Annotated in this window: 58 protein-coding genes and 1 pseudogene (1 of these 59 only partly in view); 29 read left to right on the plus strand and 30 right to left on the minus strand. The window is 38.6% G+C overall.

The features are described from left to right. Positions 1–115: 115 nt before the first annotated feature. From AAA970_RS24955 to AAA970_RS24985, 7 genes are all read left to right on the plus strand, one after another. On the plus strand, positions 116–1324 hold the full coding sequence (locus AAA970_RS24955) for a hypothetical protein (protein ID WP_338239630.1): 1209 nt from the start codon (positions 116–118) through the stop codon (positions 1322–1324). 1060 nt (positions 1325–2384) lie between these two features. Further along, positions 2385–2951: a Crp/Fnr family transcriptional regulator gene (locus tag AAA970_RS24960; protein WP_338239631.1), complete on the plus strand. Its 567-nt coding sequence runs from the start codon at positions 2385–2387 to the stop codon at positions 2949–2951. Positions 2952–3283: 332 nt separating this feature from the next. Continuing rightward, entirely contained in the window at positions 3284–3568 is a 285-nt protein-coding gene (locus tag AAA970_RS24965) for a putative quinol monooxygenase (protein WP_338239632.1), read from the plus strand. Positions 3569–3655: 87 nt separating this feature from the next. Continuing rightward, a complete protein-coding gene (locus AAA970_RS24970) occupies positions 3656–4399 on the plus strand; it encodes a type 1 glutamine amidotransferase domain-containing protein (protein ID WP_338239634.1) in 744 nt (247 codons plus the stop codon). A 621-nt stretch (positions 4400–5020) separates the two neighbouring features. Next, entirely contained in the window at positions 5021–6427 is a 1407-nt protein-coding gene (locus tag AAA970_RS24975) for a hypothetical protein (RefSeq protein WP_338239635.1), read from the plus strand. Then, positions 6424–7479, plus strand: a complete 1056-nt coding sequence (locus AAA970_RS24980; protein ID WP_338239637.1) for a malectin domain-containing carbohydrate-binding protein — start codon at positions 6424–6426, stop codon at positions 7477–7479. Before AAA970_RS24975 ends, AAA970_RS24980 begins: the two co-directional genes overlap by 4 nt. Positions 7480–8171: 692 nt before the next feature. Next, positions 8172–9140 carry an IS30 family transposase gene (locus tag AAA970_RS24985; protein ID WP_338236266.1) on the plus strand — a complete coding sequence of 323 codons (969 nt, stop codon included), beginning with the start codon at positions 8172–8174 and terminating at the stop codon, positions 9138–9140. A gap of 9 nt (positions 9141–9149) precedes the next feature. Here AAA970_RS24985 and AAA970_RS24990 read toward each other — a convergent pair whose 3' ends face one another. The 8 genes from AAA970_RS24990 to AAA970_RS25025 form a co-directional block, all read right to left on the minus strand. Continuing rightward, the gene (locus AAA970_RS24990; protein ID WP_338239638.1) at positions 9150–9869 is read right to left on the minus strand and encodes a transposase; all 720 of its coding nucleotides are present in this window, start codon (positions 9867–9869) and stop codon (positions 9150–9152) included. Between the two features lie 333 nt (positions 9870–10202). Beyond that, a complete protein-coding gene (locus tag AAA970_RS24995) occupies positions 10203–11405 on the minus strand; it encodes an ATP-binding protein (protein ID WP_338239640.1) in 1203 nt (400 codons plus the stop codon). 531 nt (positions 11406–11936) lie between these two features. Continuing rightward, positions 11937–12269: a hypothetical protein gene (locus tag AAA970_RS25000; RefSeq protein ID WP_338239642.1), complete on the minus strand. Its 333-nt coding sequence runs from the start codon at positions 12267–12269 to the stop codon at positions 11937–11939. Between the two features lie 11 nt (positions 12270–12280). Beyond that, on the minus strand, positions 12281–12754 hold the full coding sequence (locus AAA970_RS25005; protein WP_338239644.1) for a hypothetical protein: 474 nt from the start codon (positions 12752–12754) through the stop codon (positions 12281–12283). A 568-nt stretch (positions 12755–13322) separates the two neighbouring features. After that, entirely contained in the window at positions 13323–13721 is a 399-nt protein-coding gene (locus tag AAA970_RS25010) for an NUDIX hydrolase (protein WP_338239645.1), read from the minus strand. Next, positions 13721–14083 (minus strand): hypothetical protein, encoded by a 363-nt coding sequence (locus AAA970_RS25015; protein WP_338239646.1) that lies wholly within the window; start codon positions 14081–14083, stop codon positions 13721–13723. Before AAA970_RS25015 ends, AAA970_RS25010 begins: the two co-directional genes overlap by 1 nt. Before the next feature lie 146 nt (positions 14084–14229). Beyond that, positions 14230–15180, minus strand: a complete 951-nt coding sequence (locus tag AAA970_RS25020; RefSeq protein ID WP_338239647.1) for a S8 family peptidase — start codon at positions 15178–15180, stop codon at positions 14230–14232. A 620-nt stretch (positions 15181–15800) separates the two neighbouring features. Then, on the minus strand, positions 15801–18464 hold the full coding sequence (locus tag AAA970_RS25025; protein ID WP_338239648.1) for a malectin domain-containing carbohydrate-binding protein: 2664 nt from the start codon (positions 18462–18464) through the stop codon (positions 15801–15803). Between the two features lie 430 nt (positions 18465–18894). Here AAA970_RS25025 and AAA970_RS25030 point away from each other — a divergent pair, with 430 nt between their 5' ends. From AAA970_RS25030 to AAA970_RS25040, 3 genes are all read left to right on the plus strand, one after another. Then, entirely contained in the window at positions 18895–19182 is a 288-nt protein-coding gene (locus AAA970_RS25030) for a hypothetical protein (RefSeq protein WP_338239650.1), read from the plus strand. 9 nt (positions 19183–19191) lie between these two features. Beyond that, on the plus strand, positions 19192–19614 hold the full coding sequence (locus tag AAA970_RS25035; RefSeq protein ID WP_338239652.1) for a response regulator transcription factor: 423 nt from the start codon (positions 19192–19194) through the stop codon (positions 19612–19614). A gap of 273 nt (positions 19615–19887) precedes the next feature. Further along, a complete protein-coding gene (locus AAA970_RS25040) occupies positions 19888–22386 on the plus strand; it encodes a malectin domain-containing carbohydrate-binding protein (protein ID WP_338239653.1) in 2499 nt (832 codons plus the stop codon). 314 nt (positions 22387–22700) lie between these two features. Here the strand turns inward: AAA970_RS25040 and AAA970_RS25045 are convergent, their stop codons facing one another. After that, positions 22701–23906: a malectin domain-containing carbohydrate-binding protein gene (locus AAA970_RS25045; RefSeq protein WP_338239654.1), complete on the minus strand. Its 1206-nt coding sequence runs from the start codon at positions 23904–23906 to the stop codon at positions 22701–22703. Then, the gene (locus tag AAA970_RS25050; protein WP_338239837.1) at positions 23857–24369 is read right to left on the minus strand and encodes a malectin domain-containing carbohydrate-binding protein; all 513 of its coding nucleotides are present in this window, start codon (positions 24367–24369) and stop codon (positions 23857–23859) included. The genes AAA970_RS25045 and AAA970_RS25050 overlap by 50 nt, the downstream gene beginning before the upstream one ends. Positions 24370–25107: 738 nt before the next feature. On the opposite strand from AAA970_RS25050, the gene AAA970_RS25055 reads away from it, so the two are divergent. Together AAA970_RS25055 and AAA970_RS25060 are read left to right on the plus strand one after the other, a co-directional pair. Beyond that, entirely contained in the window at positions 25108–26646 is a 1539-nt protein-coding gene (locus AAA970_RS25055) for an ATP-binding protein (RefSeq protein ID WP_338239655.1), read from the plus strand. Between the two features lie 264 nt (positions 26647–26910). Next, positions 26911–27456 carry a hypothetical protein gene (locus AAA970_RS25060; protein ID WP_338239656.1) on the plus strand — a complete coding sequence of 182 codons (546 nt, stop codon included), beginning with the start codon at positions 26911–26913 and terminating at the stop codon, positions 27454–27456. A 257-nt stretch (positions 27457–27713) separates the two neighbouring features. Here AAA970_RS25060 and AAA970_RS25065 read toward each other — a convergent pair whose 3' ends face one another. Continuing rightward, entirely contained in the window at positions 27714–29015 is a 1302-nt protein-coding gene (locus AAA970_RS25065) for a hypothetical protein (protein WP_338239657.1), read from the minus strand. 535 nt (positions 29016–29550) lie between these two features. Then, a complete protein-coding gene (locus AAA970_RS25070; RefSeq protein ID WP_338239658.1) occupies positions 29551–29796 on the minus strand; it encodes a hypothetical protein in 246 nt (81 codons plus the stop codon). Positions 29797–29992: 196 nt separating this feature from the next. Between AAA970_RS25070 and AAA970_RS25075 the strand changes: the two genes are divergently transcribed. Continuing rightward, positions 29993–31477 (plus strand): ISNCY family transposase, encoded by a 1485-nt coding sequence (locus tag AAA970_RS25075; RefSeq protein WP_338239660.1) that lies wholly within the window; start codon positions 29993–29995, stop codon positions 31475–31477. A 166-nt stretch (positions 31478–31643) separates the two neighbouring features. On the opposite strand, the gene AAA970_RS25080 is transcribed toward AAA970_RS25075, so the two are convergent. The 18 genes and pseudogenes from AAA970_RS25080 to AAA970_RS25160 all read right to left on the minus strand — a co-directional run bounded on the left by AAA970_RS25080 (position 31644) and on the right by AAA970_RS25160 (position 44731). Further along, entirely contained in the window at positions 31644–31925 is a 282-nt protein-coding gene (locus tag AAA970_RS25080) for a hypothetical protein (RefSeq protein WP_338239662.1), read from the minus strand. Positions 31926–32126: 201 nt separating this feature from the next. Beyond that, the gene (locus tag AAA970_RS25085) at positions 32127–32444 is read right to left on the minus strand and encodes a hypothetical protein (protein WP_338239663.1); all 318 of its coding nucleotides are present in this window, start codon (positions 32442–32444) and stop codon (positions 32127–32129) included. 82 nt (positions 32445–32526) lie between these two features. Continuing rightward, positions 32527–32820 carry a hypothetical protein gene (locus AAA970_RS25090; protein WP_338239664.1) on the minus strand — a complete coding sequence of 98 codons (294 nt, stop codon included), beginning with the start codon at positions 32818–32820 and terminating at the stop codon, positions 32527–32529. A gap of 891 nt (positions 32821–33711) precedes the next feature. Beyond that, entirely contained in the window at positions 33712–34116 is a 405-nt protein-coding gene (locus tag AAA970_RS25095; RefSeq protein WP_338239666.1) for a hypothetical protein, read from the minus strand. 62 nt (positions 34117–34178) lie between these two features. After that, positions 34179–34448: a hypothetical protein gene (locus tag AAA970_RS25100; protein ID WP_338239667.1), complete on the minus strand. Its 270-nt coding sequence runs from the start codon at positions 34446–34448 to the stop codon at positions 34179–34181. After that, positions 34445–35089, minus strand: a complete 645-nt coding sequence (locus AAA970_RS25105) for a hypothetical protein (protein ID WP_338239668.1) — start codon at positions 35087–35089, stop codon at positions 34445–34447. Before AAA970_RS25105 ends, AAA970_RS25100 begins: the two co-directional genes overlap by 4 nt. 26 nt (positions 35090–35115) lie before the next feature. Then, positions 35116–35967 carry a hypothetical protein gene (locus tag AAA970_RS25110; protein ID WP_338239669.1) on the minus strand — a complete coding sequence of 284 codons (852 nt, stop codon included), beginning with the start codon at positions 35965–35967 and terminating at the stop codon, positions 35116–35118. A gap of 54 nt (positions 35968–36021) precedes the next feature. Continuing rightward, positions 36022–36261, minus strand: a complete 240-nt coding sequence (locus tag AAA970_RS25115) for a DNA cytosine methyltransferase (protein ID WP_338239671.1) — start codon at positions 36259–36261, stop codon at positions 36022–36024. Between the two features lie 37 nt (positions 36262–36298). Further along, on the minus strand, positions 36299–37432 hold the full coding sequence (locus tag AAA970_RS25120; protein WP_338239672.1) for a DNA cytosine methyltransferase: 1134 nt from the start codon (positions 37430–37432) through the stop codon (positions 36299–36301). A 2-nt stretch (positions 37433–37434) separates the two neighbouring features. Continuing rightward, complete coding sequence (locus AAA970_RS25125) at positions 37435–37695, minus strand: hypothetical protein (protein ID WP_338239673.1); 261 nt, start codon at positions 37693–37695, stop codon at positions 37435–37437. Positions 37696–37787: 92 nt separating this feature from the next. Beyond that, complete coding sequence (locus tag AAA970_RS25130; protein ID WP_338239674.1) at positions 37788–38051, minus strand: hypothetical protein; 264 nt, start codon at positions 38049–38051, stop codon at positions 37788–37790. A 77-nt stretch (positions 38052–38128) separates the two neighbouring features. Continuing rightward, positions 38129–38992, minus strand: coding sequence for an ArdC family protein (locus tag AAA970_RS25135; protein ID WP_338239675.1), 864 nt, complete (start codon positions 38990–38992; stop codon positions 38129–38131). A 383-nt stretch (positions 38993–39375) separates the two neighbouring features. After that, entirely contained in the window at positions 39376–41121 is a 1746-nt protein-coding gene (locus AAA970_RS25140) for a pentapeptide repeat-containing protein (protein WP_338239676.1), read from the minus strand. 148 nt (positions 41122–41269) lie between these two features. Continuing rightward, entirely contained in the window at positions 41270–41785 is a 516-nt protein-coding gene (locus AAA970_RS25145; protein WP_338239677.1) for a hypothetical protein, read from the minus strand. Between the two features lie 432 nt (positions 41786–42217). After that, positions 42218–42775: pseudogene (locus AAA970_RS27870) on the minus strand (hypothetical protein); the annotation flags it as partial. A gap of 95 nt (positions 42776–42870) precedes the next feature. Beyond that, positions 42871–43089, minus strand: coding sequence for a helix-turn-helix transcriptional regulator (locus AAA970_RS25150; RefSeq protein ID WP_338239678.1), 219 nt, complete (start codon positions 43087–43089; stop codon positions 42871–42873). A gap of 45 nt (positions 43090–43134) precedes the next feature. Further along, positions 43135–44046, minus strand: coding sequence for a ParB/RepB/Spo0J family partition protein (locus AAA970_RS25155; protein ID WP_338239679.1), 912 nt, complete (start codon positions 44044–44046; stop codon positions 43135–43137). Continuing rightward, positions 44039–44731 (minus strand): ParA family protein, encoded by a 693-nt coding sequence (locus AAA970_RS25160; RefSeq protein WP_338239680.1) that lies wholly within the window; start codon positions 44729–44731, stop codon positions 44039–44041. The genes AAA970_RS25155 and AAA970_RS25160 overlap by 8 nt, the downstream gene beginning before the upstream one ends. A gap of 304 nt (positions 44732–45035) precedes the next feature. On the opposite strand from AAA970_RS25160, the gene AAA970_RS25165 reads away from it, so the two are divergent. The 16 genes from AAA970_RS25165 to AAA970_RS25240 all read left to right on the plus strand — a co-directional run. Next, entirely contained in the window at positions 45036–45368 is a 333-nt protein-coding gene (locus AAA970_RS25165; RefSeq protein ID WP_338239682.1) for a hypothetical protein, read from the plus strand. Positions 45369–45453: 85 nt separating this feature from the next. Further along, entirely contained in the window at positions 45454–45810 is a 357-nt protein-coding gene (locus AAA970_RS25170; RefSeq protein ID WP_420916753.1) for a DUF4134 domain-containing protein, read from the plus strand. 4 nt (positions 45811–45814) lie between these two features. After that, on the plus strand, positions 45815–46129 hold the full coding sequence (locus tag AAA970_RS25175) for a DUF4133 domain-containing protein (RefSeq protein WP_338239683.1): 315 nt from the start codon (positions 45815–45817) through the stop codon (positions 46127–46129). Continuing rightward, positions 46104–48539, plus strand: coding sequence for a TraG family conjugative transposon ATPase (locus tag AAA970_RS25180; RefSeq protein ID WP_338239684.1), 2436 nt, complete (start codon positions 46104–46106; stop codon positions 48537–48539). The genes AAA970_RS25175 and AAA970_RS25180 overlap by 26 nt, the downstream gene beginning before the upstream one ends. A 4-nt stretch (positions 48540–48543) precedes the next feature. Then, positions 48544–49569: a TraJ family protein gene (locus tag AAA970_RS25185; RefSeq protein ID WP_338239685.1), complete on the plus strand. Its 1026-nt coding sequence runs from the start codon at positions 48544–48546 to the stop codon at positions 49567–49569. Next, positions 49569–50183, plus strand: a complete 615-nt coding sequence (gene traK, locus AAA970_RS25190; RefSeq protein WP_338239686.1) for a conjugative transposon protein TraK — start codon at positions 49569–49571, stop codon at positions 50181–50183. Before AAA970_RS25185 ends, traK begins: the two co-directional genes overlap by 1 nt. After that, the gene (locus AAA970_RS25195) at positions 50161–50517 is read left to right on the plus strand and encodes a hypothetical protein (RefSeq protein ID WP_338239687.1); all 357 of its coding nucleotides are present in this window, start codon (positions 50161–50163) and stop codon (positions 50515–50517) included. Before traK ends, AAA970_RS25195 begins: the two co-directional genes overlap by 23 nt. Then, positions 50504–51703: a conjugative transposon protein TraM gene (gene traM, locus AAA970_RS25200; protein ID WP_338239688.1), complete on the plus strand. Its 1200-nt coding sequence runs from the start codon at positions 50504–50506 to the stop codon at positions 51701–51703. Before AAA970_RS25195 ends, traM begins: the two co-directional genes overlap by 14 nt. Before the next feature lies 1 nt (position 51704). Then, the gene (gene traN / locus AAA970_RS25205) at positions 51705–52529 is read left to right on the plus strand and encodes a conjugative transposon protein TraN (RefSeq protein ID WP_338239689.1); all 825 of its coding nucleotides are present in this window, start codon (positions 51705–51707) and stop codon (positions 52527–52529) included. Further along, entirely contained in the window at positions 52526–53047 is a 522-nt protein-coding gene (locus AAA970_RS25210) for a hypothetical protein (RefSeq protein WP_338239691.1), read from the plus strand. Before traN ends, AAA970_RS25210 begins: the two co-directional genes overlap by 4 nt. Before the next feature lie 19 nt (positions 53048–53066). Then, entirely contained in the window at positions 53067–55028 is a 1962-nt protein-coding gene (locus AAA970_RS25215; protein ID WP_338239692.1) for a type IV secretory system conjugative DNA transfer family protein, read from the plus strand. After that, a complete protein-coding gene (locus AAA970_RS25220) occupies positions 55025–55678 on the plus strand; it encodes a hypothetical protein (protein ID WP_338239693.1) in 654 nt (217 codons plus the stop codon). The genes AAA970_RS25215 and AAA970_RS25220 overlap by 4 nt, the downstream gene beginning before the upstream one ends. Continuing rightward, positions 55675–56331 (plus strand): hypothetical protein, encoded by a 657-nt coding sequence (locus AAA970_RS25225; protein ID WP_338239694.1) that lies wholly within the window; start codon positions 55675–55677, stop codon positions 56329–56331. Before AAA970_RS25220 ends, AAA970_RS25225 begins: the two co-directional genes overlap by 4 nt. Positions 56332–56336: 5 nt before the next feature. Further along, positions 56337–56972: a hypothetical protein gene (locus AAA970_RS25230; protein ID WP_338239695.1), complete on the plus strand. Its 636-nt coding sequence runs from the start codon at positions 56337–56339 to the stop codon at positions 56970–56972. A 4-nt stretch (positions 56973–56976) separates the two neighbouring features. Continuing rightward, a complete protein-coding gene (locus tag AAA970_RS25235; protein WP_338239696.1) occupies positions 56977–57636 on the plus strand; it encodes a hypothetical protein in 660 nt (219 codons plus the stop codon). Between the two features lie 11 nt (positions 57637–57647). Next, positions 57648–57671: the 5' portion of a hypothetical protein gene (locus tag AAA970_RS25240; RefSeq protein ID WP_338239697.1), read on the plus strand. It continues 678 nt past the right edge of the window; only the first 24 of its 702 coding nucleotides appear in the window; it begins with the start codon at positions 57648–57650; the stop codon falls past the right edge of the window.

Here is a 57671-nt window from a genome sequence, read left to right on the forward strand (position 1 = left end):
ATTATCCGGCTTAAGCAGGGATCATTCGGATTGTGATATCCATTTGAAATAGCGTTTGTTACAATGAGACCTGATGCCCGATATTCAAAGTAATAGCATTAAAATACCTATTTAAATGATCAATATATTCATTATAATAATTGCCTTAAGTCTTGCGGGCTATTTGACATTTTCAAAAACACTATCAAATTCCGAGAGCTGGAGGGCGATGGTCACTCCATTAGCATCCATCATAGGGAGTGGATTCCTGATCAGCGCACCATTGCTTGGCAATGCGGTAGGGGCGTACGCGGTATTTTTTATGGCAATACTTCTGTTGCTGGCTTATGCGGTGGGAGGAGCTATTCGCTTCAATATTCAATATTTTGAACCCATTGCACATCAGAAGCATGGCCTGGCCCAGGACATTGCCTTCACTTCCCGCATCGTCTTAATTGGCGCTTATTTTATTTCCATTACCTATTATCTTCAATTGCTCTCGGCTTTTGTGTTGAAGCTGCTCAATGTAAATCATGATATTCTGGCCAATATCATGACTACCTTCCTGCTTTTAACAATAGGAGCGGTAGGGATTTGGAAGGGACTTGAAAAGCTTGAATCACTTGAAAAATACACCGTTTCCCTTAACCTGGGAATGATCGGAGCCCTTATCTTTAGTTTGATTTATTATAATGTCACCTCCATTTTTGAAGGGAGTTGGCAGCTACCGGAAATTGCGACAGCCCTTAACTTCGAAGATATGCGGGTTTTGTTAGGTTTGTTGATTGTTGTGCAAGGTTTTGAAACCTCACGATATTTGGGAGGGGAACATCCTGCTGCTATGCGAATAGCGACGATGAGAAAGGCACAGCTCATCTCTTCCTTTATTTATTTGGTTTTTATTGGACTGACCACCGTCCTTTTTCATGCTGATATGGGAGCGGATGTAACCGCCATCATCAGCCTGACCAAACCCGTAGCCACCGTACTGCCTTTGCTGTTAGCTATTGCCGCAATAGGAAGCCAGTTCAGTGCTTCTGTTGCGGATAACTCCGGAGCAGGCGGATTATTGCAGGATATAACCAACAAACGCCTCCCCATTAAGTATGCTTACCTTATTATTTTGGCCATTACCGTATCGCTGACCTGGGAAACCAATATTAACCAGATTATCGCCTACGCCTCAAGAGCCTTTGCACTTTACTATGCGCTACAATGCCTGGTCGCTTTTACCGTTGTGAGTGCGAGGAAAGAACTTGTTTCCCGTCGGTGGAAAAGGAATTTGTATTTGTTGCTTACTGTTGTCTGTTTGCTTGTTTTCTTATTAGGTGTTCCCGCTGGTTAATTTCAGGCCTCCAAGCTGCTGTTCTTGCAGTCGGATGGTGTGCTTTTAAACATGCTCTTAGCCCGAATGATACACCGCTATATTCAGGGAGTTGAGATAAAAGCCTTAGGATCTGTGTGCGTTATCCCGAATGATACACCGCTAGATTTAGTGAATTGCTTTAATTGACTCATTATTAATGCATTGCACTTATTTCTACTGATTTTTGTATAGCCCAAATTTGGGCAAGCTTGCTTGCTCCTGCTTCCCTGGAAAAAGCCGAAATAGAAAATTCCTTCATTTTCCCGCCTTGCAAGTTAAACGAGGGTTTAAGAGTAGGCGTCATTCGGGTTAAAAAATGGGCAACTAAAAATCAGAGATCCACCAAAAACCGGCACAAAAAAAAGTCCGGGAACCAACCGGACTTCAATACTAATACCAAACTATAACCTTATGAACCACTATGATTATTCAAATTCAAAGAGGGACGTTGTAAAAAGGAAGGATGCCTAACCAAGGTTGATTAAGCATCCATTCACCCAACATCAACCTATGTTTAGTATTTTGCAAAGGCTGTGCCAAAGTCTTTTTATCAAAGGCAGAATTCATCTAATAATACAAAAAATATGATTCGGAGAAAGGAGGGAAAGTAAATGTGCGCGAATAACGTACAACTGCCGTGGTATCTTTTTTTAAGCGCTGTTTTTCATCATTCCCCCAAGCGAAATACGGGATGCATCATTCGGGTTTGGCTCCATCACTCCAAGCATTTCAGGCAAAGTCCTTCCCCCAACCTATTCCAATATTTGTGAGTTTGTGGCCAAAAAATACACCTCATTTTTGCTCCAGAAATAAAGCGTTCCTGCTCCTGAACCCCGGGATTCCGATCGATGTTATCCTTAGAGTGAGATAAAAAGCATATCATCCGGCCGCAAATTCGAATTATTGGAAGCGATTTTGGATAATTTCTCAACAATAGCGATACTATGCGCTCAAAATAATCGGGTATCGCCTCTGCAATAAACAAATTTTCGCTGCGAATATTGGCTTTTAAATCCGCTCTAAAAAAATCAGCTATTATATGCATCCGCTCAGGACACACATCGAACGCATCACGCCACTTACCGATCAGGAGTTTAGTTATATACTCGGGCATTTTGAAGAAAAAAAACTCAGAAAGCATCAATATCTGGTGCAAGCCGGTACTTATGACCGGTTTGATAACTGGGTGCTTGGGGGTTGTCTAAAGGCATTTTACACGGATCAGGAGGGTAAGGATCATATCTTGCAGTTTGCCGCTGAAGACTGGTGGATTGCGGATTATCAGGCTTATTTTAATCAGACGCCTGCCACCATTAATATTGACTGTATGGAAGATTGTCAACTGCTTCAGCTTTCGGTACACAAACGGGAGAAAATTTGCTCCGAGATGCATAAAATGGAGCATTTTTTTCGAAAAAAAGTAACCAGCGGTTACATTGCTTTGCAACAACGCATCCTGTCTTTATTGACCCATAACCCTCGTGGTCGTTATGAGGAATTTTTGCGCTTATACCCTAATTTGAGCAGTCGTATTCCTAAAAAATATATCGCGGCTTACCTGGGGGTTTCTAGAGAAACGCTCAGCCGCCTTTACAATGAAAATTAGCCCAAATGATTCATTGCCAGATTCAGGGCGGCCCGGTAAGCGCGTGTTTATAAGCTAAAATTGCTTCCAATAATTCGAATTTGCGGCGGGATGGTGCGCTTTTAAGTATGCTCTAAGGGTAAAAAAGTGTGACGTGCCGCACTTTTTTTTTGTGTTTTCCCTCCTTCTGCCTCAGGAACACTTTCCTCAATTTTGCATCATTGAAATCAGCGCATGTTTAAAATTCAAACATCGATTTCAATAATTCGGATTTGCAGCCGAATGGTGTGCTGTTAAATGCGCTCTAAGTATGAATAATCCGGCTTAACCCATTAACAGGAAATAAAACGACCATGATCACGATTATCGCCAAATGGCAAGTAAAAGCAGATGCGCTGCAAGAGGTATTGTCCATGCTCCCGGTGTTGCAGGCGAAAAGTACTGCTGAGCCGGGTAATCTCGCCTATCAGGCATTTCAGGATCTTCATGCGCCCACCATGCTCTGGCTTTATGAAAGCTATCAGAACAGGGAGGCGCTGGAAGCCCATAAAGTTGCTGCCCACTATCAGGAATTGGTACTGGCGAAAATCCTCCCCTTGTTGGAGCATCGGGAAGTGAAGCTGCTCAAACCACTATAGCCATCACGCAAAACAGGAGAAGTCCTGTAAATTCAATTATTCATAAGAAAGGTCATTTCGATCTTTCAATATTAATTCATTATTGACATGAAATCATTCATTAAAATTTTAATGTTGGGCGTACTTTTGTTTTCCCAATACAATAGCCATGCACAAAAAGCAAAAATTCTTTTCGTGGTAACGAGTCACCAGCAGCTCGGTAATACCGGTAAGGAAACCGGTTACTACCTGAGTGAGGTAGCGCACCCCTGGGAGGTGTTAACCAATGCCGGTTATGAAATTGATATCGTCAGCCCTAAAGCCGGTCAAGCCCCGGTAGATGGCTTCGACCTGGAAGATAAGGTGAACAAAGCGGTTTGGGAAGATCCTGCTTTCCAACAAAAAATTCAGCATACCCTAAAGCCTGAAGCAGTGAATGTGGCGGACTATGTGGCCATTCACTTTGCCGGAGGACATGGTACAATGTGGGATTTTCCTAAGGATAAAAAATTGGCCGATATTGCCGCGGAAATTTATGAGAATGGGGGAGTGGTGAGTGCGGTTTGCCACGGGCCGGCAGGCTTGATTAATATTCAGCTTAATGATGGGCGCTATCTGGTAGAGGGCAAAACCATTAGCACCTTCACCAATGAAGAGGAGGCGGAGATGCAATTAGAGGAAGTGGTGCCCTTTGCCCTGGAAACCGCTCTGATTGAAAAAGGAGCCCGCATTGATAAAGCGGAAAACTGGGCGGAAAAAGTTTCGGTTGATGGTCGATTGGTGACCGGCCAGAATCCGGCCTCCGCGCATTTATTAGGGGAAAAAGTAGTGCAGGTTTTGCAGCAAAACTAATTTAAAAAATGCTTTATGAGCGTGTTTAAAAGCATCCCCTCCAGCCGCAAATTCGAATTATGGGAAGCGATTTTGGATAATTTCTTAACAATAGCGATACTATGCGCTCTAAGTAATCGGGTATCGCTTCTGCAATAAACAAATTTTCGCTGCGAATTTTGACTTTTAAACACGCTATAAACCCGAATTATTCACAACTCAATCCATTCAATCAAGTCAGTGGGGCTTATATTCAGTTTGTTATAGTTGTTTTTCTTTGGTTTTTGTACAGCCCAAATTTGGGCAAGCGTGCTTGCTCTTCCTTCCTCTGTTTCCTTGGACAAAAACTCGAAATAGCGGACTATTCCTTCATTTTCCCGACTTGCAGTTAAACGAGGGTTTAAGAGTAGGCATCTTTCGGGTTAAAATCATTTCCAATAATCCGAAATTGCAGTAGGGCAGTGGTGTTTTAAACACGCTTGTAAGGAGATTGGTAAATGAAGGAGATTACCAACTTTTTCAAATTTTATAATTTTAGAAGCATTTATTTTATTAAGCGAATATTATGACCAAATAAGTGAGCGAGGCTTAACAATAGCTATCAATAATACTTACAAAGGTAATAACCAAAGCCTGTTGAATATGAAGTATTTATTAACTATTGTATTGATATTTTTATTTGTGCCCTACAGCCTGGGCCAAACAAATTTCACCACTCCAAACATTCTTTTAATGCCAATTCTAAAGGAGGATGTTACGGCTGTGTGGGATGAATCCAATTACCCGTATAAAACCGTATACGACTATCGTATATTAACATTTAAGGAAAAAGTATTTTTTATTACGGATAGGGAGTGGATATCTTCTTATGATACCAAAACTGGAGAGTTTAACAATTATCCAGCATTATCTGCGAAATACCTGTTTATTAAAGATGAGGTATTATTTGCCCTAGCTGGTAATCAAATTTATTATTTTACTTTAAATGATTGGGTGCTGATGAGTTACCCTTCTCGGGATATGGATTATGCCCAATTTAAAAAGGCTTTTGAAGAGAAAAAAATAGGGGTTTATGCCGATCAGGAAGCTTTATATTTGAAGTTGTTGATTGACGAACCGGAGAATTATAATAGCAAATATCCATGGATAGAGTGTATCAAAATCCAAAAAGGAAAAGTTGACTATCTGGAAGAAACTCCCTCGCATTTTTCCGCTGACACATTTTTTCCTTTGGATTTATTTGGTTTTAAAAAAGCTACATCAGGCCTAGAGAATCCTACAAAGACAGAAAAATTATCTGAATTTTTAGATTCCCCATATTATAACTATGTGGAAGAGTACAAAGGTGTATTTGATCCCGAGTCAACCGGATTATTCTGGGATTATGAATTGTATGAGGATCATAATGTGTTAAAGATTAATGATTTATATTATAAGATTAATACCAGAGATTTAGACCCTTTATTGGAAAGAATCACTCCAAAAGCCTTAGTTGATAAAAATGAAATTTACATCAATGTGGGAGGACCTGAAAAAGGGCTTTATCAATCTGATGAAAAGTTTTTGACTTTTAATGCAAGTAAGACTGTTTCCAGCTCCTCTGAGGATTTTATCAGTTTATTTTCGGCCAGAGACGGCTATTTCACTTATCGAATTCCGATAGAGAATGGAAATTATGTGGTGGAATTCTTTTGGTTATACCTGCAAAACCGTGTGCCGGCTATGATGGATATGACCATCAATGGTAAACGATTTTTATCAAACTATGAGCCCGATCCCGAAAAATATATTACCCAGGAAAGATCTAATGTAGAGGTGACAGATGGCTATATCGAGATTTCATTTACTGAAAGCCGAAAGGCAGGGCCTGAACAAATTCCTACATTGAATGCGATCCAAATACGAAAACCACCTAAGGTACGAAGTATTAACGCCGGGAGTACCAGCACATCTTATATTCAATCTGATGCTAACGGTATAGACCAATATTATGTTGGGGGCGTACTTATATTGAGCCTGGTTATGATCTATTGTCCACTTCAAAATTGAAGAGCGAACGATTTGGAATCTTTTCTTATGAGATTCCTGTAGAAGAGAAAGGGTTATACAAGGTGAATCTTCATTTTTTTGAAAATTATTTGGGGAAAGCAGTCCCTTATCCTCAAAGCATGCCAAGAGCTTTTAGTGTAGATATTAATAATCTAACCATGTTAGAGGAGTTTTATTTTTATCTATATAAAAAAGGCACACCAAGTTTTTACGTACCGGCGGATTCTCTGATTAAGATTGATTTTTACCCAGGACGGAGAAGTCGGAACCTGCCTATGGTGAATGCCATTGATTGGGCAAAAGTGGAAAGCGTACCCAATTTATATGTTAGTTGCGGAGAGCCTGTTTGGCCTTACAGAGGCCGGGTTTACAATAAATATGGGATTTACCGGGCTTTTGATGCGGATAGTTATTTCGTTGGGGGACAGGTGTATAGAGGAGGGGGTTCTGATTTTTTATATGACTGGGAAAGATATGGTAAGGATTTTAAGTATGTGCTTCCCACTGAAAAGGGAGAAAAATATACCCTGACATTGTATTTTGAAGAGATTTACCATGAGCAAGTGGGTATGCGGCGTTTTAATGTTTCAGTGGATGGCTTTGATATATTGGAAAATTTGGATATTATTTCAGAGTCTGGCGGAAAATATATTCCGCTACAAAAGTCTTTTTCGATTGAAGCAAAAAGTGAACTTACAGAAATTCGATTTTATTTAGGGGAATACGGAATTGATAACGCCAAAGTATCCGCTATTTCATTAGAAAAAGCGGGGCAGGAGAATCTAAGAATGACGAATGGAGAGCAGGCAGGAGTAAAAGAAACTACCCTTTGGCCCAACCCCAATAATGGAATCTTTACTATTTTATCTCAGGAGCCTCTGCTCGATATTGTGGCATTTAACTTGTTGGGAATTAGGGAAAAACTCACCTTTGAAAAAAGGGGAAACTTATACGAAGTTAAATTCTCCAATGGTATCCCGAAGGGTACATATGTATTAAAGCTGCAAAAGGAAGGAAGAGTAGAATCACTTAAAGTAGTGGTTATCAATTAAATAAAAGCGCCGGTTCAAAAAGTGGAAAACAAGGCTCAATACTGATATTAAGCCTTGTTTTCATGCCTTTATTTCGCAATACTCACCCGGCTCACCCCAGTCAACCGATGAATGGCCGTAACCGATTTCCCGGATTCCAAAAGCGCCATCATGCTATCCTACTGATGGTGCTTCCGGAAGTTTTTCGAGCCGGGTTTTCTGCCTTTGAATTTCCCCTCGACCTTCTCCAGTGCAATGCCCGCGAGGGTCTTCTCTTTGATCACTTCCCGTTCTAATTCCGCGAACTCAGCCAGAAAAACCTCAGCGAATCAAAGGAGACAAAAGCAGCAAAAACTGGTAATCCAAGATTTTCAGGAAGATCTGCGCACAGGGATCTCTTCAAAAGCGAAAGATTTAGATAAAGATGTTAATCAGTTTTTGGTTGAGTTGAATATCAATAAATTGTAGATTGGAGGAGATTAGGACAATTTGTCCTAACCTCTTTTTTCTACTGATTTTTTTAGCCTTAAAATAAGCTCCTGGATGAAAACAATATTGCAAATTTCTCCAACTCAACACTGTTTAAATAGGGAGTTAGAATCTATACTTTAAAACCTGGATTCTAATTTTAAGTGCAAGTTTATTTGGCATAAAAAAAAGGTATCCGGTACCTTTGAAATTTAAATCTAATTGCACTTAAATAAGAAATAACAATGGCCCAGATTACCCTGACACAAAGATATGAAATTGAAGCGTTAGTTAAAATAGGGTTCAATAAAACAGCTATTGCTGATAAAGTTGGATTTCATGTATCGACTATAGGGAGAGAAATAAAGCGTTGTCGTAAAGGGTATTACGACGCTGATACGGCGCATAGTAAGTACCTGGCCAATCGTAAAAATAATCGGGAACCGTATAAACGGACCCCTGAAATGGAACAAGTAATTCGTAAGTTTCTTATTGATAATGATTTCAGCCCAGAACAAATAGCTGGAAGATGCAAAGAGGAAGGGACTCCTATGATCTCAGTTGAAGGAATTTATCAATTCATTTATAGTGTCCCTGAATTGGCTAATCACCTTAGGATCAGTAAGGGGAAAAGGAAAAAACGGAAATCTAATTCAAAAAATGGATCAAAAATTCCAGATCGGAAACCTATTCATATTCGACCCACGGAGGCTGATAATAGATCGGAGTTTGGGCATATTGAACTTGATGTTGTGGTAGGGACCAAGGAGAAGTCAAATGTTTTGGTTACGGCTGTTTGTAGAAGGTCTAGATATACATTGATCGGAATAGCATTAAGCAAATCAGATAAAGATGTTTTGAAAGCTTTAGAAGATATGGCTTCAAGATCTTTAATACCTTGGAAGACGGTTACTTGTGATAATGGGAAAGAATTTGCATGCCATAAAGAATTAGAAGCCTCTGTTGGTTGTGTGGCCTACTTTGCAGACCCTTACGCCAGTTGGCAAAGGGGTACCAATGAAAACACAAATGGCCTAATAAGACAGTACTTTCCTAAAGGGAAATCAATGGACAATATCAAAATGAATTCAGTACTCCAAGTAGAAGAAACCCTCAATAATCGCCCAAGAAAGAAATTGAATTTTTGGACGCCTATCGAATATATTCATGGTGAAAGAAAAAATTTGATCACCATCAATAAAACTTGCATTTAAAATTGGAATTCAAGGTTTTCGATTTGCAGCCCTCCAAAAATCGGCACCTTTTTTCTTTTTTCTTGTCAAGGTTAGAAAATCTTTTTGGGCTTTTTGTCGATAGCTTCTAGGTTTCTTAGAATCTGTTTTAACAAATTTCCATAATATATCGATGATTTTTTCTGATTCAATACGAGCCTTATTGATCAAAGCCAGGTCGGTCGGATAAGGAATTTCTTGCACCGCTACAGTAGCGTCAACTGATATTGAGTTTTCAATTTCAGGCTTATTAGAATTTGTATTACTTTCTACATCTTTTTCATCACGAAGTTCGCTTTGCTCATCAATACTAACGTCATGACTCTGGAGTAAGTGACTTAAATCATTAAAGTCTTTTATGGTCAATCGCTTTCTAATTGTCGGAAATAATGAAGAATCAAATACCTGATCATGTTGGAATTTATGCAATTCAACAAAGTATTGTAGATATGGACTTTCTTTGATTTGTTCAATTGTTTCTCTATCAGACAACTTGTATTTGTGTTTGATAATCAAGGCTCCAATCACTAATCGCGCTGGTTTAGGTCTAGCTCCTTTGTCGGAGGACATGTTCCGTTCATAGATCCTTTTTAATTGACGCCAAGGAATTTCTTTGGCCAAAATAATCCATCTGTTATTGGGATTAAGGACTCCCAAATAAGGGTCCATAAAATCAGAAATCTCGAGTTGATCAGGGGAATGCTTAATCATGGTGCAAGCAAAAAAAGTAGGAAAGGAGCCCTGGGGCTATTTAAAGGACAATTTACTAAATTTCCCCTTGCACTAAAAGAGATTCAAAGTGTTTTATTAGGTTGATTTTCAGTCGTTTTTAGATAGCTCTCGATATTTCAGCAGACCCTATTTACTGTTAGATTTAGTATTTAACCTTAAATAACTTATTTACAGTTCAATAAGGTTATGTTTGTTAATGTATTAATCGCCCAAATTTGGGGCAATTAATAACACCTGTATTGAACTGATGGTGAAACCATTGGATGAATACATTTAGCGGTGAATTATTCGGATTAACGCGACAGTATCTCTTTACCCTTCCTTCAAAAAAGTATTTTCGAAAAACCCAAAAGCCCATAAAGGCAGGGTGTTTTGGCTTCCTCTGATGATGCCATCCTTTACCACAAAGGCTTCTTCAATACCTTTTATTTGCTGATTAGTCTTGTTTCGGCCGCCAATTTCAAAGGTCCATTTCTTATTCAGGATAAAATCTGATTTTTTGGAATCATTAGCCAGGAATCCGGCATTTTTAACCGCATTTAGAAAGAAAGTTTCCCGGACGTTTCCAATTTCAGGCGTTCCGCTTAGGGCATAGGCAAGGTTAGTATTTTCGAAATATATTTTTTCCGGCTTGGGTAAAAGGTTAAATCCTTTAGTATCTGAAATCAGTAAATTGAGTATTCTCGCTCGTTCCAGCAAATGAAAAGCCAGCGCTATTTCATCCCGGTGAATACCTGTTTTTTTAGAGAGCTCCGCAATATTGGGTTTATAAGGGACCATATCTGCAATTATCCCCAGGACTTTTTTGATTTTTTGTCCTTTCGCCAGCGTCATGGATTCTAGTTTTAATAAATCAATATCAATCACCTGTTCCAGTGCTTTTTTTAGCCGAAAATGGAAGTTCGGCTCCACGGTAAAGGGGTAATAGCCTTCAGATAAATACTCATGAAAACGTGGCAGCAGGTTCTCCTCACCAATCAGATTTAAGTGTTCTTCATATTGGTGGTTGAAAATGTCATCAAGGCTTAATGGGGGTAGTCGGAGCTGATATTTCAAATCCAGATACTCCTGAAAAGTCATACCATCCATTTGGTATTGTACCACCCGCCGGCTTAAATCATACTCTCCTTTGTAAATATTGAGAATGGAAGAGCTCGTGAAAACAACCCTGAGGTCAGGGTAGCTATCATATATGTTCTTTAATTCCTGAGACCAATTGGGATACTTATGCACCTCATCCAGATAAAGAAATCGCCCACCAAAAGCATAAAACTCATCCACCACATCCACTAAAGTCCTGTTGGAAAAAATCAAATCGTCCAATGAAGCAAATAATACCTGCTGAAGATCAGGGTGTTTTAGTTTGATCTGTTGTAGAATCCAGGTGGTTTTACCGACTCCTCTGGCGCCAATAATAGCCGTCATCCGGTTATTCCAATCAATATTAAACCTACGCTGGAAGTTTAAACTAGTATTTTTCAGAATATTCAGAAATGTCCGCTGTAGTTTTTCCATTAAAATGCCTTGTTTTCAAGGCAAAATAACCAAAATTAATCACTTATTCAGGGCATTTCACTTATATTTGCTTAAATCTCTAAAAAGAAGCTGATGCGTGCTTATGGTCAACACACTTTTGTGATCGATGGAAAAAATACAACGCAGAAGCAAATTCAAGGACTAGACCATGCGTTCGTGGTCAAGGATGATATTGAATATGGGGAAGGCCGAGTCATTCCGCTTTGGGCATTTGGAATGTTGTATTAATGAAGGTGTAAGTAAGCATGGAAATTCCCTTCATTTTGAAAAATTTTGAACGGGTAGGGTAGTAGTTCTCGGTAGGAAGCAAAAAAAATCAGAATACCAGTGAGTTAGGGTATTCTGATTTTGGATAGGGTTAGGGTATGGAATAGATGTTGTCAATTTAAAATTTAGGTGTCAATGTATTTCAGAACGGGACAATTTTTAGGAGACAGCGTTCAGTTTACACTCCCCTATGAAAGTCAGGGGTGGAAGTCCCCTGGTTTAATCGACTCTATGTCGTTTTTACTATAGTACTGTCCAGCCTAGAGCTGTGTTTACTGTTGACCTAATCACATTAAGTGCTGCATTAATAGCCGCTTCTACAGCTAAAATACCTAACCCCTCAATTGTCAACAGTACTATTCTGACACTGCTTTTTTGAATTTCAAGGTAATATTTTGCTTGCTCCTGAGTAATCTTGCCCTCAAGCTTTAACTGTCCGATTAGTTGAAGGTTTTCTGCTAGTGCTTTAAGTTCTTGTTCAGCAAATGGTTTTGCTTCATCCCAGTGATTTTCTAGAACCCCTTTGGCAGCATCTAGCATCTGTTCTAAAATTTTTTGTACGTTTATATCAGCCATTTTTTTTATTATTAATTATTGTTGTCTGTTTTATCCCCTCTTTTCAAAGCAATTTGCAGCTTTATAATTGCAGTAAATGCTGAGTTAAAAGGTTGTTTGAGTGGTTTGATTTGGTCGTAACTAGAAAATCCAATTTTATGTAATGACTCCAAATTATTAACCATTTTATTTAGCTCTTTAAAATGTTCTTGAACGATTCGATTTTTTTCAAATGCCCCCGCTCTTACTTCAAGAGTATTAAGGTCAACTTTGATGTCATCGAATTGCTGAACAAAGTGTTCATATTTAGCATCATCAGTTCCAATTGTTCTTTCAATCTTAACAAAGTAATTCGAAACTTTTTCCTGTAATTCTGTTACTGTTTTATCAGTTATCTCATCATAATCACTAATTAGTCGAATGGAGGTACAACTTTGCGTGAGCATCAGTAGCATCAGAACAAGTGCGGATAAATTTGCTTTTGTAATCATCTTGTTTTTAATCATAATTTTTTGTTTTTAAGTTATTAAATGACATAAAACGATTGAGTAAACTCAACTCCAATTGCTCTTGCTGCTCTTTCCGATGAAAAACTTGACCACTTATACATCATTCTGAGCGCGGGATTTAATACGAAAGTATTTGATATGTAGAGAATTTAAGAAATTCTGTTGCCGAGCATGTGAATCTCATATTAAGGATGAATTCGACTTATGAGTTTCGAGGGGGATTTGCATGGACAACAGATGCTATCTATTGAGATCTACAAATTTAACAGGCCCCATTTAAGTGTCAACATGTTAATACCAGATCAAGCCTTTCAGCTGAGAATGCCCATAAAAATTTTATGGAAGAATTACTATCAAATAAAACTCACGAACAGAGAAGGTAATGCATCTCTCAGGAAAGGAAGAAGAAACAAGCAAATAACATTTGCTATTTGAGTGAGCTATTAAAATGACCTGCCGGGAGGCTCCAACCGCACTGCGATCATAAAATAATTCAACTAGACAGATAAGTCTATATAGTTGAAAAGGTGTCAAAGTATTTCAGGACGTGACAAGACAGAATAACTTATTTTTTAGACAAAGCCAGCAGTGTATCGTCTACCCCCTCTTCTTTTTCCATCAATTCATTAAAGGACAACGTTTTTGATTTTTTCCACTCTTTTATTTCTATAAGGTATCTAGTTGAATATTTATCGAACAATTCAATGATCCATTCTCTTTGTTCAGGAAACCTCCAATTCTGTAATGGAATAATTTTAGGATTCTTTATCCATAAAAATCCGATAGTTTCAGGATTATCAAAATTTAAGTTATTCTGGCTAGTATCAATTTCTGAATATACCAAGGAAAAATTAGTATTTCCATATGGGGACTGTTCTATTTTATCCTTAAATTTAATAGAGTATCCAGTCTCCTCTAATGTTTCTCTTATGGCCGTGTCTTCAACTTTTTCTCCTTCTTCCATTATTCCCCAGGTGGAGATACTACTAATTTATCCTTTTTTTTATGAATTACAAGCAACATAGAAGGTCTTCCATTATGAATTGATAAAACGAGTGCTCCTGCTGACTTTTTGCCAGCGTATGGTTTTTTTAATTCAATGATAACCTTTTCGTCTTTATTTATGTCAAGAATAGCATATGCAACGCAAGCACTAGCTATTTCAACCATTAAAATAATAAATAGTTTATTCAAATATCTTTCACTAACTTGTATGAATTTAATATTTTCTAGTATTCCTAATAGAGTAATAAGACAAGTACATATAAATACAGTCACAAATGTCCATATAATAATATCTCCTGGAGTTATGTTTGATAAATGCATATTATGTAGTTAGTTGTATAACAGATACGATATATATTTAGGGGCGAGATCGCCCCCATGTCATCAAATAATCTTTGAACATTTCTTTAATGAGAAAATTACATTTGTAAATTGATGATGAGAAACATTCTCTTTATTAGCTTTAATTATTTGTCATAAAAGTACTCAAATGGGAGTAGAGGACCATATCCCGAAGAATTTTCGAAATATCCTGGGTGTGTTGCCATTCTCATTAAATGCTGACGCATATCCTCACAATTATTCAATGGCGTATTATTTATTGGGGTTTGTTTATGTTTAGAAAGAATAAGTGCAGCTAAACCTGCCACAAATGGTGTAGCCATAGAAGTTCCACTTAGCTCAGCAAAGCCTCCATTATTAAAAGTAGACCAAATATTGCTACCAGGAGCAGTGAAATCAAGTTCTCCTCCTCTTGAGGAAAACCCTGACACATTTCCATTTTCATCATGTGATGCTACGGTGATAACTCCACCGTATTTACCGGGATATCCCACGCTATTTTTTGAAAGTTTACCTGAATTTCCTGCTGCACATATCACAGTTTTTCCGTGGAATAGAGCATAGTGAATGGCTTGAAATAGTTCATTATCAGAGTAAGGACCTCCTAGTGACATTGAAATAATATCAGCTCCGTTGTCAGTGGCCCAATAAATTCCATCTGCAACCATTTGGTTTGATCCACCATTGTTTCCCAATACTTTACCTATTAGTAATTCACATTGAGGAGCAACTCCTACAAAACCAAAATTATTTAATCTGGCACCAATTATTCCTGCACAATGGGTTCCGTGGCCATTGTTGTCATTAATTCCCTCATTGGTGAAATCATGTGTTTCGATGATAGCTTCTTTTAAATCTGGATGGGACTCATCTATTCCAGTATCTAATACTGCAACTTTAGTGTTTTTGCCTTGTGTAATTTGCCAAACTGCAGGGATATTTAATATGGATCCTGCCCAGTTAATCCTTTCCTCTTTCGTACTTTTACTTAGACTTTTTAATACCTTATGTAACTTTAATTTAGGTTTTTGAAAAGTAAATTCCGTTTCTCGATTTTGTTTATTTATAGACTTCATTTTATACTTTTAATTATGTAGTACTATAGTTATTGATAAGTAAGTCTTGATTATTGTTGTTTTGTGTTTTTAAAATTGCCATTTACTATTAAATACTGGATAGTTAAGAAGGTGTTTAAATTGCATACTCCATTAATCTTATTAACTGCTCTTTCCGGCGAAAAACTGGGTCATTTAAATCCGATTTTACGCAACAAAATAAGTCCATTTTTTTATTTGTTAGTATTATTTTTAAATAGATATTATTAGTAATAATGTTTATTTAGTTAACGTATTATTTATAATAAAATATTTTTTAAATCTATTTCAAAATGAATCTCTAAATGAGTAATACAAATCAGGTTTTAGTCGTGTGATGTTTAGGGTTAAACATTAGTCTTTTATTTTTTTTAGTACAAAATCCTTTTCTTTCCAAAGGTTCACATTTGTTATTTGATAAAGAACGGTTGTATATTGTTGATAATGAGCTATTCTTGTTTGTGGGGTCAAGTGTAAGGTTTTCCGGTAAATTAATTTTATTTTCTTCTGGTATATAATATTTTAATTCAATCAATCGAAAAATATTATTTTTGCTATGTTAATTTTAGTTATTGGTACCTGTCAGGACGATTTTTCACTAACTACCTCCTCAACACAGTAACACTCCTTGTCCCCAAAGAACCACTAACACTCACCTTAATCATCTGATTCCTGCTGTTATCTATAGGAGAAATCTCCACCACCTCATCATCCTCATTCACCACTTTAAAATCCATTATTCTCCCATCCATACTCACCAAGGCGATTCCTTCAATTTCACCCGCAACTACTGATTTATTTATCCGGATGATATTATTCGCAATAGGGTTAGGGCTCACCAGGCTGTTTTCTTCCTCCGGCAATTGGAGCTCCTCAGTCAGCATTCGTTCATTTGAATCTCCGGGTTCCAGCAGGATACCGGATATTTTGGCATTATTGACGCCTTCCGCTCCGGTATAAAAGCGGATTTTGGTGGTCTGGTGCTGGGCAGTGAAGCTGAGATCTTTTGTGATTTCGATATAAGGACCACCAGCGTCTTTGATGATGTCCAGGTTGGATATTACCTGTCGACCATCAATGTCCACCTGAAAGATGCGCTGCCCTTCCCGCTTAAAATAGATTTCCGCAAAAATGAGCTTTAGATCATAGGATTCTCCCGGAATGGTCGGAAGGCAATAACTGAAATCCCGACCATATCTCTCCGTTTTTAGGGCATCGTTAGTGTTTTCGTCATTATACGGTAAGGAGGGAGGTCTTTCGGAGTATCCGGAGTAGTTGTAGGTATTTTCATCAATTTGGGTGATCCAATAATAGAATCCTTGTCCTCTATCATACCGGTATCTTTTTCCAAAAACAGAATAGCGCTCTCCTCCTTGAAAATAGCCATCTTCCGGTAGGAAATTCCTTCTATCTGAAGAATATCCAAACTCCGGCTGATAATAATAAGCATTTGCACTTAGATATGAAGATGCCCCAGCATCAATATAAACAGGAACCGGAACCGATTTCTCCCAACTAATGGCATTGACTTTGGCATGGTCTAAGCCATAATCGCCCAGAAAAAATCTGATTTTAAGGCTGTCTGTTGCTTCGACATAAAAATTACGTTCAGTCAATTCCATACGATCGCGTAAATCGAAATCATCCAGCACCCTAATGCCGTTGATGTCGACATTAAATCTTCGTTTTCTGGGCGTATAGCTGAAAAACCCATCCTGATAGGGCTCAATTACTTCTTGATTATTTTCTGCCCAATAGAAATCATTAAAATAGAGGCTTACCTTATAAATACCGGCTTCTTTTACCGGGATACAATAAGAAAAGTCCTTACCGTAGCGTTCCGTGTTTTCAATGAAATCCGTTCCATCTCTTGAATAACTTTTACCGGAGGTGTAGTAGCGATCGATCCCCTCACCCAGGTCCATAGCCGGATTAGTCACCGAAGATCCTGCATTTATTTTTTTATCTTTTGTGAAATCCTGTTTGACAGTAATGGCGGAGATCATCGCATTATCTATACCGTATTTACCTGTGTAGCATCTTATATTTAGCTTTTCATCTGTTACTTTGGCAGTGAATTTCTTATAAACTACTCCTTCAATTGGATTTGGGCTATAATCTTTTATAATATTTTCTCCCTGGAGGTCAACGCTAAAAATTCTTTTGCCAATTTTATCATGGTATACTTCCTTGAATACCAAACTAACTTCATACCTGCCATTAGGTATAGGAAGCTGGTATTGGAAGTCTTTTCCGTAACGGTGGGAATTATAAAGGACGTCCTCAGTTCTGCTCGTCTGATAAATACGACTCGAACCTGTAATTTGAAGCTCTGCATCCGGGAGATAGCCATTCACCTCTGTTTTTCCTCCGGCATTTATTTTCAGGTTTTGACTTGCTGTAACCTCCCTCGGACTGTATTCACACAACCAGAGATAGCCTCCTTCAATGATGTCAAAGTAATATTTACCATTGACCTTTACAGCCAGGAGACTGGTAGCCATCGCCTGAATGTCTTCCGGTAATTCCTCATAGTGGTTTTCAAAAGGAGTATCCAAAAACTCGCTGAGTGGTGATGAGTCGCTTCCCTTTATTTCACTTGCGCCATAGCGTGCATCAAATAGTCTCCTGTCTAACCATTGAACATCATTTAAGAGGTAATCTGATACAGGTGTTCCTGGTTCTCGTCCTTCCCCAACCATGAATTTTTCCCCATCAAAATAGGTAGCATATACCTGTTGGAATTGATTTTCACCATCTTCTCCGACAATGGGATTTAAATAATTCATCTTATCATGCCGGTAGTAAAAATAGTTTTCATCTGCACCAAAAACCTCCGGCCAATAGGGATTGAGGTGAAGGAATTCAAATTCGTCGTAATTTGCGCTTTCATACCAAACGTTCTCAATGGTACCGTTTTGATATAAATACCATGCTTCCATTGAATTCATGAGCAGGCTATTTTTATAACGCATTACAGTGAAGGGGTTGAAAGCTTCTGTTTTTTTGATGGCTTCATTTATGGGATCATAAAAGTAGACGTATAAGTCCCCATTGGTAAAAAACACCTTATCATCCCATACGAATAATTTGGATCTTATAGTACCAAATTCTTCCCCGCTATCATAATCCAGCTCCGGTACGCCTTCTCCTTCAATAATGCGATGTATCTTTCGAATTCCCTCCTGAGACCAGGCCTGAAAACCGAGGAGCATCAATAGCGTTGCGGCAATTAGTGTTTTGATTTGTATTGCTTGACCTTTCATTTTGACTGATCATTTTAATTTCATCCAGTTTACAAAGGGGAAAAGCATTTCATCTAGTGATGGTTTTATGAAATATAAAATTTCATCACTTTATTAGAAAGTAACAATTTATTGGATAAATGGTGCAATCTACTCAGGCTTTTGTCTTGTTGTAAGTAGGTGTTCGATAAGGTGTTATTTTTTGGAGAGGTCGTATTAAGACCATAATTCAATCTTGACTTTCAATATATCAAAACAGATAACCCACTCCTCGTAATTTTTTTGTATTCCATCTCACATTAACTATTTCTTACGTACTCCCAATTTTTCAAATGAATGGCTGGGGGCTCGACAGCTATGTTGGTGTCCTGAATTTAGAGTAGAATTAAATCTTTGGGAATAACCCAATTGGGGGATTTTTCTTTTTATTTATCAGAACCAAAACCGGGGTATGCCTGTTTTTCTGAAAATAGTAGACATGACAGAAAAGGAGATATTGCTAGCCAACCGAAAAAACCTTAGACTGATTGATCAAATTATTATTCGGGAAAAGGAAAATTTGACCAATATATCTTCAGAAATGCCCTGCGTGGTACACCTCAATAATATGCAGCATTTGGGGATTGAGCAGATGAATGAGTTTGGCACCTCTTTGTTAAGACTAAGTCATGATGAACTGATTAGCCTCGGGGAAAACTTTGTGAAAAATTATTTACACCCGGAGGATGTGAAGCTCTAAATTCCCAATTTGATCCGGTTTTATGGAAATGCTGACTTAGATGAGAGTTATACTTTCTGCCAAAGGGTCTATGATACTAAAAAGAGGGATTATTATTGGATGCTCACCACTACCAAAATTTGTAGGACTGAGGATTTATTAATTTCTACCTCCCTCCCTTTTAATCAGGTTAACCACCTTACGAAAAAGGTGAATTTGGCATTGAATGATAATGTCTTCATGCGAAAGAATTGGGAGAAATTTGCAAGCCTGTCCAAGCGCGAGCGAGAGGTATTCAATTTAATTGCCACAGGAAAGTCTAATACGGAAATCGGTGAATTGCTTTTTGTTAGTAGGGAAACGATAAAACGCCACCGAAAGAATATTTATTATAAGTTAGAGATTAACAGCATCGCCGGAGTTTTAAGGTACGCCAGGGCCTTTGTGCTGTAGCCATTTTTTAACAATAAAACCCCTTTATTTGGCCGCCTCTATGGTATTAGGTATAAGCGTAGCATAAAAAAGAAAGAAAATATTCTTCTGAAATTTTCGTTGTTGGTAGTAGCTACGCTCCCTAGTTTAAACTTTCAATATATCGCTCTCTTATATCATTTTGACTTGAAAATGATGAAAATCGCTATCAATCAGCATTTTATTGGGGTCCATTGGGAACAAAGTTTTCTGATAAAGATTCTGAGATTGTCATAGCCCCCAAAAAGATTCATTATGAGGAAGATTTTATATGTTATTGGGGTTGCTTTTTGCTTCGTATTTCTATCCAAATTTACCTATTCGGCACATTCTACCTTACCTGAAGGTTTAAAGTTATGGCTCAATTTGACTAAAGGTGAGCCCATCCTGATTTATGTTGACGATGAGGATTATGGGCCATATCATGCCAGCCCTTTCCTTTTCAAGGACAAGGTATGCTTTTTTATCAATGGTCCGGGCGATCAGGTAATTTTAGTTGCTTATGATCCGGAAACGGGTGAGCAAATCCCCTTAGTGACTGGTTTTTTAGGAGGTATTCATGTCACCATTGTCGATGATTATCTGTATTTTTGGGCCAATGGCCTAGGTAGTTTTGACGGGCAGAATGTAACAGAATTTAATTTTAAGAATTCTACCCTGGATTACATAGAGTCAGCGCTGGAAACGCAGATGTCAGGAATCATTAAAGATCCTCGATTCCTATTAGTGGATGATTCCTTGGTCACCGTTTCTGTAGCTCCCGTTGTCGTTTACACAGAAGATCCGGAGTCCGGCTATTTGAAGACAGAAAATAAGTATATCGGCCTGAAAGGGGAGCAAGCCGTAATTTTTGGATCGGAGGAGAAGGATGTTGCCACAGCCCCTGAGCTATTCGGTCAACATGATTATACGCCATTAGGTACCGAGCAGGTGCCACAGACCGAAATGGGGAGTATCAGAAATCCTCGCTTGGACCAAAACTTTATTCAATTGCTTCCGCCAGAAATTGCCCAATACAACAGTGGGGATAGGGTGGTAAAACTGGATAACCGCTACTATTTCACCACTTTAATTGGTCAGGATTTATGGTTAGTGGAATATGAATCAAAGGCGGAACAGGATGCCGATTTTTTCCTGAATACAGGGAAATATAGAAGTGAGGAAGAAGATGTTTATTTGAGGCAGTTTAATGGAAATCGATATGATGATTTGTCCTTGGGTAGAAATTTTTGGAATAGCCATCGGTTTGGCGCTTTTGAGTACGATATACCTTTAGAAAATGGTAGCTATTATTTGAACTTATTTTTTAAAGAAATTTATTTTAGAGAGGCAGGAAAAAGGGATTTCCACGTGTTTGCTGAGGATAGTTTATTACTCGAGCATTTCAATCCAGATCCCAAAGATGGGGAAATTACCAAAGGCTTTTTTCTGGAAATAACCGATGGCGCCCTTAATCTAAAGTTTCAGCGAGGCTTGGCGAACCATCCGATGTTAAGTGGGCTAAGTTTGAAGAAAATCAATCCATCGAACTTTATCGATGCTGGAAGTGCAGAGGATCAACATTTTTTCTCGGGAGTTGCCTATGAGAGTCGCGAAAATATTAAGGATGATATTCTGTCTTTCACGCAAAGATTTTCAGCCGATTTTTCTGTCCCTCAGCAGGCCTTCCTGACCGAGCGATATGGTCACGATTTTTATTATCACTTACCTGTAGAGGAAGCCGGTTACTATAAGGTATCCTTATTTGCCGCTGAAACCTTTTGGCTGAACCCACCTTATTTAGGGCCTTATAGCGTTGAAGAGGTCATAAAGAGGAGGTTTTCCATTAAAGTAGGAGAGCAAGAGGTTGCCAACAATAGGGTTTTAAATGCATTAGGTGATAAAATTGAAACGATCGTATATGCGGATGGCCCGATCAATCTCCGCTTTTTTGTGGATGAAGATGGGCTTGATAATGCCAAGATCAATGCCATAAGGTGGACTAAAACGGTACCTCCTCAAACATTATATATTGATTGTGGAAATTTTGGGGAGACATCTTATTTCGTGGAAGTGCTGGATTCAATCGATTATTATTCCAGGCTGACTGTTCCTGATAACTATTTTGATGGTGGTGAAATTTTTAACTCCACGGGGAGACCCGGTGATTTCAGGGTGACTGAGAGGTTCGGTCAAGATTTTAAATATACATTGCCTACCTCCGTTGGTAGTAAGTATAGGTTGCTGGTATTTTCCGGATCAAGTACTCATATCCCTGGAGATAACAGGCAATTTAATTTGAGCATTGATGATAGTTTAGTGCTTGTAAACTATCGCCAAACTAAGATTGAAAACTACGCTTTAGATGCCCCTAATAACCAGATATTGTCGTTTGAATTTACTGCGCGCTATCCTTTTACCACCCTTAGGTTTTTTACTTCCTCGGGCAGTTTGGACTACGCGCATATTAATGCCTTAGCGCTTGAGAGAGTGGATCTGGATGAATTGACCAATGAGGGCAGACAAATTCGTGAAAGCTTTCTTTTGTATCCTAATCCAGCCTATAGTACTTTCAGAATTGTGACTGACGCCCTTGTGAAGCAAATTCAAATTATTAATGATCAGGGGGTGTCCATTCCCTTTGAGCAAGGACAATTTACTCCAGGTATATTGAGTATAGATGTGGGGCAAAATGTGCCAACTGGATTGTATCAGGTCATTATTACTACCGAAAATTCCACTACCAATAAACAGGTGATGCTGAGAGTTTGGTAGCTTATTTCGGTTTAATTTGTGCCATTTTGTGTGGGAACTAGCAACGGCCAAACCACATTTTTGACCAATAAAGACTGAAATATTTAAGGGCTTTATAGCGTTAAAGCACTCCGTTTTCGAAATATTCGGAGTGCTTTTTTGTGATCTAAAGGAGGCAATAGCTTATTGTACATTGCCTGCTGGATTGTCTTCGATTAGTTTGATTTATTTCCCATGATTCCTTGAGTTAATATCTATTCGTAATGCTCCATTGCCGGGGCTTGGCGAACCGCGGTTTCGGAGGAGTCATATCTCCTCCAAAAGGCGATTTAGGTTTATCGTCCTAATAATATGTTTTTGCTGATCAGGTCCTTTTCTGTTTGTACAAACACCTGGTAGAGACCGAATGGAGCTGATGCAAAATCGCTTATTCTCCACTGAGTTGAAGTTTCCATCAAAAAATCGAAATCAATTTCATTTCCTGTGGAATTAATAATCCAGACTTGCTTTATAGGGGTTTCTGATTTAACAATTAAGTAATCCAAATAGGCGGGGTTGGGACTAATGGAGATCAACTCCTGGATGTTCCTGGCCACTTCTTTAAGGGGATTCAGGTCCACGCGTTCCAATAGCAGGGCATTGACATTGGCATTATTCAAGCCAGTGGCAGGCACATAAAATCGAATGGTGGTCAGGGGATATTTTGCCGTAAAGTCGAATGCTGGAAGCTCCGCATCACCGTATTCGAAATCATCTCTCATTGGGGGCATATAATGATCCAAAACTTTTTGTTGATCAATTTCTACATTAAATTTTCGGTTACCGACACTATTAAAATAGGTTTCTGAGGATAAAATCCTTAATCGATATTGGCTTCCAACACTTGTGGGTAATCGATAACTGAAGTCTTGCCCATATCGCTCTGTGCCCATGAATGAATTCAAATTCTCATTATCATAGATTCTGCCCCCTTGAAAATAGGCATCTGGCATGGCCAGCCTGGAGTATATACCAACAGAGTCTACATAAGGGGCATATGGAATTCCTCTCAAGTTACCACAATCAATATAGAGGTACTGAGGGGCTGTTACTTTTTCCCAACTGATGGCATTTACTTTGGCGTTGTCTATACCTCTTTCACCCATATAAAATTTTACATTTATAGGGCGGTCAGCATATATAGTGGCTGTAATACGTTCGGCTGATTTACTGAGTACTATGCCTTCCTGATCAGGATATCCTTGGATTTTGATGGAAAATCGCCGCTTAATATACTCTTCCTCTGACCATGGACCATGATAATCTGAGATATCCAACCAAAAGGTTTCTGCAGCCCATACAGATACCTCATAAAATCCTGCTTGCTTAATGGGTAAATGATAGGCAAATGATTTCCCATAGCGCTCTGTTAAAAAAACGTTTTGCGGAATTGAAGTCCCTTTATCCAATGAAGTATTTGAATAGATGTCTTCCCATAATTCAGACGGCACCTCATACGAACGCCCCCCCCGAATAGAAAGACGCCTCTTCAGGCTTTTCATTTCCAGCATTGATATATTGTGCTTGTTCAATTTTCGTTAAGCTTAAAGCACTTAGCATGGGGTGATTCTTCATGCCCGGGAGAAATTGTAAGTCTATAGCACCATCCTTTATTTCGATTTGAAAGGTTTTGGTAATTTCTCCTGCAGCTGGGTCCGGATTAAAATTTTCCAACAACAGACGATCCTCCGCCTTCACATGAAAATCCCTTTGATTCGTTTCTTTGAAATAAATCTCTTTAAAGAAAAGGTTCAGCTGATACAAACCATTCTCCAAGGGTATTCGATAGCTAAATTGACCAAATCGGTGACTGTTCCAAAAAAAATCTCCACGCGCTAAATCATTATAGCGGTTCCCTGTGCGTTGATTTAACCATTTTTCTTCTTCCGTGGACCGGATGGAATTTTGGCCGGCATTCAGGAAGAAGTTGGCATCTTCAGCCGGATTTGAAATATATTCTACCAGCTAAAGTTCATTGTTTAATAAGGTGGTAAAATAAAAGGCATTTGGCTGTAATATTCACTCCATTATTCAATAGATACCTTTCCATTTGCGCTGCTTTTGTTTCGGATTTTCGATACAAGGTGGCTCGTAATTAATTACAATGTTTCTTGCTCCAAGAATATAGGAAAACGCTCCGTTAATCTTTGTCAACAGGCCAATCATCCTCTTTTAGCCTAGTTTATTCGGCTTTTTCGACTCATTAGTGTCAGAATATTTTCCCGGACTACAAGCTGCAATTCAACGAAAATTAGTTTATCATATATCTTACAAACAAGCCATTTGGTCACTATTGTCCTTGCTTAAGATATCCATATTGGGTATTTCATTCTATTCTATTCTCAGATGGAAAGCGGGTGGGTTAATATACACATTTATAATAGGTTAAAGCCATAGGAGGAATGGTAAATAACGCAATTTTCATTACATTAGAATAAATATGAAACTCCCCAACATATGTATTTTTTTGATAAAATATCCTCATATTTTGTCGACAGCGCGAATAATACTGAATCTGTCCACGAAGTTCGAACGGTTCTAAAGTACATTCTATTTACCTTTGGCTTTCAAACGATATTAGGAATAGCATTTCTTTATTATGAAAATTATTGGACTGCCTTAGCGCTGATTGGCTCCAATGTATTGCTGTTACCCATGTTTTTTTGGTTAAAATCAGGTCGTTTTTTATTGCTAAAAACTGGAATGATTGGCATCCTTATGCTGATCAATACTGGCCTGATCCTCTCTTTTGGCATTACTACAGGTATTGATTACCTGTATTTTACGGCTGTAGTGGCCATTTTTCTCCTTTTTAAAAAAGAGGAAAAGGGCGCTAAATTTTCTCTCCTTACTTTAGTTTTTTGCTGTTTTGTGGTAGTGAATTTTATTGAGCTTCCTCAACAGTATCAGATTCATTTATCTGCCAAAGAAATTCAATGGCAAAGGACGGGATTCGGACTCTGTGCGTTGATGTTGAGTGCTTTAGGATTAAAAAGTCTTCAGGATAGTTTTCAATCATCTTTAAGCAAAGAGAAAACCTCTACACGGAAGGCAAAGAATTTTAGCCTGGAACTTTACGAAGCGAATAGAAATTTGGAAGGGTATATTGAGAAAATAAGGGAACAGGAGAGTCTGCGTTATCGATTTTTTAACACGCTATCCCATGAATTACGCACACCCTTGAATGGCATCATTGGACTGATTAATGTGTTGAAAGAACAGGAGTCCATCAAGCATAAGTCCATTATTGATTCTCTTTCTTATTCTTCCAACATCCTCCTTTTTTTAGTGAACGATGTATTGGATCTAGCGAAATTTAATGATAGTGCCATCCCTATTCAAGCGAGGCCGAATGACCTTTTTCTATTGGGGATGCAAGTCCAGAATATTTTTAAGGAGACAGCCACCAAAAAAGGAATTGAATTTCATTTAGAGATTGATGAGCGGCTACCTAAGAAGTTACTATTTGATCTTACTCGTTTAAATCAATGTTTAAATAACCTGGTAAACAATGCGATCAAGTTTACCCAAAAGGGCTATGTTAAGCTAAGCGCCTCTCTAATTTCGAGTGAAGATAAGGTGATGAATGTGCTTTTTACTGTAGAAGATACCGGTAAGGGCATTTCTCCGGAAGTTGGAGAAAAAATTTTTAAGCCTTTTGTGCAAGAAACATTTGATGTCTATAAAGATTATGGTGGAACTGGTTTGGGGTTGTCCATTTCTCAGAAAATCGTACAGTCCATGGGAGGACACCTACAATATACATCCAAAGTTGATGAGGGGACCAGGTTTTATTTCCAGTTACAACTAGAGGAAAGTCCGAACATTACTAAAGCTACTGCTACTAAAGTTGAGGAGTCTGGGTTATCATTGGCGGATTTGAAAATTTTGGCCGTGGATGACAATCCAATTAACTTGTTGGTTTTAAAGAAGCTACTTAAGAAATCTGGTAGTTCGGTATTAACGGCTAAAGATGGCAAGGAGGCGATTAAAAAAGTGGCAGTGCATCCTGATATTGATCTAATATTAATGGACTTGCAAATGCCAGTAATGGATGGTTATGTAGCCACAAAAGTGCTTAGACAGCAAGGACTTCAAATCCCTATTATTGCCCTGAGTGCCACCCTTCCCTCGAATTTGGAAAATATGAACGAAAAGGGGTTCAGCCATGCATTAGTAAAACCTTTTGATGTGGGAAAATTAAGAGCGATCATCTCACGTTTTCATGCGGGAAACATATAGCCATTTGTATAGAATGGTTTATTCTTTTTGGGAAAATGTACAATTATTAAAACCAAGCCACCTCCTTTTGTGGGAAACAGGGGGACTTACACCGCGACTAAGATTTTAAAGGATGAATCATTGTAAGGGGCTGAAGAAGTGCAGGTTAAGGGGGTGTAGGGGTAAATACTCAATTTGAATAAATATGACGAACTGTCGGCGAAATAATTTGTTGTTGATGAAGGATATTAGTAATTTATTCTAATAATACAAAAATTTGATCAAATGGTGATAGCTGTTCTGTATTTGTCGATTTTGTGTCTCATTATTTTTGGTTGGAATTATATCCAAGTCAAGTTTCAAGAGGAGCGCAAAGAAAGCCAATGGTCGATTGATCCTGAAACGTCCATAAAAAGATGCGAAACGAATTTCGTCAAGACAGAGACCATTCTTTTTGATAAGGAGAAAATTAGACATTTATTCCAGCAGTCACGGCCTATTCCTGCCCCAAATGGTTCTTATAGACTCCATATATCTGAGGGTGATGTGAATAAAATTTTATCTAAGTGCTGTATTATAAAGCCAAATAGATTCGACAAACAAGTTTTTAGCTTTGATCATGCGCTATCTACAGAGGTTCAGGAGAGTATAAATCGACATGAATGGATTTTTGCCGATGGTGAGCAATGGTACTCCTCAAAGGATTTAGTTAAGCAATCGAGTTCATTACCTCCTGAAATTAATTTAGTTATGGCGGGATTGGTAGAGGAACTGGAACGCCTAAACGATCAGGAACTTTCCCACAAAGTGTATAAGGAAGGAAGAATATAGATATTGCAAAATTAGAGTCAATAACTACTATTGCCGTGGAATGGGTTACTTTACGCAACACTTAAAATTAATATCAGGCATGGAAATATTCTAGGATATAGGTGGATAAGGTAGGCTAAACCATTGTTAAACCCGCTCCAATAGCATTCCCAATCCTATTTAACGTCCAGATAAGCTCAGTGAGCATGTTTTTTAAAGTTACTACTTCGTGCTGAAATATACTCATAGCTCAGTCTGCTCATTGTGATTATAATTTATTAGCGATATCTTATGCACGAAATTGTGTCTTGTGTATTTGTTAATTTAGGCTTTTGATTCCATGATTCTACACTAAGTTCAACTCTGTCTCTTATTTTGCTGCGCCATCGGTCTTTTACCCAAATCTTGTAAACCCGTTTCTTCGTTTTGTAGATAAATTGTTTACCCACCTCAACAAGTGTATCTTTTCTAAAAGCACCAAGGCTTGAATCAGAATAGAACTTATTAGTATTAAGGTTAAAAGGACCAATTTCAAGTTTAACATGAGACTTCTTTTTTTTCGGACCTTCAAATGATATAAAAATCTGATTGTCAATTTTATGGGAATAGAATTCTGTATTGTAAGAAAGTGGTATTTCTAAATCTTTAGTCCGGAAGTCAATAAACGAAACAAATTCTTGTTCCTGTTTTCTCTTAACACAATCCAAATCAAGACTTTTGTAAATCTTAGATAGATCATTAGGTAGGTGTTCACGTAAAGAGTCTTCGTGAACTCTTAGAATTAGATCGTTATACAGACTTTGAAAGTGTTTTGTTCGATCTAGTATTAAGTAGTAAAATTCTTCTCTAAAATTATTTCCTCCTGATTCATCTGGATTGAACTTTAGGTTTCCTAACCTTAGGGATTGATATGAATACACATGTCCTATATAGTTTTCGAGTTCTTTGATTAAGATGGAGTCTGCTTGGGCTAAATGAATTTTAGATTGAATAATATTGACAATATCTAAGTGATTCGGAAGAACTACTAATGAGTCTACAACAGACCCGAAAAACCTATTCCCTAATAGCTTGTAAGCTGCATTATTTTTTTCAAGGCGAATGAGTATTGGCCAATAAAATTCTTCAAGTTGAGCAGTTACGAAATCTAGCCTTTTTTCATCTTTATTTCTTGTGTCATCAGCCCTCACTAATCTGTCAATTTCAGCTAACCTATCTCTAAACCGTAACTCAGCAAATGCGATCTCATTCTGGAATTTGGTCTTGTTTTGCTTTATTTCATTTATGAAGTTCAGACTATCCATCATTCTTTTATGTTCCAACTCTTCCCTGAGCAACTTGATAGCAGTGGAGCTATCCAAATGGTTCTTCAGCTTTAATAATTCAATTTCATGAACCTTATTTATAGAATCTAACTTCCTTTCCTGTTCTGATTTAAATGATTCTACATTCAAATCGCTGCATTGATTCATGTAGATAGACGCCCCAGCCACAATAATTGCTATAAAGAGGTTATTGACTATTAACTCTTTCCAGTTAACACTTTTTTTATTTTCCTCTTCTTCAGGTTTTTCTCCCATTTGATTTAGGTTATCGACTGTGTAAACTCAACTACTATTGCTTACATCTCCCCTATTTGCACATCCTTATTTGTATGAGTTAATTATTTACTAATATAATTATCCTTGGCCTTATTCTAAGGTAATTTTAATTTTATTATTGGTTACATGAGTGTATTTTTCAGTGGTATTGGAGGATGTAACCACCAACGAAAATGCTGAATATTACTGTTTAAGTTAGATACAAGGGATTAATATAAGTAATAGCAGATAAAAAATAAGCAAATAATATTTTAAAGATAATATTCACTCCAACAGCTACTCAAAAATATTGATGAATACTAAATGGAGAACCTGTAGCATTTAACTGAGGGCCTATGTAGCGCTCAAGACTAACTTGTGATTAAATCAGGGTGGAGTTTCCGGAATTCCCCAAAATTTGGAGTGCCCCATTAAAAGGGATATTGATTTTGGATGCTTACCCAAATTGGCTACATGCTTTTATTTCTAAAGTTTAGGTGTCAACATATTTCTGAATTAGACAACTTGATAGAACTTACATTTCCATACCACCAATTAAAGTTACATTTACGTACGGTACTGGTTTGTCATCATAATTAGGTACGTTCACAATTCTCCATTTATTTTTAGTAACAAATTCAATTTGTGTTTTAAAAGACCCGTCTAGTTGTTTTATACATGAATTAATTCTAGAATCACCATCTGTACCAACTAAAAACACTTTATTATGGTCTCCTCTTGCCCCCCAAATATAAACATGACCTGTAAAGCCTTTTGGCACATTAAATTCAGACGATTTACCATTAATTAGTGCTTGTCCGAAAACTCTAAAATCGTTTATATAGGCCTAATATCATCGATTTTTAGTGATAATTGAAAATGAGTTTTTTCGAAAAAGTCAAAGAAAATGCTTTTATTTAATCGTAATACACGGATAACACTCATTTAAGGCTCAAAACTCATACTTTTTTTTAACTATGCGCAGCGGATTCACCCAACAACTCAAAATTAACACAATACCTATAAGTGAGGTTCAATTTCCTAGCAACACACGAGATCATATTGTTAATTTATTACGGGCTCTTCAAGCGATCTACATGAATAAGGAAATTAGTGTTCGCATAGAAAAACTTTTGCAAGAGGCCATTGGGACTAGTCAGACTTCAGGAAGGAAAGGGATGGGATTATGGGAAGTTTTTGTTTTGGCTCAATTACGATTGTGTCAGAATTTATCATACGATGATCTTCTAAATTTGGCAAATTATAACGTTTTGGTTCGAAGGATGCTGGGAAAACAAATTAATCTTGGTCTTGCTGGTGAATCAGTGGATGAATATACCTTTCAAAATATTTATGATAATGTTAGCTTGGTTGATGATGAAACACTAAAAAAAATTAATGCTGTTATTGTTGAATTTGGACATGGTATATTTAAAAAAAAAGACTCGGATCCATTATCCTTAAAAACAGATAGTTTTGTTGTTGAAACAAATACGACTTTTCCATCGGATTATGTATTACTTTTTGAAGCTGGTCGCAAATGCCTAAATATGATCGGTGAAATAGCAAAACAGCATAAAGTAAAAGGTTGGAGAGAAGTAAAAAGCGAATCAAGTAAATTAAAATCACTCTGTAGATCTTTTGGAAGAGCTACCTCAGCAGGTGGGAAAAATAAAGCTAAAAATGAAATTGAAGCTTGCCAGGCATATTTGAATAAAGCAAAATCACTATATAAAAAGGTTGCTGATTTTTGGGAAAAAGATATGCCGGCATTGCTTATTGACCAAAAGACACTGTTGGTTCTTATTAAAGTTGAGTGGTTTAAGTTGATGTTTGAAAAACATATAAACTTGTTGGAGCGAAGAATAATTGGCCAAGAGAAAATCCCAGCACCAGAAAAAGTATATTCCCTCTATCTTCCTTTCACAGAATGGATAAAAAAGGGAAAGAAACGTCCCCCAATTGAAATAGGGAAAAAGTTATTTGTCACAACAGATCAATTTGGGCTTATTGTTGATCATTGTCTTGGGGATAATTTATCAGACAGAGATTCGATTATGGATATTATTGATCGAGTACTAGAAAAATATCAATTAGTATCATCTTGGAGTACAGATAAAGGATTTTCTTCAAAAGAAAATAAAGCGTTAATTCAGGAAGTTTTCCCTGATTTGCAGTTGATAATGCCTAAACTAGGTAAACGAAATAAAACGGAAGAGGCTGAAGAAAAGAGTAAACCCTTTAAATTATTAAAAAATGCGCACTCTGCTATAGAATCTAACATCAATGAATTGGAGAATAGAGGGTTAGATAGGTGTCCAAACAGATCTCCTGAGCAATTTCGAAATTATGTAGCCCTGGGAATTACAGCATATAATTTGCATAAAATAGGAAAACGATTAAATGAAATAAAAATTAAAAAGGAAAAAACACGATATAAAAAAATTATGTCTGCCGCTTAAAGAAGCTGCCTTTTAGAATGGAATAAAGCCTCTAGATTTACTAAAGGCTAAATTCTGTATGTCTTAATTTTCAAATAATTGTCGTAAAATAACCTTCAATGTCTTCTTCTGTCAAAAATGATAGATTTTAGCAATCAAAGGATAAATATCCAATAATCAAGCCATGTCAATAGTGCACAACAATATTGTTTTTGTTATATTTTAAAATATTGTGTTTCATTTTCTTACAGCCACTAATTACGCTTAATTTATATGAGGAAATAATCCCGTTACTCCCAATTATTACTCCACTGTAGTTTTGTTCTTCTTGGATGAGTTTTTTAATCTCATCTTTTACTTCCATTTTAATTTCCTTTGATGTGGTGGAAAATTTATTTTCGATATATGTAAGCCAAGTGACACCACTTGTAATCAGTGCAGTAAGAATTGCCGCTATTATTGATTTCATAGAGTTCTTTTTCCTCTTTAATTGCTTAAAGAGGAATTTGTTCCAGATACTCTAATTCTTTGAAACACCTCACTGTATCTACCCCTAGACAAGAGGAATATTTTTTTAAAAGGTTACAATATTTCAAAGGAAAGAGCAATTCAATTACTTTCTCTTCCTCATATTTTAGGGATTTAGGTAATCACTACAACACAAAGAAGTTTAAGGCTTAAAATACACCTGCTCCAACAGCTTCAAATCAATCTTATAAATCCGTTTTACAAACCAGCTCCGAATCACCTTCAGATGGTGTTTCTTTTTCGAGTCCTTCATCTCAGGCTCAGCATCAATTAGCTCCAATGTCATAGGCCCTACTTCTGTTTCGATTTCTTTAGATACAAAGTTCCCAGTCTTGAAATTCAAAGGCCGCAATTGGCAAACCGCTTTAGGTTCTTCGGTTCTTTCTATAAAAATTCCTTTGTCGGAAATTTTTAGCACGTATGGAATTTTTCCATTCATAATTATGAAAATCAGTTTCATGGCAATAAATGTAATTTGTGGTAAAAATAAAACAGGGACAAAAATTTAGAGCGGACATTTTGTCCGCTCTGGAAAGGATTAGTTAACCAAGGATTTTTCGAAATAGGAATTGCAGTTTATTGTAATCCCGTATTGGAATTTCTTTGATTTTGCTAACCATAATGGATCTCATGAAGCAGGGTAACCAGTACGCTTTTTTTGAACACTCTTTTATTTTGGTATCAGGGGTTTCGAGGTATTCGGAAAAGTAAATTTCGGTCATGCGTTCATGTCCGATTTCCTCTAAGCTTGCTTCTGAAGGGGATAAGAAATACATTTTCTCCGTGTATTCGTGTTCGCCATCTGTGATTGTAAATTCAATATAAAAGGCTCTCATAACTCAATTTGTTTAGGGCTGTTGAAATCAGCCAGTAGTGAAAAGTAGAGCGGACAAAATGTCCGCCGTGATTAAAAGAAATTTTTATATTCCCGATTAAATTCCTGGTGTAGATAGAGGGAATCCAAGTGATTTGATTTTGGAGGGTAAATGATGTTTTTATTTTTCAATAGAGACTCGAAATCATCTAGTTGGTTTATTTTTTTTACCTGTTTGATAATGTTAATCATTCTGAGTCTAAATTTTGATAGTTCAAAAAAATCTTGCCTAAAATCCGGGATTAAGCCTAATGCTGATTTCCAATTGCAGGAGCAGCATAGATCAAAGCAGGTGCCATCATATTCCTCATACATCTCTGCAAGTTCCATTAATGACAATTTAGCAAAGTGATGCTTTTCATTGGTAAGCTCAGAGGTTACCTCATTGTAAAACTTAAAACTATTCATACCTCAATTTGATTAGGGCTGTAGAAATCAGCCTTTTTGATAAAAGGAAAACTGCTTCCCTTTGATACCTTAATATACAAAATTTGAAGAGTAATATAAAAATTGTAGTATAAAAAAGTGCTTTTTCTCCAATTTTTTATACTCAAAATGGAAATACAATTGAACCATTCTTCCCTTATAACGCCAAAAGCCGCTGTGTGCAGGCCGGCAAAGGGATAGAGGCATTGTTGAAGCTCCTTTTTTCTACCCAGTTGGTAGTAAAAAGAGCGACTGCCGAAAGCCCGCCAGGTGTTTATCACCTGGGCCTAAAAAAGAGGAAATCTACGACGGACATTTTGTCCGCTCTGATAGTTAATGCTCCAAAAGAAAGTGAACTATGGACTAAATTTTCCCGACTAAATGAATGAACCAGTCGAAACTTAAGGTTGATAATGGTATTAATGATTTAATTCCATTCAGGGTCCTTAATCATTACTCTTATGAAGATATAAACAAAGATCAACATAGCAGGGATAATCCATATTTTGGGATTAACAAGTGATATAGTTACAAGCAGTAAATATCGTTTTTTCATTCTTTTCCAGAACAGAACTAAAAATACGAGAATAGTTGCCGCAGAATAGACTATGTTGGAATAATAATTTGTATTTAAGTTTACTTCTGGAAGGTTACTAATTAGCTCAGGTTGAGTCATGGCATTTACATTTGATACTATCGCATTATATACTACATAACCTAATAGGATGAAGCTGGCAATCGCTATAAAGGGTTCGAAATATTTACTAAGCATTAATCGCTTAAATCGGCTTTCTTTTTTTTGAGCTTGTTGGGATTTGAATTTAGCAGGCATGGCATATTTTTTAGGTTTTGTATAATATAAGATTTTAGCTAAGGGATTGAATTAGAGTAGGGTTAAGATGTGTTTTTGAGTATGTTTTTAAACATTTTTTCAGCAATAGGACGACTTTCAGTCTCCCCCATTCCGATAAGCATGATGAGCTTTTCCAGTATCTCATTTTTGATACCTTTTGCAATCTGCTGGGCATTCATATAGTTCATTCCTTCAGATTTGCAGTAATCAGCCCAATTCATGAACAGACGATATCTGACAAATTCATTATCAAAAGCATGACTTATTCCGGAATTGAAGGGGGTTGGGGTAAATTGTATTTGAGTATTCATAGCAATATATTTTTATAGTGTTTGTAAGAATTACTGAAGCCAGAATTTTCATCCGTTGCAAGATTAAGAGAAGTCTGATTTGTATTTAGGATTTTTGACAGCTCTGCATCAAGGCTGGTATTATTCCATTCCGCTCGCTTGGCTGCCAGAACCTTACACACTTTAGTGCCATATGCTCGGAGGAAGTCAAACTCTCGATCTTGCTTCAGCTGAATTTCTTTGGTGGCGTCAATATCTGAGAGGTACTTCAAGCGTAATTTTTCAAGTTTTTTGAAGTAGAGATCGTCGGTCGGGCAATCGTTAAGTAGCGCAATTACAATTTCTTCTTCTATGAACACCTCGAAATTCAATGAACTTTGGTAACCCATCCGATAAGATTCCCTGTTGTGAATGAGCTCTGATTTTCGAAGTGGCCTACTGAGGATTGTCTCGCACCATGGCCAGCATATTTTTTTGTTGGATGCTGACATTGGGCGGGTAAAATGCGTGGTGCAATTGGGGATAAAGAATACTTGTTCAGGGTTACTCTCTGTAACATATTGCCTTTCTTTATATAGAAGAAGTCCTGTATTCTCGTCAATATTAGGTAGTCTTGCCCATTGCTTAAATTGCGAATAGGTATATTTTTTAGCTGTTCCCATAAAATAAATAATTTGAAAGAGTTGAATTAGCTTGTGCAAAATCCAGCTTGACAACCAGCCCCAGTACCAAAGAAAAAATCGGCCTGTAGGCCAATCTTAGATATAGCGCCTAAGGATATATCCTTTTTGAATCTAGCGCCCATCAGGCTTTCGTGAATTACTCCCCAAAACATGATTTCTGGATAGTGGTCGAAATTTTTGCGTAACTGTTGCGGGTCCTTCCAGAAACAGTTCAGACAATTGGAATCTGAAGGGAATTGAATCTCAGGATTTTGTTTCCAGTAATCTTGAATGTGAAAATGGGAGACCTTATCTCTGATCAGGGGGAACTCCCCTACCCGCCATTTTATTTCCTTCCATCGCTTGATGAATCTTTGGGATTTTTGCTGGTATTCCGTCCGCTCAGCGTATTTGAAGACTTCCGAGAATCGGTCTCTCCTCTCCTGTTCATCGTATCGGAAACCGATTCTCATTCGTACTGGTAATTCGGTGTATTTGAAGAGAAATTCAAAAATTGGCTGAATCTTTAAGATGGTAGTGCAAAACCGTGCGCTAATATTAGGGATCATCTTTTTAGTTTTAAGCATTTGCTCCCACCCTACTCCTCTAAGCCAAATGATTTCTCGCCCTAATTTGTGTTCCAGGTCGAACATGGTTTTGAGTACAACCGGATCTTCAGAGGTTGCGCAGAACTCCGGCATATGTGCGCAATATTTTTGAAGCTTATCATTTACCATTTGCTTCATTTTTTTGTCAATGCTTTTCCCTGAGTTATGGTAATCAATACAACAAAGGGCAAACACTTCATAATCGGCAGGATAATGCACTGCCAGATAGGAAGAAGTTTTTCCACCTGAAAGGCTGTTCATGGTTTTCATGACTTTGAGTGTTGGAGTGAATGCCCTACCTCCAAGGAAGTAGGGCAAATTAAATTAAGCAGCGACCTTTCGGTTGTGATATTCCTGAATTCCGGAAAGGATCGTTTGAATCAGCGCCTTTGCTTGATTGACCTCGACTGCATTTCCGATGAACTTTTTTTGATCGCCCTGGGTACCGACTAATTGATAATTCTTTGGAAATCCTTGTATTTGCTTCAATTCTGAGATCAGTAACATTCTCATTTTAATGTCTCTGATATTATGTGCGATCATGAATTCTTTAATCTTCACCATGACTGTAGAATCTTCTTTTTCAATGCTTATCGGCTGTTCATCTTGCTCTACCGATACCAGATAAGGGGGGGGACTTATGCATACTAGCAATGAGTGTAAAAGAAGGTCTGTTCAGAGATCGCCCTTTGTCATTGTACTGCGGGTTAAGTAAGAATTCTGTTTCTACAAGGTTCAACTTAGGAACAGTGGTAATACAGCTTGCTGGCCGATGGATGGATTTAGGACTACCATTACCATACTGTTCATCTAAAAAGAATTTGGACTCTACAGAAATGGCTGCATATCGATCCTTTGTAGTGATAGTTGGGCAGGGTTGATTGATTCCGTGGGCTCTGCCTTTTCCATAATATCCGGTCAGGTACTGACCATCACCTTTAGTAACAAATTTCTCTAAGCCCATTAGAATTCGGGATAGTGTTTTCTCGGCTAAAGGTTTTTTACGATTGAAAATCGAATTTCCTTTTTCCTCTAATTGCAAAATATCCCTGACGGAATTCCAGGGCTTTAAATCAGGAGTGTTAAAAAGGGGGGTATTGGTTTTTAAATTCGGATCTCGATGGGTTGGGATTGGCCAATTGATTGAAAAATCGCTTTTCACAAATTGCATGAAAAGCCTTTTTCGGACCTGATAAGCACCATAATCGGCCGAATTCAATACGCGGTAATCAGTTTTATACCCATAGTTTTCGATATGCTCTTTCCATCGTATAAAATCTCTTCCATTCTTACGTTTCTCGGGTTTACCATTTTCATCTAGTGGTCCCCATGCCATAAATTCACGGACATTTTCAATCATGAACATGTCAGGGTTAAGTGATTCAATGTACATGTACATATGTTCCGCTAAGGTCCTGGAATCTGCATCACGAGGCATTCCGCCCTTGGCATTAGAAAAGTTGGTACATTCAAGACTAGCCCAAAGAATGATAATACACCCCGGCTCTTCCCTCCTTTTTTGGTCAATTAATAATTTGATTTTTTCCACTACTCGGAAATCCCGAATATCCTCTGTGAAATGCACAGCATTAGGATGATTTAAAGTGTGACTTTTGATCGCATTAGCATCGTGATTTACACAAGCTAAAACTTTAGCGCCTGCTAAATGCGCCCCAGAGCTTGTTCCACCTGCTCCGCAAAATAGATCTATAAAATATATTTCAGGGTTTTTCATAATTACAATTCGATAAAAATATTTCCTTCAATGACATACGGGAGGGAAGCGCAATCAACTTCCGGATCTACAGGGCTGATAAAGGGCAATTTGAATTCATCAAACAGACCAATTATGGTTCCTGTATAAGGGTCTTTATAGTATTTGATAAGCTGGTTGAACCGATTGAGTGATTGACATTTTTGCCTGATGGTAGGGGTAAGGATGATTCGAAAATCCAGTACTTCCAGCATTTGTGGTATAAGTGAAATTGAATTGATCATAGGGATAAGATTTTAGGGTGGGGAATATGATACCAGCGCTTGCGCTGGTTGATTTTGAATAATGGCCGCTGCCGGAGCAGCGACCTATTGTGCTATAATTGGAGGGAAAATAGACTATACTTACAGGAAAATGGATAAGCTATAAAGTGATAATCTTCGGGCTGGGCGGTCTTTAAAAACTCGCGGATTTCAGAAATACCACCGCGCGGAGTAAAAGGCTGTGATTTTCCCTTTAATGCCAGTATCTCTTTTTTGTCATTCAGGGCCACATACTTTCTGTAGGTGCCCGTCAGGGATTTAAATCCATCACCGATATAGGCGAATTGAATGTTTTGCTGGTTTACACTGAAACACATATCAGATTTATTTAGCGTAGGAAAATATAGAGAAAGAAAAGGGAGGGGGGAGAGGACTCCCCCCTTTCTAAAAAAGATTATCCCCCGATAATATATTTTGCTGCTTTCGTCGCCTTTGCTGCGGCTTCGAAAATCATCTTTTTGTCGTTTTTAAGCGCTTTCAACCAGCCTTGTAAATAGGCGGCTTGGTTTTCAATTACCTGCTCTGAAATATCCGCCTCACCACATAAGTAAGCTGCTCCAAGCTCTGCGGTTAGTTCCTCCTTTGAGTAGACCTGACTTCCAAAATTTACCTCTTCTGTAATTTCCTGTCGGTTTAATCTCTTTTCATGGCCTGTGGCGTGGATAAGTTCATGAAAAAATGTTCCGTAATACTCTGCCTCTGAAGTGCAATTTTGAATCTTGGGCACGTTTACGCTGTCATTGGAAGGCCTGTAATATGCTCCATCTCCTCCGAAGGTGAATTTTGGTGGGTTGGGCATATTATTGATAATACGCTCTGCAGATTCAATCACATTGGTTTCCTTCTCGTCGGCTTCCACAGGTTTCCAGTCAATTCCTTCCGTCTGTTCCATATTGAAAACGGTAAAGGTCTTGATGAATGGGATTTTTTTGACCGCCAGCTCTTTATTTACTTTTATCCCGTTTGCATCCACGAACAGAAAGTCATAATAAATCACCGTAGTTCCTTTAGAACCTTTTTTAATAGTTCCGTTCAGTTCTTTGGCTTGTTTGAACGTCAGCCATTCGCATGATTTATAATCTTTATGCATGCGGGTAAAGCTCAGCCACATGTGATTAAAGCCATTGTATTCCCGCTTCGAGGAAAAATTATGGGGTGCTTGTGAACCGCCTGCAATGTAGTGTTTCCAAGGACATACGCCCTGTTCAAGAAGTTCAATGATTTGATCGGTGATCTTTTCAAATGCTTTTGCTTTCATAACTCTCTTTGTTTAGAGGCTGTAGAAATCAGCCTTGTTGATAAAAGGAAAACCGCTTCCTTTTGATACTTTAATATACTGAATTTTTTAAGTACTACAAAAAAAGTAGTATTAAAATAATCATTAAAACCAAATTTTTTCCACCCCCTAATTCTCACAAAACATAAGAGATACTCGCGTACTTCTTCCCCTTCAGTCAAAAAAGGTGAGGGTGAGCTGGATGGCAAAGGGATAGAGGCATTGTTGAAGCTCCTTTTTGTTACCCAGTAGGTAGAAAATAGAGCGACTGCAGAAAGCCCGCCAAGTGTTTATCAACTGGGCCACTAAAAACAGAAATCTACGATGGACATTTTGTCCGCCCTAAATTATATAAGTAACTCCTGTTATTTCCCCACAATGATCGTATTCGCTAAATAACCCAAACAAATTAATCCAATGGTATACTGAAAGAAAAAGAACGTAACCATCCATTTTCTTTTGTAGTTGAGCTGGCTCATCTCGAATTTTAGCCCAAAGAAAACATACGCCGTATAGATTAAGGAAATATACACGTTCGAAAAAAAATGGATAGCAATAGATTTTTGGCGATGCGCTCTTTTCAATAGTGCTTGATATTTCTGTAAAAAAGGAGGTGTATAGAAATTGAATAGCTTACCGCGGTAAATGTAGAAAACGTTCCATAGGACGAAGAGGAGGTATAATCCGGCGGTCCATAGAAATATCCTTGTTTTGGAATAACCATAATCCCACCACCATTTATCAATGAAGTTTAAAATGGTTCCTATTCCAATGGCTAGGAATGAAGCATTTGGATCTAGCCTAAATTTCCCAATATGTGTAAATGCTTTATATTCCTTATCTGCTTTTTCATAACCACTTCTATAACCATACTTTTCCTGCATTTTTAGCAGACTTTCATACACATTTTGTCTTTTGGGGATTGTGGTGGTTGAATCATAAAAAAAAACTTTGAATCGATCATAACTAAACCTAAATTTTTCTAGGTCAGAATTCGTTAAATCAATGAAGCATTGGTTTTTACTGGAATCAAGACTACAAAAGGTTAAATTAATTACTTTTTTAGACTTAATCGTAAGAAATAAAATAGTGTCTGGAAGTGTCGAAGAATTAAATCTAGTCTCATCGTAAAACTGACTTCTAGAAAAATCCGCTTTAACAGTAAATGTACACCAAGAAAAATTGACTAAACTATCGAAGGTACTTTCGGAAAAGTTGGCTATATCTTGAAATTTACTTCCAAAAAAAAATACTTTATTTTGATAATGACACCTATTAAAATTGATCGTCGAATCAAATTCGGCCCAAGAAAAATCGATCAAATTATTGAACTTGCTCTCGGAAAAATCTACCTCATTCTTAAATTTGCACCAAGAAAAATTGACCAAACTATCGAAATTGCTCTTATAGTAATTGACTCTTGAATGAAATTGTCTCCAAGAGTAATCGAGTTTCATTGGAAAGCTTCTCCAATAAAAATTCGGCAAACTATCAAATTGGTTGAGCTGATGATCAGTGTCAAAATGAAATTTGTTCTCAAAATAAGTAGGTTTCCTTGAAAATTCCCATGAAGGTAAATTTTTTAAACTATCAATTGGGTTCTTTGAGAAAGTGGGTTTTGTATATAGTATATTTAAAGAGAAGATCTTTACAGTATCGAACTGTCTGTTAAGGAAATTTTCCTTATAATTAGATTTTAATCTTAACGGAACAGACCAATTTTTTATTAGATCAGATTCTGAAACCCCTTTATTTAAAGGTATAAATGAGTATTTAGCAAAGCTATTTGAGGTATTGTATTCGGGATTTGAAATTTCATCAAGCGCGACTGAATTTAATTCAAAAGGAGGTTGATGGTTTAAATATTGATGAAACAGGAACAGCGGATAAAATGATGAAAGTATTACTGTTCTTTTCCAGGACCATTTAAATGGAGGGAAGCATACCCAGGAGAGTAATGGAAGAATAATTATGGGTAAGTACCATAAATAATGGGTGCTCCCACTTATTTCAAAGCGCTCCAATGTTGAAATACCATTAAGCTGGTTATGTAGGCAGAAGGTTAGGAAAATATAAATACAAAGGTAAAAGATATATCTTATCGCTTTCATTGGGAGCTTGTTGAGTATTGGTAGGTTAGATCTTTTAAAATAAGGCAAATAGATAAAAAAGTAAAGCCTTACTCTTTTGAAAAAGCAAGGCGTTATTATAAGTACGACGGACATTTTGTCCGCCCTAAAATTTCCTATGTTTCTCCTATTAATTCCCCACAATTATCGTATTCGCCAAATATCCCAAACAAACCAATCCAACCGCATACTGGAAAAAGAATAGGATAGTCATTCCTATCATTCTGTAATTCATTTTATTGACTTCGAATTTTACTCCGAAAAACACATAGGCGGTGTAGATAACGGTGACATACGTATTCAAGCCCCAATACCGTTTTGTTGATATTTGCGTACTCTTATCAATGATTCTTTCTTTGTGGTCTTCAATAAATGTTAAGGGGTAAAAGTCATATAATTTAGCTTGCCCAATGGAGAAGTTCAGGATCGTGAAAAACAGGAAAATCCCTCCGGTCCACAAGAAAATCCACTCTTTTGAATAGCCGTAATCCCACCAATATTTATCTAACATATTCCTAAAGGATCCCCAGTAAATGGCCCACCAAGGAGTTGCTTTGTCAAGCCTTAACTTTCCCACATATTTAAATTCCTTATACTCTTTATCCGCTTTTTCACAACCACTTCTATAACCATACTTTTCCTGCATTTTCATTAAGGTTTCATACACATTTTGTCTTTGGGCGATGTTGGTGGTTGAATCAGCAAAGAAAATATTGAAGCGGTCATAACTAAATTTGAATTTTTCTAAATTTGAGTTTGTTAAATCGATGAAGCATTGTGTTTTTTCTGAACCCACCATAGTAAGGCTTAAATCGATTATTTCTTTTGATCTAGTAGATCCGAATAGGAGAGTATCAGGTAGTGTTGAAAAGGTAAAGGTAGCTACTTCTTTAAAATAACTCCCTGAAAAATTGGCTTTCTCATGGAATTCGCTCCATGAAAAATCGACAAGACTATCGAATTGACTCCCTGAAAAATCGGTTTTCTTATGGAAATAGCTCCGTGAAAAACCGGCGTTATCATGGAAATCGCTCCATGAAAAATCAGCTTCCTCATAAAAATCTATCCGTGAAAAATCGACTTCCTCATGGAAATCGCTCCATGAAAAATTGGCAAGATTATCGAATTGGCTCCATGAAAAATTGGCTTTCTTATGAAATTTGCTTCCTCCAAAATTGGCTCTCCCATGGAAATAACTATTTGAAAAATCGGAAAGATTATCAAATTTGCTCCTAAAAAAAATGGTTTCCTTATAGAATATGGTTCCACCAAAATTGACTTTCTTATGGAATATGGTTCCTCCAAAATTGGCCTCCTTATGGAAGCCGATACCTCGAAAAACCGCAAGACTATCGAATTGACTCTCTGAAAAGTTGGCTTTCTCGTGGAAATCGCTCCATGAAAAATCGGCAAGACTATCGAATTGGCTCCCTGAAAAATTGGTTTTCTCATGGAAATCGCTCCACGAAAAGTCAACCAGACTATCAAAGTGGTATTGTTTAAAATAAATTGGTTTCTTAAATATTCGACGAGAGTAATCAATCGTTTGCCTTATGTGTTTTTTTTGGTCATTAGGAGTTTGAGCGCAGACATTATTACAGCATAAAAAAGCTAAAAAGAAAAAAATGAATTTCATAAGTAGTAAGGTTGAGTATGGTAATCTCAGATTAAATATGATATAAAAAAACCTCACTAATTTAGTAGTAAGGCCTTTTTTTTAAAATAATGAAATTAATCCTCCGTTTTATCCGGATCTAAATCAGTATAATCTATATCGTATTCCTTTCCAAAATGCTTTAAAATGGCAATCAGTTTGATGAATGTAGGGAATGATCTTCCTTGTTCCCACCGTTTTACCGTTTCCGGATTAAGATCAAATAGTTCGGCCAATTCATTTTGCGTCAGGTCATTGTCGTACCTTAACTTTTTTATTAGTTGATTGATCTTCATATTTCACATAAGAATTAGAGCGGACAAAATGTCCGCTGTAATGATTTATGATTTCTTGGCGGCTTTTAAGGCAACCAAATTCTCCCACAATCTTTGTTGTGTTTCTTCGAAGCTGGTTTTTAGATCTTCCTCGCTTTCGTCCAGTGTCTCTACCCGTGAAATAAGATTTCTAAAAATCGTGGAAAGGTCCTTTTTGATTTTTTTGGTGGGGTCAGTTGCTACCTCAGCTTTTTTAGCGGGCTTCTTGGTTTTGTTACCTGCCCTTGCTTTTGCCAGAACTTCTTTGGCTTCTTCTTTCGGCAATTCCTTAACGGATGTAGCTAATTTTTCAACATCAGATTTTCTGATCTTAGAATTTTTGGAAAGAATATCCTCTTTTATGCCTGGGTCAATTTCAGCTAAAGCCTGAATATGTTCAGCAAATTTACCATCTCTGCGAACGGTTTTTTCATTCACACCAGATTCCGCCGCTATTTTTTGAGCGACATTTTCAGAGCGGACATTTTGTCCGTCCACTTTTTTTAATCCTGCAATAGATCCTTTCTCCTCATTATATAGCATCCCTCGGAGGTAACTCACCTGGTCTTTGCTTAGATTCCTGCGGGCTAGTTGGTTTTTCCGCATCCAAAAGATCACCTCTTCTAAATCTGAAAATTCGCGATAAGTAAAAGGAATAGCAGTATCTTCTAATCCCAATTCAATCATGGATTTTCTTCGGTGGTGGCCGTCCACTAATATTTTTTTACCATCACGCTCCCAAAGCACAAAAGGATCTCTGACGCCTTCTTTCTTTATGGAGTCTTTTAATTCTTCTGTTTCTTCAGACAGCTGGAAGGGTAGGAGTGATTCCAGTTCCTCCAAAATGGTCAAATCCTTCACCGTTATGGTTTGCTGTGCTTTGGCCTTCTCAGCCAACGTGGTGGCTTTGGTGGTTCTTGCAGTTCGAGTTCTAGCCATTGATTTCAGCAATTAGATCGTTAACAACATTGATTTCGGTAGACCCCTGAACGCCATATTCCATAGCTTCAGCAAAGTCTACTCTTCGTTTAATAATGGTTTTGGCAATTTCAGGAAAGATCTCTTCACACTTCTGACTTACCTCCTTCGGGAATTTCTCACGGAAGTCAAAGTTGTTGCGGACTGGCAAAAACTTGATGCTTTTCTGGAAATCATTGATTCGGCTTTTCACGTTTAGCGCACCTTCAATAGCGTGTACGGTAGAATTAATCGGGCAAATACAAACGTCACTGGCATAAATAGCCACCTGCTGTAAGTTACCATCAGAAGGAGGACAATCGATTAGAATATAGTCGTAATTGTCTTTATGCGGTTCTATTGCTTTGTCCAGTACATCAATGTCTACTTCATTGATTGACATTTGTAACTGAATAATCTCCAGGGTAGGCGAAGAAGGAACAATATCGTAATCCTCTACGGTATAAGGGACAATTTCCTTATTCAGGATAGTGTCAGCCAGCGTATTCTCCACATCTTCCGGAAGAAAGGTAGTCGTAAGGTTACACTGAGAATCACAATCAATAATGAGGACCTTTTTCCCTTGTCCTTTCAGGATTTCCAAAAAAACGGTGGTTAGCGTACTTTTTCCGGTACCACCTTTATTATTCGCAAAAGCTATAACCATGAGGCTGTTGTTTTTTATGACACCTCAAGTTAGTTATTTTTTTAATAATACAAAAAAGGTAGTATTTAATTTGTGGTTTTTTTAGGACGGACAAATTGTCCGCTCTGTCATCAGGTGGTAATATAGAGGTTATAACGAAAGGGGGGAGAAAAGGTAATGACTTGATATTTAACTGATAGTGACAAAAAAACTATACAAAAGTGTCAAAATGACTATACGAAAGTGCCACTATATTTTCAAAAATTCTTCCCAACTTTGGAACATAGCAAAACAAATAACTCACTAATACTTAAACAATAAAGCTATGAGTTGGAGTGATTTCTTTTTATTAGTAACAGGAATTTTAGGTATTTATTATGGGGTGGTTGCTTTCTTTGAATACATCAACCTTCGTCGCCAAAATATCAATAGCACGGCCTTCAATATTACCTATGATATGGGAGCTTTGGTTCAGGAGGATGCGGCTCCACCGGAAGAGGTGAAGATGGAAGATTTTAAGCCCGGGCAGACCGCAGCAAAGGAGGAAGAGGTGACCTTCGGAAAGATCTATGATGAGGGGATGGATCTGGATCAATATTACGCCCGGGCGGAGGAGTTTATGGAGACCTTATCAGAGAACGTCTTTGCCACTAGCTAAAGCTAATTAAGCATATTCTTTATCGTAATTCGCCTCATTCAGAGGAATAACATTTCATTATTATTTACACCAAAACAATTTTCTTATGAAAACTGTCATGAAATCTTTTGCCCAAATTTTCGGGGGCATCTCAAAATCTGTTCGTAAAAACAGCATCGCCTTTCTGGCTTTAATGCTGGTAATGTTGTCCAATATCACAGTGTATGCACAAGGTTCTGCCGGGCTTGATGCAGCCACCACCGAGCTACTGAGCTATATGAAATCATTAGGGGATTTGATTTTAGCGATTGGTGCCGTTGTCGGAATGGTTGGAGGGGTAAGGGTGTACACCAAATGGAATGCGGGGGATCAGGATGTGAACAAGGCGGTCATGGGGTGGATGGGCTCTTGTTTGTTCCTGGTACTGGTAGGGACGGTGATTAAGTCCTTTTTCGGGATTTAAAGCGATGTTTAGGACGCATCCATTTTTCAGGGGGCTTCAACGGCCCCTTGTTTTCAAATTCATCAAAGGGCGCTATATCTACTGGGCAGCGGCTTCACTTTTAGGAGGCTCTATTATCGGAATGGGAGTTTGTGCGCTGAATATGTGGGCAGGCATACTGACGATCATTCTACTTGCTGGCGGAGGCTTTGGTTTCACAGCCTGGAGGCAAAAAAAAGGCTTGCATTCGAAGCCGGAAGAGAAGGGGTATCATATGACGCTCCCACAAAGCTTAAGACTTAAATCCTACACTAATGAGCAAAAAGAAACAGGCTTTTGAGCTACCGATCATTGGTATTGATGATTTCAAAGGGTATTCTGTGTTCTATCAGAACACGGGAGATTTCTCCGCCATGTTTGAAATCACTAATACCGTGGAGCAATATTGTGCAGACCCTGATGCCTACGAACAGTTTCATGCTGCTATGCTTAAAATCATCGGTAACCTAAAGGAAGGCTATATCTTGCAAAAGCAGGATATTTTCATTCGTAAGAAATACCAGGCACCACCACAGGAAGACTTTTTGTCTGCCTGTTACCACGATCATTTTAAAGGGCGGATCTATACAGAGGTAAAAACTCTACTGACCATTACTCTGCAAGTGCATCGCGGGGGGATGTATGTCTTTGACCCGAGGGCGTTTCAGGATTTCGTTACGATCATTCATAAGATAGAATCTGAGTTAAAGGAGTCCAACTTTAATCCTACGCTTTATTTTTCTGATTCGATTAGACAAACCGTTTTACGCGAGGTTTCTTTTTCCTTTGATAAGGAGGTGATGTCGATTGAAAATTTCCATGCCACGGAGTCTTGGGTAGGCATAGGAGATGAGCGAAGAATCAAGGTCATCAGTCTGATTGATACGGATAATGTAGACCTTCCGGCTCAGCTTTCCTCCTGTAAAATCCAAAACATCGGCCATCGGGATTTCCCGGTAGACTTGATGTCATTTCTATATTCAGTGCCTGATTATGAACTCATCATTTACAATCAGATCATTGAGGTAGTGGACAAATTAAAGACGCTGGCAAAGCTGGAAGCCAAAAAAAGGAAGCATAAAAGTATGCCAGATCCGGCCAACGATTATGCTATCCGGGATATTGAGGCGCTACAGCAAGAAATGGAGCGGGATAATCTGACCTTGGTAAACAGTCATTTTTCTATCCTAGTGAAGACCCACCGGGATAAGTTGAAGGATGTAGCCAACCATATAGACAGCAGGTTGAAGGATTTGGGAATACATCCATCCGAGACAGCGTACAATCAATTTGAGTTGTTTAAAGCCAACATCTCCGGAAATGCCGGAAGCCTGAAGCACTATGACCGGTTTTTGACTACGGCTAATGCAGCTATTTGCCTGATGGCCAAGGAGAGGTTGCCACAAGACGATCCGTCAGATTTCAAGCTCTATTTCACCGACCGCCAGGGCGTGCCTATTGGCATAGACACGAACGAATACCCGCGTTCTATTGGACGCACCAATAATCGGAATAAGTTCGTTCTGGGGCCATCAGGTGGGGGGAAATCCTTCTGCTGGAATTCAGTAATACGACAATATTACCTCTATAAAAGTGATATCATGATTATCGATGTTGGTCATAGCTATAGTGGTTTATGTGACTATTATAATGGTCGTTATATTACTTATTCCGATGATAATCCAATCACGGTCAATCCTTTTTTGGTCACACCGGAGGATTTAAGAGAGGTGGAAAAACTTCATAGTTTGGTGAGCCTAATCGCTATTTTGTGGAAAGGGACGGGTGGAATCTTAACCAAGCTGGAAGAGTCCATATTGTCCGAAGTGCTTAGGGACTATTTTACGGCATACTTTGAGGAAAAGACCATTGATCAGTTGAGTTTCAATACGTTTTATGAATTTTCAGGAGAAAGGATTAAGCAAATCAAGAAGGCTCATCATATTGATTTTGATCTGTATGAATATCAATATATTCTCAAATCCTTTTATAAAGGTGGCCAATATGATTTCCTACTGAATAATACGATGGACTCATCCCTGTTTGATGAGCAATTCATTGTCTTTGAGATCGATAATGTCAAAGATCATCCCGTTCTATTTCCTATTTTGACGCTTATCATTATGGATATTTCTCTTCAAAAGATGAAGCGAAAGAAAGGACATAAGGCATTGATAATAGAAGAGGCGTGGAAGGCGATCGCAAGTCCAATGATGGTGGGGTATATACAATACTTATACAAAACTTGTAGGAAAATGTACGGGGAAGCGTGCCTGGTGACGCAGGAGTTAGATGATATTATATCTTCTGAAACCCTTAGAAAAACGGTGATTGGAAATTCAAGTGTGGTCATGTTATTAGACCAAACTGAATTGAGGCGGGATTATGAGTCAATCGCGAAGGTGTTGAATTTGGATGAGGTTGAGCAGCATAAGATTTTTAGCATTCATGCTTTAGACAACCAAGCTGGCAGAAGCAAATTTAAAGAAGTCTATATCAAAAGAGGAAAAACGGGGGAGACTTATGGGGTTGAAGTAAGCGATGAAGAGTATTTCATTTATTCAACCGAGAAGCCTGAAAAAGAGGCTTTAAAGCTCTATATGAAAACATATGGGGGTGTTGAGCCTGCCGTAAAAGCGTTGGTCAAAGACTACAGAGCATCCGGATTAATCCCTCAGGCTTTTGCAAAACAAGTAACGTCAAAACAATAAAAATATGTGGAGTTTCAATGAGATTATTGACCTGGGCTTCCTTGACTTTATCAAGGAAATCAGGGACATATTCGGCTATACTGAACTGGCGGATCATGCTCGCTACGGGCAGTATCTGGCTGGAGTATTTACGATGCTTTTCATGGCCGTAAAAAGCTATGGGATGATTGTGGGGGATCGGCAATGGGAGATCATGCCCTTGCTTCGTCCTTTTGCAATTGGTTTGGTGATCATGAACTGGGGGGCATTTCTCGCCCTGATTGATGTTCCCCTGCGAGGGGTGAGTAGGATTTCCGAAGATGGTTTCCGGAAAAAGGTAGAGCAGACGCAAACAGAATATCAATTAGTGATGCAGCTCACCAATGAATTGGGCATGAAAATGATTAATGGTGCCATGGAGGTGAATCAAAATAGCGAACAGCAGGAGCAGGGCGTTTTTGAGAAGCTGGGGGTGAGTTTGAGCAAAATGGCAAGTCTGATTGAAGGGGCAAGAATTATGGTGATGGGTTTGCTGAAGTTCATTCCAAAATTATGGATGTCGGGTTTGTGCCATTGGATTTACCAGTTCTGCTTCTATGGGGTGATGTTTATTCAGCAAATATTTCTGGTCATACTGGGCTTATTAGGTCCTTACGCATTTGCAATCAGTATTTTGCCGGGCTTTTCAGATAGTTATATCCAGTGGATATCCCGCTATATTTCCGTGAGTCTGTATTCGTTAATCGCCAATATCATTGCCACCGTGAGCATGTTCGGTATGAATTATACCAACCGGGCGGATATTGAAACGCTTCAGCAAATCCTTGGGGATGAAGAGCATTATATTTCCTGGTTGTTTCAATCGGACTTCACCTTTACCATGCCTGCCTTAACGATGTTACTTGGTGGGGTCATGATGTTTGCTATTCCACCAATCAGTAGCTGGATAGTGAGTACTTCTGGTTTGGGAAATGCCTTGGGGAATTCTATTAAAGCAGGTCAGGCCATGAAAATGGTCGCCATAAAAGCAGTCACCGGAGGGGTCGCCTAATGCTATTACAGAAGATAGAAAACAAGATTCGTCTGGCAGTCTGGGTGAGTGTCGGCAGTTTTGTCACCAGTATTTTGATCGTCATTCTGATACTGGTGTTTACCAATATCCAGCTGGATAAAACCCGAAAGAACATTTACGTTTTGGATGAGGCCACGCCTATTTTAGCCAAGCAGGTTGGAACCGAGGCCAATCGCATGGTAGAATACCAGTCTCATGTCAATATCTTTCACTTGTTATTCTGGACGCTGGCGCCGGATGATAAAATGATCAAACGGAATATAGGCCGATCCATGTACCTGGGAGATGAAAGCGTTCATGCCGAGTATAATAATATCTCTGAGAAGGGTTTTTATAACCAATTGATCAGTAGCACCACTACGGTGACCATTGAAATGGATTCGGTCAACATAGACCCGGCAACACTGGAATTTGTCTATTACGGCACCCAACGATTTGAGCGTGAAACAGGAGTAAGTAAGCGGAAGATCAAGACCACCGGGGTGCTTAAAGATGTGATCCGAACGGATAATAACCCACATGGGGTGCTTATAACGCAATATCTAACCTTGGAGAATAAATCTATCAGTGATGAAAGCAAACGACTATTCTAAGAAAGACCAACAGAAGGAACCGAGCCGGTTTTTTGAAAAGCTTCAGAAAAAGAGTGAGCAGCATAAAGCGGCAACGCTGGGCATGGTCGTCCTGCTTTTTGTGTTGAGTTTTATTGGTAATGAAATGTATTACCGTACTCGTCCCAAGCCTGATACTGATTTCACTCCTTTGGCGCGGAAGTTATCCGACACGCAGGAAAGCTTTACCGAGATCGATAAGTGGCATCAACTGGAAGCTCAGCTGACCGCACTCCTGGAAAAGGATAGCCTGACCACTGAAGATTCCCTTTTACTCAAACAAATCGAAAAGGAGATTTCATATGAGACAGATTAACTGGAGACATCCAAAATATGTAATTCCGCTGATCATTTATCCTTTCACTTTTTTACTTTTTTATATCGCAAAGGATGCTTTTGCAAAGGAGCCGGAAGAGGAGCAAAGAGTGACACAAGGGGTAGATTTTACGGTTCCCAAACCCTATTTGGAGAAAAGGAAAATCAAAAACAAGATGGATGCCCTTAGGTCCCGATTTGATAAAAGAGGAAAGCATACCGCTATCCGGGGCCTGGATATTGAGCGACAGGAAAAAGAGGTGTTGGACTATGGGTTTTCTGATCAGGATATGGACAGCATCATGCTGAACACGGAAAAAAAGCCGACCATGAAGGAAAAGGTGGAAATAGCCCTGAACAGAGACCGACCTAAAAGGGGGATTGACTTGTTTGTGGAGCAAAATGGGGAAGAATACCTGTTGCCGGAAAAGGACCATCCTCCGATAGTGAGGAAGCCTAAACCTCAGCCTATAAGTGAACCTGCTCCACAAAAGGAAACGGAGGTTGAGGAATTTAAGAAACGCTTGGCGGTGATTGACTCGATGATGAAAACTCCGGACCAGCGAAAACAGGAAGAACTGGAAAAGCAATTGGCGGAAGAAAGAAGGAGGCAGGAAGAAGAGGAAAAAGCCCGGGAAGCGGCCATTGTTCCCATTAGCAAAAGCAAAAGTACGGCAAACGGCCATTTTAATACCCTCAGTAGTAGGAATGAGCACAATATGATCAGCGCGATACTGGATGAAGGATTAAAGGTGACCTCCAATAGCCGGGTAAGAATACGACTTTTAGAGGATGTTTACGCAGGAGAAACACTGATCAGAAAAGGCCAATATCTGTTCGGCACCGTCAAGGGATTTTCTTCCCAGCGGGTGAAAATAGAAATCTCTTCCCTGCTGCATGAGGGAAAGCCAATTCCGGTTCGCCTGAATTTGTACGACAACGATGGGATGGAAGGGCTTTTTGTGCCGGAATCAGAATTCAGGGATTTCACTAAAGAGCTCGCAAGCCAGTCCTCCCAGGGGATGACGCTGTCCAGCAATCCGGAGAACTCCGGTCAGTTCTTCTATCAAATCGGACAAAGTGCAGTCTCAACGACTAGCAGGGCCTTTCAGAAGGCGGTCAAAAAGAATAAGGCCAGCCTGAAATACAACACTATTGTATACCTCATTGACCCAAAACAGCAATAAGATGAAACGATTATTGATATTATTAATCTCTCTTCTGTCGACCATGGCTATGGCGCAGGAGATTCCTGAAAGAGACTTTCAGGGAAGTGAACTGATCATGGTGCATATTAATCCGGAGGTGACCACTCACCTGGTCTTCTCGGAGACTATTCAAACGGTTGATTTTTCCACAGACCGACTGGTAGGGGAGATGGCGACAACAAATGTACTGAAGCTGAAACCACTACCTGAAGACTCTTTGGGGAATGAGCAGCTCGGAGTGCTGACGGTCATCTGTGAGAGCTATATGGCGCAATTCCTTCTTTTTCCTACTCAACCAAAACTGGCGACAAAAAATTTGTTAATTGGCCGGAAAGAGGGCATTGATTTGATTGTTCCCAATATTTCCATTGCCCGTCCGGAGCTGGAACAAATTGGTATGAAGGTGATGAATACCAAGCCGAAATACCATATTGTAAAAGCGCAGGAGTACAAATTCGAAGCCCGCTTAAATAACATTTATACGGTAGGGAACTACTTCTTCGTAGATGTTTCGCTTTTCAATAAAACGAACATCAAATACGATATTGATCAGATTCGCTTCAAAATTGAAGATAAAAAGATACAGAAGGCAACCAACTTTCAACAGGTTGAGCTACAGCCGGAATTTGCTCTTTTCAATACGAAGAGCTTCAAGAAGAAGTATCGAAATGTATTTGTATTCGAGAAGTTCACCTTCCCAAATCAGAAGGTGTTCTCGATCGAAGTTTCAGAGAATCAGATTTCCGGCAGAACGGTAAATCTACGGGTAGACTATTCAGATATACTTAATGCAGACACACTATGAGAAGCTGGATCATCATACTGCTGACGCTTGCGTCTTTCCCCTGCTTCGCGCAGCAGGGATATAATTATTTCTCCATATCCGGAGGACTTTACCATCCCGAAATGGTGATCGGAGAAATGTCCCTGGAGTTCGGGCAGAAGTATTACCGCATGTGGGAGGTGAACTTTGACTATGCCCACCGGGAACGGATGACCACTTTCACTATTCCTCCGACCACAGAGGAAGGGGAACCGACTTTTGGGGAGAGAAGAGAGATTGTCAATAGCTTTAAAGGAGGAATAATCTATAAGCCAGTATTATTCCGAAGCCGCAATACAATGCTGAGCTTCAGAACCGGAGCAAGCCTGGGCACCAATACCCATCAATTTATTGCCGGAGCCACGGCAGGTTTTGAATTTTCCTTCATGACCAAACAGGGTATTGTGCTCTTTCTTCGACAAAAAAATGAGGTGGTCTTTTGGGATGACGACACCTGGAGGGTTGGGGGATTGGTGGGGTTGAAAGTACCATTGAATTAAACTTTTAACTATTACTCAAATGGAAGAAAGTAAAGAACTTCAAAAGCTGTACTCCATGTTACAAGGAGTAATCTATGTGACCGTTCTTTTGGAATGGCTGGTCTTTTTTTTGCCTGTGGAATATATTCCGGAATGGTCCGCTGATTTATTGATGCGTATCAGCCGATTCGGAGTATATGAAAATGCAATTTATTCGAAGCTCCTGACTTTCTTCCTGATCGGAATAGTGAGTATAGGCACAAAAGCGAGAAAGAACCTCACGATCAATCCCAATACTCAGATCCGAATTCCTTTCTTTTTTGGACTGATCATTTTCTTTGGAGCCTTAGTGTTTTTTATATATCCAATACGTTACGATTGGTTAATGTATTTGGCTCAAAGTGTCATTGGTGCCTTGTTATTGCATACCTCATTGGATAACCTTTCAAAGCGAATTAAGAATAAGCTGGCCACAGACCAGTTCAATGAGGAGAACGAAACTTTCCCGCAAAATGAAAATCTTTTGGACAATAATAGATCTGTGAGCTACCGGATGTCTTATTTCCACAAGGGTAAACGACGGATGGGATGGATGAATATTACCGATGTATTTAGAACCGTCTTTTTGATCGGAAACCCCGGTTCCGGAAAGACTTTTTCTATCATCTTAAACTACATCAAAACGCTGTTGGCTAAAGGGTTTTCCATGCTGGTGTATGATTTCAAATTCCCCGGATTGGCAGAGGTGACTTATTATCATTACCTACTCAATAAAAAGCGAGGGATACTAAAAAATCATAAGTTCCATGTGATCAATTTCAAGGATGTGGAGAAGAGCCGAAGGGTAAATCCTTTATCTCCGAAGTATATCTATTCATTGCCAGCCGCTCAGGAGGCGGCTGACGCCATCGTGAGTGCCTTGCAAAAATCAGAATCTCAGCAAGAAGGGGCTTCGCAGTTTTTTAATCAGTCGGCAATTAACCTTTTAGGCGCTGTGATCTACTTTTTTAGCAGGTATGAGGGAGGAAAGTACTCCACCATGGCGCACGTCTTGCTCTTTTTCACCTTGAGCTATGAGCAAATTTTCAATGCCCTGAGTACTGAGTATGAAATTCATAGTCTGATCAGCCCCTTTATGGATGCGCATAGAAATAAAACTTACCAGCAGTTGGATGGACAAGTCGGGACATTGAAAATCAATCTTTCTCGTCTTGCGAGTAAAGAAACGCTTTGGGTTTTCTCCGGGGATGATATTAATCTAAAGATTTCTGACCCCAAAGATCCTTCTATACTGGTTCTGGCCAATCATCCGGATTTGATGAATGTGAACTCTGCTTGCTATTCAGTGATCATGAACCGATTGACCAGGGCCTTGAATGAAAAAGGAAATCTTCCGGTTTCCTTGGTAGTGGATGAACTGGCCACCTTTTTCATCTACCAATTGGACACTTTGATCGCCACCGCCCGGGAAAATATGGTAGCGGTCCTTTTGGCCTTTCAGGATCTTTCTCAGCTGGAGAAGATGTTCGGAAAGCAGACCGCAGCTAGTATTCAGAGTGTTCCGGCCAATATTATTTCAGCCGTTATCAAAAATAAACAGACTTTGGAGTGGCTGGAGAAGCTTTTTGGTAAGACGATGCAAGTCCGGAACGGAGTCAGTATCGATCGACACAAGGCTACTTATTCGCAAAATGAATTTATGGAAAACACCATTCCCGCCTCCAAGATAGCAGATTTGAAAACCGGAGAGATCGTAGCCAAGCTGGCCTATGAGAAAAAGGACCAGGAGCAGCTTTCGGTGAATCACTCTTCCTTCAATTGCCGCATAGAAATGGATGTGGATGCGGTTAACAGAGAAAAAGCACAATACCAGCCCACACCCATTTATTACAATTTTGGCGATAATAAGGAGGTAATCCTGAAGGAAAACATGCTGAAAATTCAGGCGGAGGTATTTGAAATGGTCCAGTCAGTAAAATTCAAAAATACAGTAGTATCATGAAAAGGGTAACAATTTTTTATGTGATGATCATGCTTCCTGTTGTGGTGATGGGGCAGGATAAGCCGGTTACGGATGTAGCAGTAACCGGAGTTTTAAAGCTTCATGACAATGATCAAAACAACCTGATGGACGATTCCAATGATTCCCAAAAAGGCTTGGCTGCCCTGGGCACAGCTATGCAGACGCAGGTTGATACGATGAGGACCATATTGGTGAGACTGTATAATGCCAAAACCAAGGCTCAGGAAGTGGTGAAAAACCTGCATGATGTGGCATATGCTTTTGAAATTATAGAGCAAATATCAGATTACCAGAAACAGGTTTACTCCTATGCTCAGGGGGATGCAGAGTTACTGTTGATGGCTGCTATTTTGGAAAAGCAAGTGGTTGAGCGGATTACAATGCTAAGTACTCAAATAACTTTGGCGCTCACCGGTGGCTCCAAAAACATGCTGGACAATAAGCAGCGGGATAATTTGATAAAGAATGCTGTAAAGGAATTAAAGTACATCAGGGGCATCATGTATGGGGTAAGGCGGGAGATCAAGAGTGCCAGTACTGCTAAAAAGTTTAAGGACCCAAAGCCACTTCAGCTAACGGATAATCGAAAGCAAATCGCACAGGAACTCATTAAAGAATTTAAGCAATGAAATACTTTATACTTTTTCTATTTATGCTGCCCGTCCAGGGATTTGCTCAAGTTTATGAATTTGTAATTGATACAGAGTATTTGATAAACTCGACAAAGTCAGATGGTTTGGTTTCGATGTATCAGCGCTTTGTAGAGAGCCGCCTGTCAGATGCGAAGGGATATACAGGCAAATCATCAGAGCGTTTGGCTGGAGTGACCGCCATGACTACTGTGGTCTATGAGACGCACCGGACAGTGAAGTCTGTGATGAAGGATTCCAAATCCGTAGCGGAAGTTAGTAAGGTCTTGTCGGATATATTCAAGTATCAGTCGGAGGTATATGAAGTGGCTAAAGGAAATGCACAAATGATGCTCATAGCTGCTGATTTGGAGCAAAAATCAGCTGGCCGAATCATAGATTTAATGGACTATGTGAATTCTTTCGCACTGAAAGAAGGAAAAGAAAACCTATTGGACGCAAAGGAAAGAGCGAGTTTTATCCGCTATGTGATTCAGGAGTTACGGGTAATCAGGGCCATTGCTTATGGCATGTCAAGGAGGATGAAAACTGCCCGTTATGGCACCCTCTGGGACTATATCGGAGTGGAATCAAAAATTAAGGATAATAGACCAAAAATAGCAAAGGAGGTGATATCGGAATGGAAAAAGTAGTTCTCATGATGATTATTTGTGTTACATCGCTACGATCCTGGGCTCAGTTACCAGTAGCCGATGCTGCAATATTAGGTCAAAAAACCGCTGCTTATGTTGAGCACACCAGTGTGTTAAAAGCAAAGAAAAAAGCCATGTCTGATATGGTGAAAAACAATACCATTAAGCTGGGAGAGTATGAGATTGTAAAATCGATTGAGTCAAATTTTGATAAGGCAAAAACAACGGTAAAAGCGGTTATCAGAAACTCAAAAGATGTGATCCGTATTACCCAGGCTATTGATGACATATACCAGATACAATCTCAAATTATGGATCTTGGGCAGGAGCAACCGGAATTATTTGTAGTGGCCTATGATTTAGAAAATGCCGTAGTACGTCAGCTGGTGGAATTGACTAAGTATTTGAGTGACTTTGCCCTAAAAGGAGGAGAAAAGAATATGCTGAACAATGCAGAACGGGCTAAAGTGATTATTCACGTCCTGACTGAGCTTCAAGAAATACGTGTAGCATTATTCATGGCAGAGCGATTAATGAAGAGGGCAAAGTATGCGCATAAGTTTAATAAAAGCCCCAATAAGCCTTTTCAGGATAAGAGGGCAGTGATCGCTCTGGATATTATTAATGAATATAAACAGTAGGAAGATGAAAGGAGTACTGACTTTATTTTTCACCCTGACAATTGTAGCTGGTTTTGCTCAAGCTCCTCAGTTTGACAGGTTGCAAAGATTCGCTCTGATTGATTTGCATTGGGACTTAACCAAGAAGCTTGAAGAGTTTACAGTTTCAACAGGAGCAACAGCTTTAATAGAGAAAGAGAATTCTCGTGATTATCAGGCATATGTTCAGAAGCTACAAGCAATCCAAAACTCCAGAAAGTTGACTGTTTCGGTAATTGAGGATATTACTGAGGTAAAGTATGCGTTTTCCATTGCCGAAGATATTTATGAGTATCAGTCAAAGGCGATAAAAGCGGCTTCAGGGAATAGTCAATTGATTCAGTTTGTGACGGAGGTGAATTTTAAGATGGGGAAGCGGATAAATGATTTATCCCTATATATCGCAGGGGTAATTGCATTGCAAGGGGACATGAATCTGATGGATGCTGAACAGCGGAATGAGGTGATGTCGCATATTATCAGGGAGCTAAGAGTACTTAGGGGAGTGAGTTATGGATTGTATAGATCTGCCGTAAGGGCAGATTTAAATTTCAAATTCAAGGCAGTAAAAGATAATCCTAAGCCTGTATCTGATCATCGAAAGCGAATAGCACAGGAAGTAATTCAAGAATGGTATAATAATTAAAATAGGATATTATGAGATTTTTTATGTTGATAATT

Origin of the sequence: Persicobacter diffluens (genome assembly GCF_036244895.1) — a bacterium.
GTDB classification, from domain to species: domain Bacteria; phylum Bacteroidota; class Bacteroidia; order Cytophagales; family Cyclobacteriaceae; genus Persicobacter; species Persicobacter diffluens.

Bases quoted from the DNA above. Each gene is read 5' to 3' on its own strand.
- AAA970_RS24955 (WP_338239630.1), top strand. From the start codon at position 116: ATGATCAATATATTCATTATAATAATTGCCTTAAGTCTTGCGGGCTAT.
- AAA970_RS24960 (WP_338239631.1), top strand. From the start codon at position 2,385: ATGCATCCGCTCAGGACACACATCGAACGCATCACGCCACTTACCGAT.
- AAA970_RS24965 (WP_338239632.1), top strand. From the start codon at position 3,284: ATGATCACGATTATCGCCAAATGGCAAGTAAAAGCAGATGCGCTGCAA.
- AAA970_RS24970 (WP_338239634.1), top strand. From the start codon at position 3,656: ATGAAATCATTCATTAAAATTTTAATGTTGGGCGTACTTTTGTTTTCC.
- AAA970_RS24975 (WP_338239635.1), top strand. From the start codon at position 5,021: ATGAAGTATTTATTAACTATTGTATTGATATTTTTATTTGTGCCCTAC.
- AAA970_RS24985 (WP_338236266.1), top strand. From the start codon at position 8,172: ATGGCCCAGATTACCCTGACACAAAGATATGAAATTGAAGCGTTAGTT.
- AAA970_RS24990 (WP_338239638.1), bottom strand. From the start codon at position 9,869: ATGATTAAGCATTCCCCTGATCAACTCGAGATTTCTGATTTTATGGAC.
- AAA970_RS24995 (WP_338239640.1), bottom strand. From the start codon at position 11,405: ATGGAAAAACTACAGCGGACATTTCTGAATATTCTGAAAAATACTAGT.
- AAA970_RS25000 (WP_338239642.1), bottom strand. From the start codon at position 12,269: ATGGCTGATATAAACGTACAAAAAATTTTAGAACAGATGCTAGATGCT.
- AAA970_RS25005 (WP_338239644.1), bottom strand. From the start codon at position 12,754: ATGATTAAAAACAAGATGATTACAAAAGCAAATTTATCCGCACTTGTT.
- AAA970_RS25010 (WP_338239645.1), bottom strand. From the start codon at position 13,721: ATGGAAGAAGGAGAAAAAGTTGAAGACACGGCCATAAGAGAAACATTA.
- AAA970_RS25015 (WP_338239646.1), bottom strand. From the start codon at position 14,083: ATGCATTTATCAAACATAACTCCAGGAGATATTATTATATGGACATTT.
- AAA970_RS25020 (WP_338239647.1), bottom strand. From the start codon at position 15,180: ATGAAGTCTATAAATAAACAAAATCGAGAAACGGAATTTACTTTTCAA.
- AAA970_RS25025 (WP_338239648.1), bottom strand. From the start codon at position 18,464: ATGAAAGGTCAAGCAATACAAATCAAAACACTAATTGCCGCAACGCTA.
- AAA970_RS25030 (WP_338239650.1), top strand. From the start codon at position 18,895: ATGCCTGTTTTTCTGAAAATAGTAGACATGACAGAAAAGGAGATATTG.
- AAA970_RS25040 (WP_338239653.1), top strand. From the start codon at position 19,888: ATGAGGAAGATTTTATATGTTATTGGGGTTGCTTTTTGCTTCGTATTT.
- AAA970_RS25045 (WP_338239654.1), bottom strand. From the start codon at position 23,906: ATGAAAAGCCTGAAGAGGCGTCTTTCTATTCGGGGGGGGCGTTCGTAT.
- AAA970_RS25055 (WP_338239655.1), top strand. From the start codon at position 25,108: ATGATTGGCATCCTTATGCTGATCAATACTGGCCTGATCCTCTCTTTT.
- AAA970_RS25060 (WP_338239656.1), top strand. From the start codon at position 26,911: ATGGTGATAGCTGTTCTGTATTTGTCGATTTTGTGTCTCATTATTTTT.
- AAA970_RS25065 (WP_338239657.1), bottom strand. From the start codon at position 29,015: ATGGGAGAAAAACCTGAAGAAGAGGAAAATAAAAAAAGTGTTAACTGG.
- AAA970_RS25075 (WP_338239660.1), top strand. From the start codon at position 29,993: ATGCGCAGCGGATTCACCCAACAACTCAAAATTAACACAATACCTATA.
- AAA970_RS25080 (WP_338239662.1), bottom strand. From the start codon at position 31,925: ATGAAATCAATAATAGCGGCAATTCTTACTGCACTGATTACAAGTGGT.
- AAA970_RS25085 (WP_338239663.1), bottom strand. From the start codon at position 32,444: ATGAAACTGATTTTCATAATTATGAATGGAAAAATTCCATACGTGCTA.
- AAA970_RS25090 (WP_338239664.1), bottom strand. From the start codon at position 32,820: ATGAGAGCCTTTTATATTGAATTTACAATCACAGATGGCGAACACGAA.
- AAA970_RS25095 (WP_338239666.1), bottom strand. From the start codon at position 34,116: ATGCCTGCTAAATTCAAATCCCAACAAGCTCAAAAAAAAGAAAGCCGA.
- AAA970_RS25100 (WP_338239667.1), bottom strand. From the start codon at position 34,448: ATGAATACTCAAATACAATTTACCCCAACCCCCTTCAATTCCGGAATA.
- AAA970_RS25105 (WP_338239668.1), bottom strand. From the start codon at position 35,089: ATGGGAACAGCTAAAAAATATACCTATTCGCAATTTAAGCAATGGGCA.
- AAA970_RS25110 (WP_338239669.1), bottom strand. From the start codon at position 35,967: ATGAAAACCATGAACAGCCTTTCAGGTGGAAAAACTTCTTCCTATCTG.
- AAA970_RS25115 (WP_338239671.1), bottom strand. From the start codon at position 36,261: ATGGTGAAGATTAAAGAATTCATGATCGCACATAATATCAGAGACATT.
- AAA970_RS25120 (WP_338239672.1), bottom strand. From the start codon at position 37,432: ATGAAAAACCCTGAAATATATTTTATAGATCTATTTTGCGGAGCAGGT.
- AAA970_RS25125 (WP_338239673.1), bottom strand. From the start codon at position 37,695: ATGATCAATTCAATTTCACTTATACCACAAATGCTGGAAGTACTGGAT.
- AAA970_RS25130 (WP_338239674.1), bottom strand. From the start codon at position 38,051: ATGTGTTTCAGTGTAAACCAGCAAAACATTCAATTCGCCTATATCGGT.
- AAA970_RS25135 (WP_338239675.1), bottom strand. From the start codon at position 38,992: ATGAAAGCAAAAGCATTTGAAAAGATCACCGATCAAATCATTGAACTT.
- AAA970_RS25140 (WP_338239676.1), bottom strand. From the start codon at position 41,121: ATGAAAGCGATAAGATATATCTTTTACCTTTGTATTTATATTTTCCTA.
- AAA970_RS25145 (WP_338239677.1), bottom strand. From the start codon at position 41,785: ATGCAGGAAAAGTATGGTTATAGAAGTGGTTGTGAAAAAGCGGATAAA.
- AAA970_RS25150 (WP_338239678.1), bottom strand. From the start codon at position 43,089: ATGAAGATCAATCAACTAATAAAAAAGTTAAGGTACGACAATGACCTG.
- AAA970_RS25155 (WP_338239679.1), bottom strand. From the start codon at position 44,046: ATGGCTAGAACTCGAACTGCAAGAACCACCAAAGCCACCACGTTGGCT.
- AAA970_RS25160 (WP_338239680.1), bottom strand. From the start codon at position 44,731: ATGGTTATAGCTTTTGCGAATAATAAAGGTGGTACCGGAAAAAGTACG.
- AAA970_RS25165 (WP_338239682.1), top strand. From the start codon at position 45,036: ATGAGTTGGAGTGATTTCTTTTTATTAGTAACAGGAATTTTAGGTATT.
- AAA970_RS25170 (WP_420916753.1), top strand. From the start codon at position 45,454: ATGAAAACTGTCATGAAATCTTTTGCCCAAATTTTCGGGGGCATCTCA.
- AAA970_RS25175 (WP_338239683.1), top strand. From the start codon at position 45,815: ATGTTTAGGACGCATCCATTTTTCAGGGGGCTTCAACGGCCCCTTGTT.
- AAA970_RS25180 (WP_338239684.1), top strand. From the start codon at position 46,104: ATGAGCAAAAAGAAACAGGCTTTTGAGCTACCGATCATTGGTATTGAT.
- AAA970_RS25185 (WP_338239685.1), top strand. From the start codon at position 48,544: ATGTGGAGTTTCAATGAGATTATTGACCTGGGCTTCCTTGACTTTATC.
- traK (WP_338239686.1), top strand. From the start codon at position 49,569: ATGCTATTACAGAAGATAGAAAACAAGATTCGTCTGGCAGTCTGGGTG.
- AAA970_RS25195 (WP_338239687.1), top strand. From the start codon at position 50,161: ATGAAAGCAAACGACTATTCTAAGAAAGACCAACAGAAGGAACCGAGC.
- traM (WP_338239688.1), top strand. From the start codon at position 50,504: ATGAGACAGATTAACTGGAGACATCCAAAATATGTAATTCCGCTGATC.
- traN (WP_338239689.1), top strand. From the start codon at position 51,705: ATGAAACGATTATTGATATTATTAATCTCTCTTCTGTCGACCATGGCT.
- AAA970_RS25210 (WP_338239691.1), top strand. From the start codon at position 52,526: ATGAGAAGCTGGATCATCATACTGCTGACGCTTGCGTCTTTCCCCTGC.
- AAA970_RS25215 (WP_338239692.1), top strand. From the start codon at position 53,067: ATGGAAGAAAGTAAAGAACTTCAAAAGCTGTACTCCATGTTACAAGGA.
- AAA970_RS25220 (WP_338239693.1), top strand. From the start codon at position 55,025: ATGAAAAGGGTAACAATTTTTTATGTGATGATCATGCTTCCTGTTGTG.
- AAA970_RS25225 (WP_338239694.1), top strand. From the start codon at position 55,675: ATGAAATACTTTATACTTTTTCTATTTATGCTGCCCGTCCAGGGATTT.
- AAA970_RS25230 (WP_338239695.1), top strand. From the start codon at position 56,337: ATGATGATTATTTGTGTTACATCGCTACGATCCTGGGCTCAGTTACCA.
- AAA970_RS25235 (WP_338239696.1), top strand. From the start codon at position 56,977: ATGAAAGGAGTACTGACTTTATTTTTCACCCTGACAATTGTAGCTGGT.